At 51.0% G+C, this 57,671-nt stretch carries 46 protein-coding genes (2 of these 46 cut by a window edge); 30 read left to right on the top strand and 16 right to left on the bottom strand.

Annotated elements, in window-relative coordinates:
* Together JOD20_RS07415 and JOD20_RS07410 are read right to left on the bottom strand one after the other, a co-directional pair.
* Positions 1 to 25: the 5' portion of a heavy metal translocating P-type ATPase gene (locus JOD20_RS07415; protein WP_204754655.1), read on the bottom strand. 1,892 nt of this gene lie to the left of the window's left edge; 25 of the gene's 1,917 nt are visible here — the first part of the coding sequence; the start codon lies at positions 23 to 25; the stop codon falls past the left edge of the window.
* 138 nt (positions 26 to 163) lie between these two features.
* Positions 164 to 598: a Fur family transcriptional regulator gene (locus tag JOD20_RS07410; RefSeq protein ID WP_204754654.1), complete on the bottom strand. Its 435-nt coding sequence runs from the start codon at positions 596 to 598 to the stop codon at positions 164 to 166.
* Positions 599 to 911: 313 nt separating this feature from the next.
* Between JOD20_RS07410 and JOD20_RS07405 the strand changes: the two genes are divergently transcribed.
* The 5 genes from JOD20_RS07405 (at position 912) to JOD20_RS07385 (ending at position 7,202) form a co-directional block, all read left to right on the top strand.
* A complete protein-coding gene (locus JOD20_RS07405; protein ID WP_204754653.1) occupies positions 912 to 2,807 on the top strand; it encodes a sensor histidine kinase in 1,896 nt (631 codons plus the stop codon).
* Between the two features lie 92 nt (positions 2,808 to 2,899).
* Complete coding sequence (zwf, locus tag JOD20_RS07400; protein WP_204754652.1) at positions 2,900 to 4,426, top strand: glucose-6-phosphate dehydrogenase; 1,527 nt, start codon at positions 2,900 to 2,902, stop codon at positions 4,424 to 4,426.
* Between the two features lie 12 nt (positions 4,427 to 4,438).
* Positions 4,439 to 5,551, top strand: coding sequence for a glucose-6-phosphate dehydrogenase assembly protein OpcA (locus tag JOD20_RS07395; protein ID WP_204754651.1), 1,113 nt, complete (start codon positions 4,439 to 4,441; stop codon positions 5,549 to 5,551).
* A complete protein-coding gene (gene pgl, locus JOD20_RS07390) occupies positions 5,548 to 6,270 on the top strand; it encodes a 6-phosphogluconolactonase (RefSeq protein WP_204754650.1) in 723 nt (240 codons plus the stop codon). The genes JOD20_RS07395 and pgl overlap by 4 nt, the downstream gene beginning before the upstream one ends.
* Positions 6,271 to 6,335: 65 nt before the next feature.
* Positions 6,336 to 7,202: a PIG-L family deacetylase gene (locus JOD20_RS07385; RefSeq protein ID WP_204754649.1), complete on the top strand. Its 867-nt coding sequence runs from the start codon at positions 6,336 to 6,338 to the stop codon at positions 7,200 to 7,202.
* 52 nt (positions 7,203 to 7,254) lie between these two features.
* On the opposite strand, the gene lepB (JOD20_RS07380) is transcribed toward JOD20_RS07385, so the two are convergent.
* Together lepB (JOD20_RS07380) and lepB (JOD20_RS07375) are read right to left on the bottom strand one after the other, a co-directional pair.
* Entirely contained in the window at positions 7,255 to 7,995 is a 741-nt protein-coding gene (gene lepB, locus JOD20_RS07380; RefSeq protein WP_204754648.1) for a signal peptidase I, read from the bottom strand.
* Entirely contained in the window at positions 7,992 to 8,780 is a 789-nt protein-coding gene (lepB, locus tag JOD20_RS07375; protein WP_204754647.1) for a signal peptidase I, read from the bottom strand. The genes lepB (JOD20_RS07380) and lepB (JOD20_RS07375) overlap by 4 nt, the downstream gene beginning before the upstream one ends.
* An 831-nt stretch (positions 8,781 to 9,611) precedes the next feature.
* On the opposite strand from lepB (JOD20_RS07375), the gene tilS reads away from it, so the two are divergent.
* The 14 genes from tilS to JOD20_RS07305 all read left to right on the top strand — a co-directional run bounded on the left by tilS (position 9,612) and on the right by JOD20_RS07305 (position 27,460).
* Complete coding sequence (gene tilS, locus JOD20_RS07370; protein ID WP_204754646.1) at positions 9,612 to 11,072, top strand: tRNA lysidine(34) synthetase TilS; 1,461 nt, start codon at positions 9,612 to 9,614, stop codon at positions 11,070 to 11,072.
* Entirely contained in the window at positions 11,062 to 11,604 is a 543-nt protein-coding gene (gene hpt / locus JOD20_RS07365) for a hypoxanthine phosphoribosyltransferase (protein ID WP_054533471.1), read from the top strand. The genes tilS and hpt overlap by 11 nt, the downstream gene beginning before the upstream one ends.
* A gap of 128 nt (positions 11,605 to 11,732) precedes the next feature.
* Positions 11,733 to 13,688, top strand: coding sequence for an ATP-dependent zinc metalloprotease FtsH (gene ftsH / locus JOD20_RS07360; RefSeq protein WP_204754645.1), 1,956 nt, complete (start codon positions 11,733 to 11,735; stop codon positions 13,686 to 13,688).
* Positions 13,689 to 13,844: 156 nt separating this feature from the next.
* The gene (locus JOD20_RS07355; RefSeq protein WP_204754644.1) at positions 13,845 to 14,603 is read left to right on the top strand and encodes a YebC/PmpR family DNA-binding transcriptional regulator; all 759 of its coding nucleotides are present in this window, start codon (positions 13,845 to 13,847) and stop codon (positions 14,601 to 14,603) included.
* Positions 14,604 to 14,933: 330 nt separating this feature from the next.
* The gene (locus JOD20_RS07350) at positions 14,934 to 15,770 is read left to right on the top strand and encodes an FHA domain-containing protein (RefSeq protein WP_204754643.1); all 837 of its coding nucleotides are present in this window, start codon (positions 14,934 to 14,936) and stop codon (positions 15,768 to 15,770) included.
* A gap of 4 nt (positions 15,771 to 15,774) precedes the next feature.
* Positions 15,775 to 16,965: a vWA domain-containing protein gene (locus JOD20_RS07345; RefSeq protein WP_204754642.1), complete on the top strand. Its 1,191-nt coding sequence runs from the start codon at positions 15,775 to 15,777 to the stop codon at positions 16,963 to 16,965.
* A gap of 18 nt (positions 16,966 to 16,983) precedes the next feature.
* On the top strand, positions 16,984 to 18,375 hold the full coding sequence (locus tag JOD20_RS07340; RefSeq protein WP_204754641.1) for a serine/threonine protein kinase: 1,392 nt from the start codon (positions 16,984 to 16,986) through the stop codon (positions 18,373 to 18,375).
* 19 nt (positions 18,376 to 18,394) lie between these two features.
* A complete protein-coding gene (locus JOD20_RS07335) occupies positions 18,395 to 20,002 on the top strand; it encodes a PP2C family protein-serine/threonine phosphatase (protein WP_204754640.1) in 1,608 nt (535 codons plus the stop codon).
* A gap of 39 nt (positions 20,003 to 20,041) precedes the next feature.
* Positions 20,042 to 21,007, top strand: a complete 966-nt coding sequence (locus JOD20_RS07330) for a hypothetical protein (RefSeq protein ID WP_204754639.1) — start codon at positions 20,042 to 20,044, stop codon at positions 21,005 to 21,007.
* Positions 21,008 to 21,110: 103 nt separating this feature from the next.
* Positions 21,111 to 21,968 carry a PPC domain-containing protein gene (locus JOD20_RS07325; RefSeq protein ID WP_204754638.1) on the top strand — a complete coding sequence of 286 codons (858 nt, stop codon included), beginning with the start codon at positions 21,111 to 21,113 and terminating at the stop codon, positions 21,966 to 21,968.
* Positions 21,969 to 22,048: 80 nt separating this feature from the next.
* Positions 22,049 to 22,918, top strand: a complete 870-nt coding sequence (locus JOD20_RS07320) for a PPC domain-containing protein (protein ID WP_204754637.1) — start codon at positions 22,049 to 22,051, stop codon at positions 22,916 to 22,918.
* A gap of 99 nt (positions 22,919 to 23,017) precedes the next feature.
* A complete protein-coding gene (locus JOD20_RS07315) occupies positions 23,018 to 23,902 on the top strand; it encodes a pre-peptidase C-terminal domain-containing protein (protein WP_204754636.1) in 885 nt (294 codons plus the stop codon).
* A 179-nt stretch (positions 23,903 to 24,081) separates the two neighbouring features.
* Positions 24,082 to 26,268, top strand: a complete 2,187-nt coding sequence (locus JOD20_RS07310) for a serine/threonine-protein kinase (protein ID WP_204754635.1) — start codon at positions 24,082 to 24,084, stop codon at positions 26,266 to 26,268.
* Positions 26,269 to 26,356: 88 nt separating this feature from the next.
* Positions 26,357 to 27,460, top strand: a complete 1,104-nt coding sequence (locus JOD20_RS07305) for a serine/threonine-protein kinase (protein ID WP_204754634.1) — start codon at positions 26,357 to 26,359, stop codon at positions 27,458 to 27,460.
* 630 nt (positions 27,461 to 28,090) lie between these two features.
* On the opposite strand, the gene JOD20_RS07300 is transcribed toward JOD20_RS07305, so the two are convergent.
* The 8 genes from JOD20_RS07300 to JOD20_RS07265 form a co-directional block, all read right to left on the bottom strand.
* Positions 28,091 to 29,551 carry a glycosyltransferase family protein gene (locus JOD20_RS07300; RefSeq protein ID WP_204754633.1) on the bottom strand — a complete coding sequence of 487 codons (1,461 nt, stop codon included), beginning with the start codon at positions 29,549 to 29,551 and terminating at the stop codon, positions 28,091 to 28,093.
* 181 nt (positions 29,552 to 29,732) lie between these two features.
* On the bottom strand, positions 29,733 to 30,875 hold the full coding sequence (gene queG, locus JOD20_RS07295; RefSeq protein ID WP_204754632.1) for a tRNA epoxyqueuosine(34) reductase QueG: 1,143 nt from the start codon (positions 30,873 to 30,875) through the stop codon (positions 29,733 to 29,735).
* An 8-nt stretch (positions 30,876 to 30,883) separates the two neighbouring features.
* Positions 30,884 to 31,999: a site-specific DNA-methyltransferase gene (locus JOD20_RS07290; protein WP_204754631.1), complete on the bottom strand. Its 1,116-nt coding sequence runs from the start codon at positions 31,997 to 31,999 to the stop codon at positions 30,884 to 30,886.
* A 115-nt stretch (positions 32,000 to 32,114) separates the two neighbouring features.
* On the bottom strand, positions 32,115 to 32,984 hold the full coding sequence (locus tag JOD20_RS07285) for a metal ABC transporter permease (protein ID WP_204754630.1): 870 nt from the start codon (positions 32,982 to 32,984) through the stop codon (positions 32,115 to 32,117).
* Positions 32,985 to 33,076: 92 nt separating this feature from the next.
* Positions 33,077 to 33,937: a metal ABC transporter ATP-binding protein gene (locus JOD20_RS07280; protein WP_204754629.1), complete on the bottom strand. Its 861-nt coding sequence runs from the start codon at positions 33,935 to 33,937 to the stop codon at positions 33,077 to 33,079.
* 81 nt (positions 33,938 to 34,018) lie between these two features.
* On the bottom strand, positions 34,019 to 35,029 hold the full coding sequence (locus JOD20_RS07275; protein ID WP_204754628.1) for a metal ABC transporter substrate-binding protein: 1,011 nt from the start codon (positions 35,027 to 35,029) through the stop codon (positions 34,019 to 34,021).
* 135 nt (positions 35,030 to 35,164) lie between these two features.
* On the bottom strand, positions 35,165 to 35,341 hold the full coding sequence (locus JOD20_RS07270; RefSeq protein ID WP_204754627.1) for a hypothetical protein: 177 nt from the start codon (positions 35,339 to 35,341) through the stop codon (positions 35,165 to 35,167).
* Between the two features lie 71 nt (positions 35,342 to 35,412).
* Positions 35,413 to 35,979, bottom strand: a complete 567-nt coding sequence (locus JOD20_RS07265) for an RNA polymerase sigma factor (RefSeq protein ID WP_054533451.1) — start codon at positions 35,977 to 35,979, stop codon at positions 35,413 to 35,415.
* 280 nt (positions 35,980 to 36,259) lie between these two features.
* On the opposite strand from JOD20_RS07265, the gene JOD20_RS07260 reads away from it, so the two are divergent.
* Positions 36,260 to 37,486, top strand: coding sequence for a TolB-like translocation protein (locus tag JOD20_RS07260; protein ID WP_204754626.1), 1,227 nt, complete (start codon positions 36,260 to 36,262; stop codon positions 37,484 to 37,486).
* 77 nt (positions 37,487 to 37,563) lie between these two features.
* Here the strand turns inward: JOD20_RS07260 and JOD20_RS07255 are convergent, their stop codons facing one another.
* Entirely contained in the window at positions 37,564 to 38,982 is a 1,419-nt protein-coding gene (locus JOD20_RS07255) for a dihydrolipoyl dehydrogenase family protein (RefSeq protein ID WP_204754625.1), read from the bottom strand.
* Between the two features lie 604 nt (positions 38,983 to 39,586).
* Here JOD20_RS07255 and JOD20_RS07250 point away from each other — a divergent pair.
* From JOD20_RS07250 to JOD20_RS07220, 7 genes are all read left to right on the top strand, one after another.
* Positions 39,587 to 40,744: a BMP family lipoprotein gene (locus JOD20_RS07250; RefSeq protein WP_204754624.1), complete on the top strand. Its 1,158-nt coding sequence runs from the start codon at positions 39,587 to 39,589 to the stop codon at positions 40,742 to 40,744.
* Between the two features lie 206 nt (positions 40,745 to 40,950).
* Positions 40,951 to 42,486, top strand: a complete 1,536-nt coding sequence (locus tag JOD20_RS07245) for an ATP-binding cassette domain-containing protein (RefSeq protein WP_204754623.1) — start codon at positions 40,951 to 40,953, stop codon at positions 42,484 to 42,486.
* Positions 42,476 to 43,804, top strand: a complete 1,329-nt coding sequence (locus JOD20_RS07240; RefSeq protein ID WP_204754622.1) for an ABC transporter permease — start codon at positions 42,476 to 42,478, stop codon at positions 43,802 to 43,804. The genes JOD20_RS07245 and JOD20_RS07240 overlap by 11 nt, the downstream gene beginning before the upstream one ends.
* Before the next feature lie 48 nt (positions 43,805 to 43,852).
* Entirely contained in the window at positions 43,853 to 45,190 is a 1,338-nt protein-coding gene (locus JOD20_RS07235; RefSeq protein WP_204754621.1) for an ABC transporter permease, read from the top strand.
* Between the two features lie 152 nt (positions 45,191 to 45,342).
* Positions 45,343 to 45,918, top strand: a complete 576-nt coding sequence (locus tag JOD20_RS07230) for a hypothetical protein (protein WP_204754620.1) — start codon at positions 45,343 to 45,345, stop codon at positions 45,916 to 45,918.
* A gap of 318 nt (positions 45,919 to 46,236) precedes the next feature.
* Positions 46,237 to 47,865, top strand: coding sequence for a 2,3-bisphosphoglycerate-independent phosphoglycerate mutase (gene gpmI / locus JOD20_RS07225; RefSeq protein ID WP_204754619.1), 1,629 nt, complete (start codon positions 46,237 to 46,239; stop codon positions 47,863 to 47,865).
* A 263-nt stretch (positions 47,866 to 48,128) separates the two neighbouring features.
* Positions 48,129 to 50,537, top strand: a complete 2,409-nt coding sequence (locus tag JOD20_RS07220) for a peptidoglycan DD-metalloendopeptidase family protein (protein ID WP_204754618.1) — start codon at positions 48,129 to 48,131, stop codon at positions 50,535 to 50,537.
* A 288-nt stretch (positions 50,538 to 50,825) separates the two neighbouring features.
* Here the strand turns inward: JOD20_RS07220 and JOD20_RS07215 are convergent, their stop codons facing one another.
* The gene (locus JOD20_RS07215) at positions 50,826 to 51,428 is read right to left on the bottom strand and encodes a hypothetical protein (protein WP_204754617.1); all 603 of its coding nucleotides are present in this window, start codon (positions 51,426 to 51,428) and stop codon (positions 50,826 to 50,828) included.
* Positions 51,429 to 52,089: 661 nt separating this feature from the next.
* On the opposite strand from JOD20_RS07215, the gene JOD20_RS07210 reads away from it, so the two are divergent.
* A complete protein-coding gene (locus JOD20_RS07210; protein ID WP_204754616.1) occupies positions 52,090 to 53,541 on the top strand; it encodes an RICIN domain-containing protein in 1,452 nt (483 codons plus the stop codon).
* Between the two features lie 97 nt (positions 53,542 to 53,638).
* Here the strand turns inward: JOD20_RS07210 and JOD20_RS07205 are convergent, their stop codons facing one another.
* Positions 53,639 to 54,811 (bottom strand): GNAT family N-acetyltransferase, encoded by a 1,173-nt coding sequence (locus JOD20_RS07205; protein ID WP_204754615.1) that lies wholly within the window; start codon positions 54,809 to 54,811, stop codon positions 53,639 to 53,641.
* On the bottom strand, positions 54,808 to 55,389 hold the full coding sequence (locus tag JOD20_RS07200) for a GNAT family N-acetyltransferase (RefSeq protein WP_204754614.1): 582 nt from the start codon (positions 55,387 to 55,389) through the stop codon (positions 54,808 to 54,810). Before JOD20_RS07200 ends, JOD20_RS07205 begins: the two co-directional genes overlap by 4 nt.
* A gap of 174 nt (positions 55,390 to 55,563) precedes the next feature.
* Here JOD20_RS07200 and JOD20_RS07195 point away from each other — a divergent pair, with 174 nt between their 5' ends.
* A complete protein-coding gene (locus JOD20_RS07195) occupies positions 55,564 to 56,778 on the top strand; it encodes a DUF2330 domain-containing protein (protein WP_204754613.1) in 1,215 nt (404 codons plus the stop codon).
* A 129-nt stretch (positions 56,779 to 56,907) separates the two neighbouring features.
* Positions 56,908 to 57,671 carry the 5' portion of a phosphate acyltransferase PlsX gene (plsX, locus tag JOD20_RS07190; protein WP_204754612.1) on the top strand. It continues 343 nt past the right edge of the window, so the window shows 764 of its 1,107 coding nt (coding positions 1-764); the start codon lies at positions 56,908 to 56,910; its stop codon lies off the right edge, out of view.

Raw genomic sequence — 57,671 nt, 5'->3', positions numbered from 1 at the left:
GGCGATTGCTAACACTGGTTGTCATGACCCACGCTCCTTAGCAATGAGAATGATTCTAAATTGCTGATAAAAAAATTTCGGCTATTTGCGCTGTTTTAAATGTTTTAATTTAGAATGATTCTAAATTGCGATCAAATAAAAAGTGCCGAAGCACTCTTTACTTTTAATTTTTACAACGTTCGCAGCGTCCGTAAACCACCACATTGGCCGATTCGAAGGTTGCGCCGGCGGTCGAGGCAATTTGAGCCAACATTAAATCAAGCTGTGGTGCATGACAATCGATAATTGAGCCACACTGCGAACAAACAAAGTTCATATGTGGAGTTGTATCGAGGTCATAGCGGGTGTGCTCATCGGTATTCAACGGCATCGACTGAATAACCCCCAGCTTTTCCAAGGTTGTGATGGTGTTGTAGACCGTGGCTTGGCCAATGCCATGCTGTTTGACCACATCGACAATCTCAGCAGCAGTTGGATGCCCGCCGTGGCGCGCTAAAGCCCAACAAACCGCCTCGCGTTGAGGGGTTGGTCGATAGCCGTGGTGTTCCAATTCGCGTAATAAGCGCCGTGCGCGCTCGTCAGGTTGCATAATTGCCATTGTGCTTCAACCTTAGAATGATTCTAATTACTATTCTAGCATTAGGCTTCATTTTTAGCAACATATACTTAACTCGTCAAGTGAAGCTTTGACAACAATTGAAATATAGGCTCGATTCCTCGGCTCCAATTCCCCAATAATTGAGCAAATTAGCCAATTGAGCCACAAAAACTATGGTCATGCCCTAGGCTTGAGATCGGCATAGGTAAAAACCCACCCTACAGTTGGGACTAAGGTATCAGCAAAATCAATTCTATCCAACATCGTAGCTAGGTACAATACATGCTATCACGGGCATTTGGGAGGGCCAGCTATGCATTATCTCTTCGATCATCCAACCTGTATTCGGCGGACATCGCCTCAACACTTGGCAAGTTATGCCTACGGCGTGCGCGCCAGCTGCTCGGTACGCCACCCTGCGGGCGATGGCGTTGACGATCCGCGCTTTTTATTATTCGGCCCACAGCGCGGCAATTATCGCCATTGGTTCGATACCTATGAGATTAAGCCCGATAATGCGCCCGATTGGTATGCCCTGACGTTTCCCAAACCTACCAAATTAAACGTGGTGTATTGGATGCATGGCCCCATGTTCGATGATCATGGCTGGTGGACTTCGCTGCAAGTGCAATATCGCGATGCTGAGGGCACATGGCACAATGTCGAAGATTTACAAATTACGCCAAATTATCATTTTAGCCCGCAACGTGGCGATCGCAAGCCCTTCGGTGCCTATGCAGCCCATTTTAATGCAGTGCGTACCAGCGCAATTCGTTTGATTGGCCAGCCCAGCGGCCAGCCGCAAATTACCACCATGGCCTATTTGGCCGCCGATTGGACGACCTGCGAAGGCATTAATGCCCATTTGCGCCATATTGAGCAACCCTTGCCTGCTATTTTTGATTTGCTGCCAGCCAATACCTTGTGGGACACGTTATCCAGCCTGCGCGATTTAACTAATATTGCCTTCGATTTGCAAACCAACGCCGGACTAGGGCTTGACCATTTCTTGGAGCCGCAACATTATCAACGCTTCCACGAAAGCCAACGCCAATGCTTCGCCGACGATTCGCTCTATCAACTGATTGGTCAGCACGCTGGTTGGCGCAAGCTTGGCCAAACGATTGAACAAGCCCGCGAGCAAGCCTACGCCAGCAAGCAACCAGTCATCGCCCAGCATCATGGCGGCTTGGTCTGGCTGGTCGTGCCAGTCATCAGCAATAACACGGTTTTAGGCACGATTGAAAATCGCAATTTTATCGCCCAAGATCCGATCGATTGGCAATGGCATCGTTGTTATGCTCAAGAGCTAGGCCTCGATTGGGAGCGCTATCGCATCGCCTTGGAGCAAATTCGCCCATTTAGCGCGCAGCAAATTAATGCCACCATCAACCATGTGCAACAGCTGGTGCGCTTAGCCCAGCAATTGCTCAAGGATAGTCAAGAGATTCATAGTTTGAAAAGCAGCGCCTTAGCCGCCGAGGTGTTTAGTCGCTCCAAAAGCACCTTTATGAGCATGATGAGCCATGAGTTGCGCACGCCGCTGAATGCAATTATTGGCTATAGCGAGCTGCTGATCGACGATTTAAGCGCAACTGACCAACAACAATCTGCTGATGATGCCCGTCAAGTACGCAGCGCTGGCAGGCATTTGCTACACGTCATCGAAACTATTTTGCAGGTAGCAAATTTAGAATCAGGCGCATCAAACGTCCATTACGACGATGTTGACCTCGAAATGGTGACCAATTCGCTCGAACTGAGTTTGCGCACTCAATTTCAAAAACGCAACAACCAACTCGAAATTAAGCTCGATCCAGATGCAAGCTGGGTCTATTCAGATAGCTCAAAAGTCCGCCAGATTATCTTCCAACTACTGCACAACGCCAACAAATTTACCGACCAAGGCCAAGTGCGCCTAACGATTGCGCCCGATAGCCTCGACCCCGAAATGATTGCCTTTGAGGTTTGCGACACGGGAATTGGCATCGATCACGAGCATTTACCCTTGCTATTTGCTGAATTCAGCCAACTTGATGCCTCAAGCACCCGCCGCTACGATGGCACGGGCATGGGCTTAGCGCTCTGTCGCCATTTGGCGCGGCTGCTTGGCGGCGATATTCGGGTTTGGAGCGAGCCAGGCATTGGCTCGACGTTTACCCTCGCTGTGCCGCGGCAAAGCGTTATAGCTGCCACCAACAATTACTAAACATTTTGCAAAACAGTGCTATGCTATAAACGCAACGGGGCTACTAGGAAGGATGTAGCCCTGTCATTATGCGTGGTTCCTAAGGAGGGCTTGTGGACCAGCCAAATCCTTTGCGAGCAGGCTTACGAATTGCTCGCACCCCTGAAGCATGTACTGTGGTGATTTTTGGTGCAACCGGAGATCTCACTGCCCGTAAATTATTGCCTGCACTCTATAATCTGGCCCGCGAAGGCATGGTGCCCGCAGGCTTTTCTTTGCTTGGCGTTGGCCGTCGCCCATGGAGCGACGATGATTTTCGCGCTGAGATGCGCAAAAGTGCCGAGCAATTCTCGCGCGTTCAGCCCATTAACGAAGAAGTTTGGCAAACCTTTGCCGAAGGTCTGTTTTGGGTTGGCGGCGAGTTTGGCGACATCAATACCTACGAGCAAATTGCCAGTCGCCTCGAACAAATCGATCAGCAACGGAGCACTGGCGGCAATCGGCTGTTCTACTTGGCAATCCCGCCATCGTGGTTTGACGATGCGATTAGCAACTTGCAAAAGGTCAAATTGACCGAACAAAGCCATGGCTGGTCGCGAATTATCGTCGAAAAGCCATTTGGCCACGATTACAAATCGGCGCAAGAACTCAACGATCTGGTCAGCCGCGCGTTTGATGAAAGCCAAGTCTATCGGATTGACCATTACCTTGGCAAAGAAACCGTGCAAAACTTGTTGGTTGCGCGCTTTGCCAACGCCATTTTCGAGCCAATTTGGAACCGTAACTACATCGATCATGTGCAAATTACGGTCGCTGAAAGCCTTGGCATCGGCAGTCGCGCTGGGTTTTATGAGGAAGCTGGCGCGTTGCGCGATATGATCACCAATCATATGATGCAATTGCTGACCCTGACCGCCATGGAACCGCCGGTTGAGTTCAACGAGCATGAAGTGCGCAGCGAGAAAGTTAAAGTGCTGCATGCGATTCGCCCGATGAGCGCTGCTGATGTTGATCAGAATGCGCTACGTGCTCAGTACGATCATGGCAGTATCAATGGCGATGAAGTGCCAAGCTACTTAGCTGAGAAGGGCGTTAACCCCGCCTCACGCACCCCAACCTTCGTTGCGCTCAAATTCGAGATCGACAATTGGCGCTGGGCTGGCGTACCATTCTACCTGCGCACTGGCAAACGTTTGGCCAAACGAGTCACCGAAATTGCGATTCAATTCAAAAAACCGCCGTTGCTACTCTTCCCCGAAATTCGCGATGACATTGAATCGAACGTACTCGCGCTTCGCATTCAACCAAACGAAGGCATTACGCTCAAATTTAGTGCCAAACAACCAGGCCAGCGCATGATTATCCATCCCGTTAATATGGATTTTCGCTATGGCTCGTCGTTTGGGATAGCTGCGCCCGAAGCCTACGAACGCTTATTGCTCGATGCCATGCTTGGCGACCCGACCCTGTTTACCCGCCGCGATGAGGTCGAAGCCCAATGGGCCTTGATGACACCCATCCTCGAACGCTGGGAAAACGATGAGGTGAAGCAATTGCCGCACTACGAGGCAGGCACATGGGGTCCAGATGAATCTGATCAATTTATGCAACGTGATGGCCGCGAGTGGCGCAAATTGTAGGAGGTGGCAACTATGATGGGCGAAATTTCCAATAGCCCGCGTCCAGCGAATGTTGCTGAGATAGAAGACCAACTGCGCGATTTGTGGCGTGATTTAGGCGATCAGCATCGCGATGCCAACCATGTGATGACCCGCGTTTGCACCATGACCGTGATTGGCTATGGCGCAAACCAAGAATTGGCCAAGCGGATTCGGACCGCCTTGCCCCAAGTCTTTGGCGTGCATCCCTGTCGCGCAATTTTGATCGAAACTGCCAACGAGCCTGAGGAACTTAGCGCGTGGGTCAGCACGGTTTGCCAACCAAGCAGCGAAGAACACGAGCAAGTGTGTTGCGAGCAAATTACCTTCGCAGTTGGCGAACAGATGCGCCGCCGCTTGCCGGGCACGGTGCTACCCTTGGTCGTTTCCGATTTGCCCTTGTTTGTCTGGTGGCCAGGGCCGTTGCACCCAGCCAGCAACGTGCGCACCCAACTCTTTGCCCACGCCGATCGCTGGATTATGGATTCGGCTGATTTTCTCGATCCATTGCCGGATTTGGCGCGCTTAAACACTATGATGACCAGCGACCAAACCGATGCGGTCAGCGATTTGACTTGGGCACGCTTGACTCCGTGGCGCACAGCATTTGCGCAAATTTTCGATGCTATGGCGATGCGCCCAGTGCTCGAAAACATCAGCAGTATCAAAGTAACCACTGGGCGACATCAAGCAGCAGGCTTGCTCAGCATCGGCTGGATCGCAACCTGCCTCGATTGGCAACTGGTCAGCGCAAGCGGCAATAGCGAAACCTTGCTTTGCAATTTCAAACATCGCAATGGCACGGTCACAATCAGCATGCAAACCAGCGATCGAACTGGCGAAGAAGTGCCGTTTATCGAACTGCAAGCTGCCAAGCACAAAGCCGCAATCACGGTTGGCCGCAGCAGCAACAAACAAGCCTTGCTCGCCAACCTGCGGCTTAATAGCGAAACCCGCTGCCAAATGAGCGAATTGCCGAATCCCAGCGATAGTCTCTTGCTCTTAAATGAATTGAATATGTATAGTCATGATCGGATTTATGAACGGGCATTGGCGATTGTCGCCGCAATTGCCCAAGCAACCGATCCTCATGGAGCGCATGTATGACGCTGCAGATTGCCCCAAGCCGCGAGGAATTAATGATTCTCGCGGCTGATCGGCTGGTTGCCGAGGCTCAAACCGCCATTGCCGAACGCGGGCGTTGGATCATCGCGCTGTCTGGTGGCTCAACCCCCAAAGCGCTGTTTGAATTGCTAGCTAGCCCCCAATATTTGCACAAGATTTCTTGGGGTCGAGCATTTTTGTTTTGGGGCGATGAGCGCTGCGTCGGGCCAGACGATGCCCAAAGCAACTATCGCATGACCAAAATTGCCTTAATCGATCACATTCCGATTCCGGTTGCCAATGTGCTGCGAATTCGTGGCGAGTTGGCTCCCGAAAGCGCCGCCAGCTTATATGCCCATGAAATCAAACGCATCTTTGGGCTAGCCGAAGGCCAATTGCCGCAATTCGATACGATGTTGCTTGGCTTGGGCAACGATGGCCATACCGCCTCGCTCTTTCCCGAAAGCGATATTTTAGGCCGCGACGATGTGTTGGTGGCTGAAACATGGGTTGCCAAACTCAAGCAATATCGCATTTCGCTAACTGCGCCAGTGATCAATAATGCCCGCAGCAAGCTCTTTTTGGCGGCAGGCGATGATAAAGCCAGCGTCATTCGCGAGCTAATCGAACAGAACGGCAACTATCAAAACTATCCTGCCAGCCTAATTCGCAATGCCGATTGGCTAATCGACCAAGCGGCGGCCAGCCAGCTGCAACGTTAACTGATCGTTAACGCGTTTTCGTGGCACAATAGTAGGCATGCACCATAGCATTGAAAGGAATGTTCATGACTGACCATCGACCAACGATTATGCTTGTGCATGCCCACCCTGATGATGAAGTGATTTCAACAGGCGGCATTGCGCTGAAGTATCACGAGGAAGGAGTGCGGGTCGTTTTGGTAACCTGTACTCGTGGCGAAGAAGGCGAAATTGTAGATGCCGAATTAAACACGCCTGAGAACAAAGAGCGCTTGGCCGAAATTCGCGATGTGGAATTGGCAAAGGCGATTGCGCTGCTCAATATCACCGAGTTTCATCAGTTGGCCTACCGCGATTCGGGCATGATCAACACCCCAGCCAACGATCACCCTGAATCGTTTAACAAAGCTGATTTACAAGCAGCCACCGCGCGATTGGTCGCCTTAGTGCGTCAATATCAACCAGATGTGATGATTAGCTACGATGAAAATGGCAGTTATGGCCACCCCGACCATATTATGGCCCACAAAATCACGGTTGCTGCCTTCCATGCAGCAGGCGATCCCGAGCAGTTTCCCGAGGCTGGCCCAGCGTGGGAACCAAAGAAACTCTACTACACCGCCTATCGGCGCTCGATTTGGCGCAAAGCCTGGGAATATATGCAAGCTCGGGGCGATAAAACGCCGCTCGATGATCCAGAAACCGATCTCGAACGGTATGTCGATGATCCACGCACAACCACCGCGATTGAAATTAGCCAATATCTGACGACAAAATTGCAATCGTTGCTTGAGCATCGCACCCAAATTGCGCCGACATGGGGCTTTTTGGCTTTGCCCGAGGAGTTACGCGGCGATTTGCTGAGCCATGAACATTTTTCGCTGATCGAATCGCGGGTGAGCTTGCCCGAACGCGAAGAGTATGAAACCGATCTTTTGCTAGGGATTCGTTAATTCAAAAATGAGGCTGAGCGAAATCATCGCCCAGCCTCATTTTATTAATTGATTAGTAGCTAGCCCAGCGCTCTTTGGGCCAATAACTAACCCACGCCTTGCCAATTACATATTCTAAGGGCAACGGCCCCCAACGCCGTGAATCGCTGCTAGATGGCCGATTATCGCCCATCACAAAGACATGGCCTTCTGGCACGGTTAGCTCGCAATGGGCATCACAGAGGGTGTCAACCTCGCCAATATACTCTTCGGTTAATTGCTGCTCGTTCACCCAAACCTTGCCCTCGCGAATCCGGATTGTATCGCCACCAACCCCAATCACGCGCTTGATATAATCTTTGTCGGGCAAATCGTGGGCAGCAGGGGGCGCAAGAAACACAATAATATCGCCACGTTCAGGCGGGTGCAGCAAATAGAGAAATTTCTTGGGCACATCGCCATTGCCAGGCCACAAACGCAGGGGCGCGTTTAAATCGAGATGCGCATAAATTGCTTTATTGACCAACACATATTGTTTGGTTTGCATGGTTGGCTCCATGCTTTCGCCCTCGATTTGAAAATTTTGAATCAAACTGCGCAAGATCAAAAAACTCAAAATCAAACTAGCAAACAACTGCCACGAGTTACGCAAACGCGGGCGTTGTGGCGCAGGTGTTGGCGGGGCTGGCAACGGGGTTTGCGATTGCTCAAGCCAAGCAATTTCGTCGGCGCTTGGAGCTGCAACCGGCAACGGTAGCGTATCATCAAGCGCCAAACGGGTTGTTTTTACTTCAGGTTGCTCGAAATCGTTCATTGATCTGTTGGTGATACATAACTAGGGGTTTGCACAATGCCCCAATCTTCTTTGGGCCAATACGAGAGCCAAGCCTTGCCAATCACATTATCAAGCGGCAATGGCCCCCATTCGCGCGAGTCGCTGCTATTATTGCGGTTATCACCCATCACAAAGACATGGCCCGCTGGCACATCGACGGTGCAGGTTGCAGCGTAGCCTTTGCAATTGGTTTGGGTGCCAGCATCAAGGTATTCCGATTCATCAAGCAATTGATCGTTAACATAGACTTGGCCATCAAGCAAGGTAACTTTATCGCCTTCAACCCCAATCACCCGTTTGATATAGTCTTTATCTGGCTCGTCGTGGGCCGATTCGGGAGCCAAGAACACCACAATATCGCCTTGTTGTGGCTTGCGGAAAGGATAAACCACATTTTGCTCAAGCTCGCCACGGCCAGGCAGCAAGCGTAATGGGGCATTTAAGTCGAAGTGCATATACAAGGCTTTATTGACCAAAATATATTGCTGATCGTGCATGGTTGGAAACATACTAGAACCTTCGATGCGAAAATTTTGCAATAGCCCACGCACAATAAAAAAGACCAAAAGCACAAAAACGACCGTCTCGATAATCTCTTTGACGACCGACCAGCCGCGACGTTGGGGAACGGTCTTCGCAGCAGCCTCGTCTAAATCCACCGGTTCTTCTGGTGGCGGGGCTGGCTCAAGCCGAGTTGGTTTTAATGGATTTGGATCATGATGAGCACGTTGATCAATCCGATCCCGAAGCGGTGTTGAACTCATTGAATTATCCTTACACCCTGAATTAAGTCGCTGCGCGGCATTATAGCATACCAACTTTGGCCAAACCTGCCCTAGAAGTCTTGATTTTAATTGACCAAATTGGGGATTGATCATCTAGTATGCCGCCAAGCCCAATTGCTGTCAATTTAAAGCAAAGCCCATGCCGTCAGTCGGCCAATGTTAACGGTTCCATGGGCCGTTAACTGATAGGCAGCTGAACAACGCCTAATAACGGTTATTTGTTCCAAGAACGGTCTGCTGCAAGCTGGCTTCTATCAGCATAACATAGGTAATTTGGTTCCCATCGGTTGTTAATCAAGTGCTAATCAGCAACACCCTTCGGGCTAGGGGTCGGGGGCTAGGGGCTGGGGATCAGTTTTCCATCCAATAGAAACCATGGATTGCTAAACCCCTTGTTTTCCGCTAGCCCATTAGCCCATAGCCTCATTTCCTCTGTATTTAAACCTTCTTCGTGCTCTTCGCGTTCTTCGTGGTTTCTGGCCCTTCGTGCCCTTCGTGCTCTTCGCGGTTCCGATTCCCAACAACCAATCCCTTCTCAGCGTTTCACCACCCTTCCGTCCCGCCTCAAGGCGGGAGACGCAGGGGGTTTTCATCCCCCTGCACCCCCGAATATTCACGTTGTGGATTGTTTTGACGTATCGATTCCCCTACCTTCACAACTTCGCGCTCTTCGCGTTCTTCGCGGTTCCGATTCCCCGATCCCTGGCCCCTGACTACTCGCCCCAACAACTCCACCCTACGATTGATCGAATTAGCCGCAAAAATGTGCTATCATCAAGCGTGGCACCACTTGGCAACGAGAACCCAGCTATGTCGCAACTACTCGATATTGAAACAACCCTGATTCGCGATGGTCGCCTTGCCTCGGCAGCATGTTTGGTGGTGGCGGTTTCGGGCGGCCCCGATTCGCTAGCCCTTTTGCATCGCCTCACCGCCTTGGCTGTGCCCTATGGCTGGCGTTTGCATGTCGCCCACCTTGATCATGGCTTGCGCGGCGAACAATCTGCTGCTGAAGCGGCGTTTGTGGCCGAGATAGCTGCCGATTGGGGTTTAACCGCGACGATCGAACTGCGCGATGTTGACCAAATTGCCAAACAATTTCATGTTGGGCTGCCTGCCGCTGCCCGTGCCACCCGCTATCGTTTTTTGGCCGAGGTTGCCTTGCAACAACAAGCAGATGCGGTTGTGCTTGGCCATCAATCAGATGATCAGGCCGAAACCGTCTTGTTGCACGTGTTGCGCGGCACAGGCCCAAGCGGCTTGAGCGCAATGCGCCCGCGCACCGAGTGGGCTGGTTGGCGGGTGACCGCTGGCATGCCGCATCAAACAACCGGGCCAGCTTTGATTCGCCCAATGCTCAACATTACCCGCGACGAAATTGAGGCCTATTGCGATGAGCAACAATTAGATCCACGCCGCGACCCGACCAATAACTCACTTGAATATACCCGTGGCCGAATTCGCCACCAACTCTTGCCGTTGCTTGGCGAGTACAATGCCAAAGTTGTTTCGGCCTTGGCGCGCACAGCCCGCTTGGCAGCGATTGAAACCGACTATATGCAAAGCGAACTGGATCGCCAATGGCAAAGCTTAATTGAATTTGAGCCAGGCTCGATTACTTTTCATCGCGAGCAATGGAACCATATGCATCCTGCCTTGCAGCGCCATGCAATTCGCCGCGCGGTTCATCTGCTGCGGCCTGAGCGCGAAGAATTAACATCCTCACAGCTTGACCATGCGTTAAGTGCAATGAACAGCATGCAACTGTTTTGCCAGATGCCACATAATTTGGTGCTGCATCGCAAGCCGCATGGCTGGACGATGACCGTCGCCACCACCATGCAACCAACCAACGACGAGCCACAATTGAGCATCGATGAGTGGCCGCTCAACCAACAAGGCATGACTCCGCTGCCAGATGAACGCTGGCGGGTGATTATGGAATTGATGCCAAGTCGACCAGAATACAACCTTTCGCGCTGGCAAGGCTTGCTCGATGCCGATGCGATTCAAGGCAAATTGCTGTTACGCCAACGTCGCCCAGGCGATCGCATGCGGCCTGCTGGAGGCATTGGCTCACGCCGCATCCAAGATATTATGGTTGATATGCGGTTGCCACGCGAATTGCGTGCTCAATGGCCATTATTTGTCGATAATGTTGGCATTCTCTGGATTCCAGGCCTGCTGATGGCCGAACATGCCCACCCTACGCCCGAAACAACCCGCTTTTTGCTGATAACCTTGGAGGATACTCACGCCGATGCATCCTGATCTTGAACGGGTATTAATTGATACCGCGACACTCCAAAACCGGATTCAAGCGCTTGGCACAGCAATTGCCCAAGCAACGGTTAACGCGCCAGAGCTGGTGTTGGTTGGCATCTTAAAAGGTTCGCTGATTTTCATGGCCGATTTGATGCGTGCGCTCGACCGCGAGGTTGCCTACGATTGCATCGCTGTTTCATCGTATGGAGCCAGCACCGAAAGCACTGGGGTGGTGCGTTTGAACAAAGATCTCGATCTTGATATTGCTGGCAAGCATGTGATCATCGTTGAAGATATTATTGATAGTGGCTTAACATTAAAGTATGTGCATGATATGCTTTTGCGGCGCAACCCAGCTGCTTTAGAGATTTGTGCCTTACTCAATAAACCTGAACGCCGCAACGTCGATGTGCAGGTTGATTATTGTGGTTTCGACATTCCCAACGAATTCGTGGTGGGATACGGGTTGGACTATGCTGAACGCTATCGCAACTTGGCTTATATTGGGGTTTTAAGCCCACGTGTTTATACACATTAACACATTGCTAACAAGGCTTTCCCTTGCTAGGTAGGTAGCGCTTTGGTATAATTTTTGAAGGTCGCTGTACTCCACATGGAGTGCAGCAAAATTTTATGAGCGTGTGCGCACGTTCAGGAGATACTGCGATGGGTGAAAATCGCTTCTTACGCAACAGTTTTGTGTATTTGATCATCGTAGTGGCGGCGTTGGCGCTCTTCTATCAATACATCAATGGTAGTCCTGGCAATACCAGTGAAAAGAGCTACAGCGAGATTCTCGATTTATCGCTCCAAGGTAAAATTGCCGAAATCGTGCAAACCGAGGGCAATATCGAGTTTCGCGCAACCACCAACGACACGCCACCAGTTACCTATATCTCACATAAAAACAGCACGACTGAAAGTATCGAAGAGTTACTTTCGCAAAAAGCCCAAGATGCGAGCAAACTTGCAGAGCTGAAAGACCCAGAAAATAAAGCTGCAATTGCCGCACCGTTGGAAAACGCCGCCAAGGTTAAGTTCAACCCGAAATCGGCTCCAGCATGGGGCGGGATTTTAGGTGCAGCTTTGACCTTCTTGCTGCCAACGCTGTTGCTGATTGGCTTTTTCGTCTTTTTCATGCGCCAAGCGCAAGGCTCGAACAACCAAGCGATGTCGTTTGGCAAGAGCAAAGCTCGCATGTTCACTGGCGATAAACCATCAGTAACCTTTGCTGATGTTGCTGGCCAAGAAGAAGCCAAACAAGACTTAACCGAAGTGGTCGAGTTTCTTAAATTTCCTGAGAAATTCGCCCAACTTGGCGCGCGGATTCCGCGTGGTGTTTTGATGGTCGGCCCTCCAGGGACTGGTAAAACCTTGCTCAGCCGCGCAGTTGCCGGTGAAGCAGGCGTGCCATTCTTCTCAATCAGCGGCTCGGAATTTGTCGAAATGTTCGTTGGGGTTGGCGCAAGCCGCGTCCGCGACTTGTTTGAACAAGCCAAACGCAACGCACCATGTATCGTCTTTATCGACGAAGTTGACGCAGTTGGTCGCCAACGTGGTGCTGGCCTTGGTGGCTCGCACGACGAACGCGAACAAACGCTTAACCAAATCTTGGTTGAAATGGATGGCTTCGATAGCAACACCAATGTGATTGTGATCGCCGCCACCAACCGCCCTGACGTGCTCGACCCAGCCTTGGTTCGCCCAGGCCGTTTCGATCGCCAAGTGGTGTTGGATGCTCCTGATATGCGCGGACGGGTCGAAGTGCTCAAAGTGCATACCAAAGGCAAGCCACTTTCCGAAGATGTTAATTTGGAAGCAATTGCCAAATTGACCCCAGGCTCATCTGGTGCTGATCTGGCCAATATCGTCAACGAAGCCGCTATCTTGGCTGCACGCCGCTCGAAGAAACGCATCGCCATGCAAGAAATGCAAGATGCAACCGAACGGATTATGCTTGGTGGCCCAGAACGCCGCTCGCGCGTGATGACACCAAAGCAAAAAGAGTTGACCGCCTTCCACGAAGCTGGGCACGCAATTGTTGCGAAAGCTATGCCAGGCGCAAATCCTGTGCATAAAGTGACGATCATTCCTCGTGGGATGGCAGGTGGCTACACCTTGATGATTCCTGACGAAGACCAAAGCTACATGAGCGTTTCGCAATTTGAAGCCCAAATTGCGGTGGCGCTTGGTGGTCGGGCCGCTGAAGAATTGGTGCTGAGCGACTTTACAACTGGCGCTTCAGGCGATATTCAACAAGTGACCCGCATGGCGCGCGCTATGGTTACCCGCTATGGCATGAGTTCGGAGCTGGGGCCAATTGCCTTTGGCGAAAAAGAAGAGTTGATCTTCTTAGGCCGCGAAATCAGCGAACAACGCAACTATTCGGAAGAAACCTCACGCAAGATCGATTCGGAAGTGCGCCGCTTGGTCAGCGAAGGCCACGAACGCGCCCGCGCGATCTTAGAGCGCAATCGCGAAGTGATGAACCGCATGGCCGAAGCTTTGATCGAGCATGAAAACCTCGATGGCGAGCCATTACGCAATTTGCTTGATGAAGTGGTGCAATATAACTCCAACAACGGAGCTTATAACGACGCTTTGCCCAAGCAACGCATCTAAATCTCGCTCGAATGATTAATTGAGAATTGGCGCAGGCAATTATGCTTGCGCCAATTTTTTGCCAATCTTCTCAGGCATACGCTATAATGGTCAACAAAAACTAATGATTGAGTGGCACAATCTGTGTGCTTAATTGTCAACCGTAGGAGTTTTCCGATGTCAGGGCATACAAAATGGCATGAAATTCGCCGCAAAAAAGGGGTTCTTGATCAACGCCGAGGTCAACGCTGGACAAAAATCGCCCGTGATATTACGATTGCAGCCCGCGAAGGCGGCGGCAGCCCTGATATGAACTTTCGGCTGCGCTTGGCGATTGAAAAGGCCAAAGCCGATAATATGCCAGCGGATAACATTCAACGGGCAATTGATCGCGGCACTGGCGTAAGCGGTGAAGCGGCGCTCGAAGAAGTAACCTACGAAGGCTATGGCCCAGGTGGGATTGCGGTTATCGTTGATGCTGCGACCGACAATCGTAACCGCACAGTCTCTGAAATCCGCACTGCCTTCAACAAAAATGGCGGCACGCTTGGCGAAGGTGGCTCGGTCGGTTGGATGTTTGATATTAAAGGTTTGATCAACATTGATCGGACTGAAAAAACCGACCCTGATGAAGTGACCTTGTTGGCGATTGATGCTGATGCAGATGATGTGATCGTCAACGACGATACGATTATTGTTTACACCGAATTTAGCAAACTGGCTGCGGTGCGCGATGCACTCAACGAGCAAGGCCTCAAAATCAGCACTGCCGAAAAAACCATGCTGGCCAAAACAATCATGGAAGCAGACGAAGCCACGACCTTCCAGATTCTGCGGCTTATGGAGCGGCTCGAAGATCTCGACGATGTGCAAAAAGTCTATAGCAACTTAGAAATCTCCGATGAATTAGCCGAAAAATATGCAGAACAAGGCTAGTTAATCAATCGTGAGCAGCATAAATCAGCACAGTCTGAGGCTGTGCTGATTTTGTTTAAGTTTGTATTATCCCCGTAAAATTCAAGCCAAAGAGTAAAACAAAACAAGGCGATTCTGGTATAATCAGGGACGATTATCCAAACCCTAGCTAACCAGAAGTCCTATGGACAACCTACGATACGCCTCAACTTCATGTCGCAGAAGTACGGCATGGAGCTATATCTACAGGTTAAGCACCATGGTATACAGCGCAATTGCAACCAGAGGCGCACACTCCCGCCTCATCCAGCACTATCCAGCACTATCCGCTAGCTCACGAGGAGACGCACGATGACCGAATTCGAGTTCTGGCAAAAAATTAAGGAAATGGGGCAGATCACCTATGACTGGTGGTATCCGACGATTGCGCTTCCGGCTTTAATTTGGGCACTATCGATCCTGTTCTTGGCGATTTTTGCTGCCCGCAAAATCAAAAAAGTCCATAATCGCTTCTTAACCCTCTTTTTATCGACAATCCCAGTTTTGCTCATCTTCCCATCAGCCTATATTGCAAGCGCCCTGAAGAGCGCGCTTAATCGGGTTGGCTATAGCATGCCCGTAAATGCCAATGATTTTGCACGCAACGATGCGATTGTGCTCGGCAATTACCTGAACACGTTTGGTTTATGGGGAGTGTTAGGAATTACCCTAACCTTGCCATTACTTCTGACGAGCCTTTCGCGCAGCGAAGTGCCAGTTATCAGCCCAGCGATTCGCAATGCAACCAAAACGATCACCAATATTGCGACCAGAGCCTTTGGGCGACGGGGCGGGGCTGGTGGCGGCGGGCGGATTAATGCACCCTATGGCTCAGTAACGATTAACAATGGTTCACGGAAAGGCTCAATCGAAGCCTTGCGACCTGATTTCACCATTGGCAGCAAAGGTGATATTCAAGTTAGCGATGTGATTGTTTCACGGACGCATGCCAAATTCGTGTTGGAAGAAAATCAAATTGCAGTTGTTGATCTTGGCAGCACCAATGGCACCTTCTTGGTCCGCGATGGTCAAGGCTTCATGCTCGATGGGCAACCAGTACCACTCGAACATGGCGATATGCTCTATTTAGGCGACCCCAACCAAGACAACGCCGTAGAAATGTTATTTGAGTTTAATACAGGAGCATAACCCCATGAAAACGTGGATTTTGCGTTGTAGCCTTGCTTTGCTGCTACTCTCGCCTGTTTTGACCTATGCCCAAGCAGCCTATGAAGTGAAACTCACCGATGCTCAATTGCTTGATGATCGGGTCGTTAACTTCAAAATGCGGGTCACCAACACAGCAACTGGCCAAGATGTGCCACCCTTGGAAACTGGCGATATAGCGATTTATCAAGATGGTCAATTGCTGACTGATTCGCAAATGGTGATGAATGCGATTACCACTGATGCGACCCATCCAACCAGCCATACGATCCCCTTTGATAGCCAAAATGTGTTACGGGCTTCGGGCGCAACCATCGGCTTGGTGACTGATTTGAGCGTGGCTTTGGGTGATCCCTTTATTGGCGAAGTGCGCACTGCTGCCGAAGGCTGGATTAACCTTGGTAATGCAGTTTCGCCCAACGACCCTGAATCGATTGGCTTGTTTATTCCGCGTTCATCGAACAGCCAAGCGACGCGCCCAGCCAATGCGCCTGAGTTTGATCGCGACCACAATAAAATTATTGGGGTTTTGCGAACTGAGCCACCCCGCGACGGCGCAACCAACTTGTATGGCGCAGTTTTAGAGGCTGTGACTGCAACTGCTGCCGAGGCCAAAAAACGTGGCACCGATAGCTATGTAATCGTTTTTGGCGATGGTTCAGTTACGCCGGATAGTGCTGGGTTGTTCAGCCAAATTGTCGATATTGCCAACAAAAATAATACGATTATTATTGCAGTAGGCATTGGCAAGCCAGAAAACTTGGATAAAGCAACCAATCAATTGCCAAATTTGGCCAGCAGCACTAACGGACGCTATGTTGCTGGGGGGGCCGATGTGCGGCCTATGAATATGGAACAAGCCTACAAAGCCATAGTTAAGCCCGTTAACCGCACAGGCTATGATGTGGCATTTGTCCATACAGCTCCCCGTGACGACAAACAACATACCTTCCAAGTTAAGGTTACGATTGCTGGCCAAACCTGGGAAAGCTCAACCTTGCCGATTCCAACTGACGTATTGACAACCACATCGGAGTTTATCCCACTGAGTCAAATTCAAAAAGATTACATGCTGCGTGGCATTCCCGCCGCAATTATTTTGGCAGCAGTTACCACTGCTTTAGCAACCGCCACCCGCCGTCGCCCAACTCGGATTGAGCCAGGGGCTGGTAAGTAGGCTATCGGAGGATCGCCAATGCATCTTGTTGCAGGTCAACAATATGGGCGCTATGAGATTGTTGATGATCGTTTGGCCGAAGGGCTTTCTGGCCCGGTCTACCACGCGATCATCAACCACGATGATGGCCATCGTGAAGAAGTGGCGCTTAAATTTCTGACGAATAAACTTCCTCAGGTTCGTCAGTATTTTATGAATGAGGAACGCTTGCTGAAAAAAGCCGAGCATCCGCATGTGATCGGCTTTGTGCATAGTAACGTGCGTGACGAGCCATATACGCTGGCCACGACGTTTGTCTATGCCTATAGCAACAAAGAATTATCTAAGCAAAAAAGCGAAACCATTGCGCTGCAAATTGCCGAGCAAATTGGCAGCGCCTTGGATTATTTGCATATTGCCCACCCAGATAGCCCAGTTATTCACCGTGACGTAAAGCCCGATAACATTTTGGTCGATAAAGCCTCGCACGATGCGATTCTGATTGACCTTAGCGTGGCTTCGCACGAGCGCTTTGCCTTGGTTGATGAACGTGGTTTTGGCACGCCGCCGTATATGGCTCCTGAGCAATATACTGGGCATGAAGTGCCAGCCACCGACCAATATGCCTTGGCCTTAGTGGTCTACTACTTCCTGACGGGCGATACGATTCCAACCATCAAGCCGCCAAAAATCAAAGGCTTAGAGTCGGATGACCCACAAATTTATCAAGCAGCCTTGGCGACATGGAATACCGGCTATCGCCAACAACTAGCGGCCCAGAGCGAGCGCATACGCAAAAACTTGGCCAAACATCCAACCGCAATCGAGGTGTTCTTAAAAGCGACAGCGTTTGAGCCAGCCGATCGCTATAGCTCCTGCGCTGCCTTCAGCATGGCCATGCACGAAGCCTTGCGCAACGATGGCGCTGCGTTTGCCGCCCCAAGCATGCCGATGAGCAACTCACGCCGCTCGACGATGATTAGTATTGGGGCGATTAGTGCTCTGGTTTTAATTGCAGTGCTCTTTTTATTCTTTGGTGGCGATGATACGCCTGTTCCATCAGGCAAAGCAACGCCCGATCAGGCAGCACTTCCACCAACCTTGACCCTCCCAGAAGCAGCAAGCACAGTTACTGGCGGTTTTCCAACGGTCACGATTGAGGTCATTCCAACCTCAACCTTACCACCAATTGTTGAACCGACGGCAGCCAGTAGCCGTGAAGTGACGCTAACCCAAGCCTATATTTTACGGGCACAACCAGGCGATGGGAGTGCAAATGCCCTGCAAAGCGGCCAAGCCCTGACAGGCCAGAAGTTTCGTGTGATTAATGAAACGCCTAGCACTATCAGCGGTGATCGACGCAAATGGTTTAATGTACAACGTATCAGCGATGGAGAAACAGGATGGTTACCAGAAACCGTCTTACAATAGGCCACCAAGGAGCTTTGCAATGAGTCAAGCAGCTAATCTGCCCAATCTCGTGGTCTATGGTCAAAGCGATGTTGGGCGACAACGCAACAACAACGAAGATAATTTGGCATGGCGACATGCCGATGAACGCAGTGTTGGCACCAAATTGGTCAATGGGGTAACTGAACTTTTCGCCAAAATCCGCGGCGGCGGTGCAACCGGTTTTAGTGTTAAAATCGATCATAAGTTGCTGGCCAGCCATGGGCGACTCTATGTCGTGGCCGATGGAGTCGGCGGCAACGATGATGGCGAGTTAGCGAGTCGCGCTGTTGTTGAATATACAACCAAGTTTTTCTACAATAGCGACCCCAAAAGCTATAAAAACAAACAAGAACAGCTGAATGCTTCGATTCAATATGCAACCAAAATGGTCTATAAAGAGGCTGGCAATACCAACCGCGCCTCAACTTTAGTGCTGGCCTTGGTGTGGGATGAAGGCAGCCTGCGCAAGATCATTTTCTCGAATGTTGGCGATAGCAAAGGCTATTTGTTCCGCGCCAATAATACCGAATACGATCGCGCCGTCCAAACCAAAGATCACGTCAACGCCATGAACAAAAGCCTCTGGCAATCCATGGGCGATCCTGAGGTAACGCCCCACTTCAGCGATGAGCTGGTTTTGGGCAAAGATGATGTGATTGTGCTGTGTTCGGACGGGCTTTCCGATGGGGTCCAAGCAGAGGAAATTGGCAAAATTGCCACCCAAAATGCACCCCAAAATGCCACAACTGAATTAATTAGCCTTGCCAATGAGCGCGGCGGCCACGATAACATTACCAACGTGGTTGTGCGCAATGGGCCAGCTCCAATTCAATGGGGAGCTTTAGGCGGGATTCTGGGCGTTGTCTTGTTGGTCGCAGCCCTACTCGGCGGGATCGTGTTTATGGGCGGCGACGAGGTTAACCCCAATGGCAGTGGCCGCAATGCGGTTGTCATTCCAACCCGCCCAGTGATTATGCTGGATAATGGTACATTTGCCACCGTTACCTTGCCTGCGGAAACCGCGACCGCTGAAGCCGAATTGATTCGGCAAGCAACCGAAAATCCCGTTCCAACGGATACGCTTGGCCCCCAAGCAACCACTGCACCAGGCATCAACCCAACTGTACGCCCAGAGGCAACCAACCGACCAGTGGTCCAGCCAACCAATCCGCCAGTGGTGGTACAGCCAACCAATCCGCCAGTGGTGGTGCAACCAACCAACCCACCAGTGGTGCAACCAACCAACCCACCAGCCCCAAGCGATCGCGATGGCGATGGCTTTGTTGATGATATTGATGCATGTCCCGACGTAGCTGGGCCAAACAATGGCTGTCCAGCACCAGTTGAGCCAACCGCGCCACCAGCAGTTGCCGATAGCGATGGCGATACGATTCCTGATGATCGTGATGCTTGTCCGAACGAACCAGGCGATCCATCGCGCAATGGCTGTCCAAAACCGGTGGAAGCCCCACCACCAACCAATACACCGCGCCCAACCGAACGCCCAACCGATGTGCCACAGCCAACCAAGATTATTGAAACACCACCGCCACCACCACCACCACCACCACCAGGTGGTAGTAATACTCGATTAACAGTATGGTAGTAAGGCGGTTTAGAATTTGTTATGTAAGGAGTTCGCTTAATGGGTCTTAAACGTTTATTCATAATAAGCTTACTCATCCTCATGGGGAGTTTGCCAAGCCCAAGCTTGGCCCAAAAAGCAGCAAAGCCAATGCCTGATGTTAATCAAGCTCCAGCAGTGGTTGAACAACCAACCGCTGCTGATGCCTTGCCAGTCGTTAAATGGGATTCAATTGATGTCAAGGTGGTTGAAGGCAAGGAGGCTTGGCTCGCGCTGCGCACTGATACACCAATTAATACCACTGGTGGAATTCGCATTGATATTGAGCTGTATACGACCAATGCCGCAAATGGGGCTGATATCGATGCAGATTTTGATCGCGAAATCACCCTCCCACAAACCAATCAGTCGCGCGATAACCAGATTACTGGCTACATCAGTGGCACATCGCAAGTGCTGTATATTCAATTACGCACGGTTAGCGATACCATTAACGAGCGCAACGAAGTCTTCTTTGTTGATATAACCGTCTCGAATGGCACCATTGAATCACGGGGCAATCGCGCAACGATTACAATCGTCAGAGATACAAAATTCTATCCCGCTTTTGCCAACTTCCAAAGCTGCCAAGATGTTGGCGAGCCAAATAATAACCTACCAGCAAAAAGTGGTTTCTTAGCCGTCTCAGGCGGGCCATGTTATGGTGATTTTGATGGAGAGAATCTCCAATCAATTGATTATTACCGAATTAGCCAAGCTAGCGGTGGGAATCTTAACCTACGCTTAAAAAATACCACCCCCGATCAACATGACCTTGACTTATATCTCTATAAATATAATCCAAGCACGAATAGCTACGATGTAGTCGCTCGGTCAGTCCAACCGACTCAAATCGATGATATTATTAATTTCCCAATTGTCGCCAATACGACTAATAATAATGGCCTCTATTTGGTTACAGTCTATTGGACAGCTTCAACAGGTGCTAAAATTCCAACCTATGAGCTAACCGCCAGCTGGCAATAACACTTAATTACAACAGGAGCCTGTATTTTTGTACAGGCTCCTGTTTGCACAAGCAGGTGTGGCAACGAGGAGATTATTCAGTCGTGAGGAGGATTCATCAGCGATGCGCATAATTTCTAAATCTGCTCTTTTTCTATTCCTATTCTGTTGGTTTCCAAGTGCTAGCTATGCTGACATTAAAACGCCCCAAGCAGCAACTTTAGCTTGGGATAAAGTATCTGTCGCAACTGCTGAAGGGATCGATGTTTGGTTACGCATTAATGTTGTTGGCGCTGCGCCTAGCGAAGAAGTTAATCTTAGGTTCATCTACCAAGCATTTAGTCAAATGGCAACTCCCAACGATGATTATGTGCCAACCGGTTGGCCTAATGGCACCAAAGGTACGATTACTGGCCTTCAGCGCGTTGCCTATATTAAAATCGATATTCTCACCAACACCTATTCTGAACCAATCGAAACTTTTCAAGTTGAGCTACGTCCTGATAGCGCAGCCACGGTGATTTCTGGGCCAGCACGGGCAACCATTGCCATTGCTCGTTCACGCATCATGAATCCAGCGGTCGGCTATTTAGAATCATGCATCCACCTCGGCGAACCAGCAAACAATACAGCGACAACCGCTGGGGTGATTGCGCCCAATGGCGGTTGGTGTAATAGTGATTTTAGAAATGAACAACTGCTGGCTGTTGATTATTATCGTCTAACGCCAAGCCGCAATGGAACAGTCACGATTCGCCTTGAAAATACGACTCCCGATCAACATGATCTCCAACTATATATCTATTATCTTGCTGGCAACGGTCAATATCAATTTTATCAGCAATCAACCAACTCCGGCCAACAAGCAGAATTGATTATTGCACCAATCTCAGCCAATACGAGCTACTTGATTTCTGTTTATTGGGAGAGCGCAAGTGGCTCAAAAGAGCCAAGCTATCGGCTAAGAGCCGATTTTCCATAGCAACCAAAGTATTGTTCGATTCACTCTATAATACCTACGATTCGTATCGTCGTTAGTCTATAAGTAGGAGTATCGCAATTATGAAATTTGCCAGAATCCTGATTCTGCTGTTGCTAATCCACGGGATTTTGCCCCAAGCCAGTTATGCCAGTCCTGATGTGCCTACCGCAGCAACCCTTGCATGGGACCGAGTCTTTGTCTCAACTGCCGAGGGGATTGATGTTTGGTTACGCATTAATGTGATTGGGGCTGGACCTACCGAAAATGTGAACCTTAAGTTCATCTACCAAACGTTTGGACAGCAAAACTCTGCAACCCCCAATGATGATTATGTGCCAACCAATTGGCCTGATGGTACTAAAGGGGCGATTAGTGGCAATAATCGGGTTGCCTACATCAAGATCGATATTCTGAATAATACCTATAGTGAACCAATTGAACAGTTTCAAGTTGAGTTGCGTTCAGATTCATCAAGTACGGTTATTTCTGGGCCAGCGCGGGTAACAATCGCCATTGCGCGTTCACGCACCATGAATCCAGCGGTCGGAACAATCGAATCGTGTATTCACGTTGTCGAACCAAATAACAATTTCCCAACCTCAGCAGGTGAAATTGCTGCTAGTGGTGGTTGGTGCAATAGTAACTTTAGCGGCGAGCAAATTCGCGATCTTGATTATTATCGGATAACCCAATCAACCACTGGACGATTAACCATTCGGCTTGAAAATACCACTCCTGATCAACACGATCTTGATTTATATCTCTACTATCGCAATGGTAGTGGTCAGTATGAAACCTATCTTCAATCAGTCAATAGTGGACAGCAAGCCGAGACCATCATCGATGCCCCAATCGCCGCCAACACGAACTACCTCATTGGGGTCTATTGGGCAAGCTCTAGTGGAAGTAAAGTTCCAACCTATCGTTTAAACGCGACCTTTAGGCCATAAAGGGTTCACTGGCATGGCGCAACAGCTTCAAACATTGCGCCATGCCAGCCTCATAACCAGCGATCGCCCGCCGATTCTAGCAACAAGGATTCTTAGGTTATGCACAACAAACGTTGGTCATTGTTCCTACTCATAATCTTTAGTCTCATGGCCTTGCCGGTTGCTCATGCCGAGGAAGCTAGCCCAGCAAACGAAGAAGCTAGCCCTCAAGCCATCGCAGTAGCGTGGGAACGGACTGCGGTTCAGACAACTGAAGGAATGAGTGTTTGGCTCAAAGTAATGGTGTATGGTGCAACTGAGAGTGAGAGCATTAGCCTCAACTTACGCTATCAGACCTTCAATGGTACGGCGATCGCGAGCAGCGACTACTCGCCAACTGCTGGCACTGGCAATGCACTAACCATTACTGGCTTACGCCGCTATGCCTTGATTAACATTGGGATTTTGTCGAACGCTGTTGCTGAACCGTATGAGTATTTTCAAGTTGAACTCCGTTCAGAAACGGCCAATGTAAGCGTGATTGGCGGTGCGCGCACCACAATTGGCATCTCGCGCGCCCGACTGTTTGCGCCAGTTGTCGGCGACCTTCAATCATGTATTCATGTTGGTGAGCCTGCCAATAATGCCTCAACAACAGCTGGGGTGATTGCCTTGTCTGGTGGTTGGTGCGAAAGCGACTTTATTAATGAAGTGCCAAATAACTTCGACTATTACCAATTCAAAGTCGCAGTTGGCGGCAAAGTAACCATCCAACTTGATAACATCACGCCTGATCAACACGATTTTAATCTCTATTTATATTATCGCGATGGCAACAACCAGTTCCAAGTCTATCAGCAATCGGGCAATCCGGGCCAAACATCTGAGTTGTTGAGCAATGTTCCGATTGCAGCCAACACAACCTATCTGATTAATGTGGTTTGGGCTGCTAAACTCGGCGATAAAACCCCAGTCTATCGGGTTAAAGCTTTATATCAACCCTAATTGAGCACGCTTGACCTCCAAAGCGAGGTTGGTTGCCTACCCGCGCATAGCATTTATGCTGGCGCTTGTCAAGGCTAGCGAATAGTGTGATAATGGGGCAGCAACGAAGTTGTCGAGAATAGTTAATCTTTGGTACTGAAGAGAGCGGTCTGCCGCTGTTTTCGTTGTAGGATGCTGCTATGGAGTCGTTTGAACATACACAGTTGGGCGAGTATGCCTTGCAAGACGAAATAGGTCGTGGTGGGATGGCGCTCGTCTATCGAGCACATCATCCCGACTATGGCTCAGTCGCCTTTAAAGTGCTGCCGCCTTATTTCGCCCACGATACCGACACGCTCCGACGATTCATGCTCGAAGCACGGGCGATTCGTGAACTGCACCACCCGCATATTGTGCAGCTCTATGAAGCCAGTGATATTCCTGATCCCAACAATACCCGCCAACGAATCCATTATATTGCTATGGAATTTATTGGCGGTAGCACACTCAGCGAACGCTTACAGAAGCAACCCCGTCAACAACTCAATCCAACGATTGAGATGGGTTTGCATATTGGTTCAGCCTTAGATTACGCACACCGTAAGCAGTTTATCCACCGCGATATTAAACCCAGCAATATTCTGTTTCGCCACGATGGCCATGCGGTGCTCGCCGACTTTGGGATTGCGCTGGTAAGTAATGAAGCTCGCATGACCAAAACTGGCGGTTTTGCTGGAACCGTCGCCTATACAGCACCAGAAATTGCTGAAGGCCAAAGTGCTGATGCGCGCTCGGATATTTATGCACTGGGCTTAATTTTATATGAAGCCTTAGCTGGCAAAAACCCTTATGCCAATATGCATGCCAATATTGCAGTTGCGCTAAGCAAAATTATCAGCACACCTTTGCCGCCATTGCGTGAATTGGCCCCACATGTGCCACCACTGATGGCCCAAATTATTGAACGGGCCACTGCCAAAGATCCTGAACGCCGCTTCGAAAACATGTCTGATTTCGTTGAAGCGCTCAAACAGGCTAAATTTGGCCGCACGGCAACCAAACCAGATACCCCACTGAATGCGCATGGCAAACCCATGATCCCAATTGCGCGCCCAGGTGGCAGCCGCAATGAACGTAGTTCTGAAGGCGATTCAACCAGTACCCGAGTTTTCAATCCTGTGGTTGGAGCTGCGAGTGCAGCCAATGTGCCACTTTCACAGCCAAACCAACCAATGGCTGGCCCAGCTAGCGCTGCCAATATGGCCATGCCCGCCGAAGGTACGCAAATCTATGCACCACCAGCAGGAAGTGGCGCAAATAGTCGGGTTAATCAACCATTGAGTGGGGTTAATCAACCACTCAGCGGAGTCAACCAACCCTTAGGCCAAAATTCACAAGTCAACGCTTCATTGCCAAACGATGGCACACAGATCTATGCGCCGGAAGCAGTTGGAGCGCCGAGTGGGGTCAATCAAGCATTATCTGGGGTTAATCAAGCATTATCCGGAGTCAATCAGCCACTTACCGGCCAAAACCCGCTGCGTGGCCCAAGCTCGCGGCCAAATCGTACGGTTAATGCCCGGCCAATTGAGGTTGCCCGACCTGCAACTGCCTTCAATCAAAGTCTTAACCCTAGCTCAGAGCCAAATCTCAACTTTGCAGGCACAGGCTCAATTGCGCTGAACCGACCCAATAACAAAAAGAAAGCCTTAATTGCTGGCATTGGCGGCGGCATTTTAGGGCTGGTGTTAATTGGGGTCTACATTCTATCAGGCAGCAATCCTGCCAACAACACGACGGGCACCGGAACGCCGAATTCGGTTCAGGTTAATACCAATGGCGGGGCAACCGCAACCACTGGTAGCGACAGTCAAGGAACCCCCGTTGGAACCCAACCAATCGGCATCGTCGATCCAAGCGCACCAACCAGTACCTTGGCTCCAACCCCAGAAAATAGCCCAACGCCAGAGCCAAGCAATACGCCAGAACCAACAGCCACATCGAATGCGGTTGTAGCAACGGCGCGTCCACAACCACAACAGCCGCAACCAACAGCACGGCCTCGGGCATCGAGTACACCAGTGCCCCAAGCAACCGATGTTCCACCAACCAATACCCCAGCGCCAGTCGATAGCGATGGCGATGGGTTTACCGACGATGTTGATGGCTGTCCTGGGGTTGCTGGGCCAAATAATGGCTGTCCGGCACCAACCGAGCCGCCACCACCAACGGCAATTCCTGACTCAGACGGCGATACCATTCCTGATAACGTCGATAATTGTCCGAATGAACCAGGTGATCCATCACGCGGTGGTTGTCCAAAACCGCCACCAACCAATACGCCACGGCCAACCGCTGCACCGACCGCGCCGCCAATTAATCCATAATGTTTGTCGGAGATCACGCGATCAGAGCGCACAATCCAGTGCGCTCTGTCTATGATCACAATCAATGTTTAGCATTAGGTGGCCCTCTATGCAAAACTTAAGTAATCTTCAACTTGGGGAGTATCATCTAGCTGAGCAGATCGGGCAAGGCGGCATGGCAATTGTTTATAAGGCTGAACATCCACAGTTCGGTACAACAGCCTTCAAAGTCTTGCCGTCAATGCTCGTTCATATCGGTGAACTGTTAACGCGCTTTCTCAACGAAGCCGATGCTGTGCGGATTTTACATCACCCACATATCGTTCAATCGTATGAGACCGGCGCAGTACCCCACCCCAAACTAGACGAGGAGGTCTATTTTATTGCGCTCGAATATATCGACGATGGTTCGTTGTTGGAGCGCATGATCGCCAGCTCGCTTGCCGTCGAAGATGTGATTAAAATCGGGATTGATATTGGCTATGCCTTGGAATATGCCCACAGCAAGGGCATTATTCACCGCGATATTAAACCGAGCAATATTCTCTTTCGCAGCAATGGCCAAGCTGTCTTAGCCGATTTTGGCATCGCCAGCACGGCGCAGTACATTCGGCTAACCAAAACCGGCAACGTAACCGGCACAATCGCCTATATGGCTCCTGAAATTATGCAGGAAGTGCCAGCTTCGCCGCGCTCGGATCTCTATTCGCTGGCCTTGGTGCTCTACGAAACCCTAACCAACTCGCGGCCATTTGGCACGGATACTGCCTCGCCACAGCTAGTACAAAAAATTTTGCAAGAGCGCATTCCGCCGCTGCAAGAGGTTGTGCCCAATATCTCACCAGCAGTCGCCCAAGTCATCGAACGCGCCTTAGCCAAACGGCCTGAGCAACGCCAAGAATCAGTTGGCGAGTTTGTGAGCCAGCTGCAACATGCCCTCCAACGGCGCATCCCAAGCGAATTTACCATTCCCTTACCAGCGCCATCCGAGGATCTGTTCGTCGATCAGTTTACCCAGCCGCAACAGCGCGCACCAAAAGCCCGCCCAGTCGACATCAATCGGCCAAGCGCAGCAGCGCCAACCTTCGGACTCCAAGCAAGCAGCAATTTTGCTAGCTCGGCTCGGGCAAAATTCACTACAACCATTCAGTTCGTCTTGATTGCAGTTGTCACTTTCTTTTTGGTCCTAGGTATTTTTTTCTTTTTTCAATAATTGACCCTAGGTATTTTTGCATTATTAATTGTTGACACAACTGAACCAAGCGAACCGCTATCAAGCCCAAAATTGCCCTTTTCAGCGCTTCATCGTAAAACAGCGATGAAGCGCTTGTAGTTAACGGGCCAGCAAAGTATATTAACAGCGTAGCCCGTATGGATACGGTTCAGCGGGAACAGCACCTGAACAAATCAACCAAACCCCAAATTGATCACCGCTATCGACTGTAGGATTGGCCTATGGAAATAGTCGGTGGTGCGTCGAAACTAGCAACTAGCATATCAGCGCTATGGGGAAACGCACAAAGACATGCACATGGCTCGGGCTGGTGGTGACTGATCACCGACGAATTCCCATCTGCTGCTCGGTTATCAATTTGAAGCATTGTTATCATACTTGCGTGATGTGACATAACCGTAATTTTAAGGTCAACCGCGAGTAACCCTAACAAGCCCAGCCCCTGCGAGGTTTTCTCGGCAGGCAGCCGCTTGAATTAGGCATAACAATTAGGTATTTGTGCAGCTTTGAAGCTGTCGAACCGTATCCGCGGGTCTTTTTGGTTAGAGTGTTTTGATGAATGCAAAAAAGGATTGCCAGCATCTCGGAGGGGCTGCTGGCAATCGCCTTTTAGGGCTTTGGCACATAGCTAAAAATGCTATCACTAAATTCAAGTTGATAATGCTGATCGATCAAGCGAATACTTTCTTCAGTCCAACGCCCAGTCGCATCACGCCTATCGGCCACATCGAATGGCAACATGATCAAGCTCCAACGCCGTTGCCGAATGCTCTCATACAGGCCATTCGACGGCCATACCCCACTCTCAATCGCTGGCCCCATGGTCGAAGGATCATCAAAAATCAGCGGTTTGCCCGCCGCAAGCGCCAAACCAGGATTATCAAGCAATACATCACCAGGCTTGGAGTGAATGTAGGGCACAAACCGCGCCAAATCATTAATCTCAAACTCGCCACCATACCAACTTGGAGTTTGGCGTAGGAGCCAGCCTTGGAAAAGGCCAGCACTCAGCGTTACAACCGTCAGCGCATGCCACCAACCACCCTTGCTCCAGCCAAGCTCCAACAACAAGCCCAGCGCTAGCCCGCCAGCCAAACTCCAAGCAAGCATCGTTTCTAAAAGATGGTTATGATGTGCGCCGATTTCGCCAGCGCCATACAGCGAAATTGGCGCAAGCACTGCATACAGCCCAGCTTGGCGCATCGCATAATTGCGCCACTGCAAGGCCAAGCCAACCAGCGCCAAACCCAATAATGGCAACGACCAGCCAAGCAGGCGCACATACTTCCACATCAGGTCAAAGCTCCACCACTCTGAGCGATGCAAGCCCCAAATGTGGCGCGTTGCCCAGCCATCGGTCACAAGATCCAAGATCAAATAGGGCAGGCCAGCAGCTAAAATCACCAGCGTACCAAACTTCAGCGCTTTGCGCCAATCGTGCAGCAGCAAATTCAGGCCAACCGCCAGCGGAGCAATCGCTAAGGTTTGTTTGGTTAAAAATGCTAAGCCAAAACAAACCGCCGCCCAGCCAAACCAACGACCTTCGCGCCAGCTTGCCAACAGCAGCCCGAGCGCAGTAAAACTCAAAGCAAATAAATCGGGCTTGAGCCGCAACGCCCAGAGTTGGGCAGGCGCAAAGGCCAGCCAACAGGCCCCAATCGCCAAACCAAGCAACCAGTAGCGGGTATTGCTGGCCACAAACAGGCTGATAATCAGGCCAATCGCCAACATTGAAAGCAGCGAAACCCAACGCCCTGCGGTAAAGGGGCGCTCAGGGTCAAACGGCATAAACGAAAGCAGCATGGGGTGCAACGGGGTATAGGGGGCGGAAATAAATTCCTCGGCCACAATCGGGCGATACAACGAGCGATCACGCCGAATTAGTTGGGCTTCGTGCAATAATGTGCCTTCAAGGCCATCATCTGGGGTTTGCATGGTCAAGATTGGCCGCCGCGCCAAGCCACGTTCAAAGGCTGGCCACATCAACCCAAGCATCACTATCAGCATGAACCCGCCAATCCCAAGCCGCCACCAAGTCTGTTTTAGCCCTTCAGTCTGCTGTTTTTCCATCGTTGTTCATTCTTCCACAAGCTAACAAAAGCCCATGGATGATAGCAGATCCGCAGGGCAACGTCTAGCAAACTGATTCGCTCGCAGCCGAATGCTCATCTAATTATCATTCTGCCAACAAGGGCTGGCTTTAAGCTTTAGCCCCAACTTGATCATAGCTGATTGATGCGGGGCAAAAGTTCTAGCGTTCGTGCAAACTTTGTAGCAATTCGCTGCGCACGCTTGGCTCGCTTTCGGTTTGCAAAGCTTGTTGCAATAATGTGCTGGCTGAATCATCAACATTACGGCCAATCGCCCACGCAGCATGCTCGCGCACAAGGCTGCTTGAATCGTGCAGCAAGGGCGCGAGCAAGGGCAAAATACTGGGGTCGCGCCAGTTGCCAGCAGCCACACAGGCATTACGCACCAAACGATCACGCTTAAGCCTGCTAATCGCAGCGCTGCCATAGCGCTCGCTAAAACTCGCCGCATCCAAGCTTAGCAGGCTAGCCAGCGTTGGCGCAGCTCGGTCGTGATCGATTGGAAAAAAAGCCGCTTCTTGGCTTTGCACGCCAAAACGCTGCCATGGACAAACATCTTGACACACATCGCAGCCAACAATCCAATTGGCCATTTGCGGGCGTAGCTCACGCGGAATCGAGCCTTTATATTCAATCGTCAAGTACGAAATGCAGCGCCGCGCATCAAGCACATGCGGCTTGGGAAAAGCTTGGGTCGGACAAGCTCGCAAGCAGCGGGTACACGAGCCACACATCGTCAGCGGCGCAGGCTGATCGTAATCAGTAAATTCGTAAGTCGTCAGAATTTCGCCCAAAAAGAAAAATGAGCCACGTCGTGGGCTAATTAGCATGGTGTTTTTGCCAATAAAGCCCAAGCCTGCCTGCTGGGCATGCGAACGCTCTAAAATCGCCCCAGTATCCACATACACCCGCTGCTGCACAGGATTGGGAATTTGGGCTTGCAACCAATTGGCCAATTCTTGCAAACGCGGAGTCATCAGATCATGATAATCAATGCCCCAGGCATAGGCCGCAATTCGCCCACGGCTGGGGTCGTTGAGCAGGCTTGCAGGAATTGGCAACGTGCGATAATCCAGCGCCACAATAATCAACGAGCGCACATTCGGCACAATCACATTCAGATCTTGGCGGCGAGCTTGGCGATCAGGCCGCGCCAAATAGCCCATCTCGCCATACATTCCGGCCTCAACCCATTGTTGATAGGCATCCAACGTCGGCGATGGGCGTGCTGGCGTGATGCCAACCAAATTAAAGCCTAAACTGGCGGCTTGCGCGCGCACAGCAGCAGCAAGATTAATCGTCATAAGCCACTTTAATCATCAGCATCTGGGGCTTGCTCACGCAACCGCCGCAACTCTTGGCGCAGCAAATCGATTGAGGCTAAACTTCCATCAGCAGCTTGAAAAAACCAATGTTCCCAGCCGTTACAACTTGGCTGGCCTGTTAAAATGGTGCCAAGTTTATGAATCGAGCCACGCGTGCCATCGGCCATGCGCAGCGAAGCATCTGCCAACAGGGTTGCGCCAAGCGTTGGATCACGATTAAACCACAGTTGTTGGCCAGCCTGCAACAAGCCATGTTCCAACAAATTGCCAAACGGAATTCGGGGAATCCGCCGTTTGTTGCTCGGCAAGGCTTCGAGCGCAGCAGTGTTGGTTGGTGGGGCAATCGCCGCAATGCGGCCTCGCGCAGCCTCGACATAGCTTGGGTCGCGTTCGATGCCAATGTAGTGGCGGGCCAAGCGTTTGGCCACCGCGCCAGTCGTGCCAGTGCCAAAAAAGGGATCAAGCACCACATCGCCGACATTTGAACTGGCCAGCAAGACGCGATAGAGCAAGGCCTCAGGTTTTTGGGTGCTATGTACGCGATTGCCGTTGATGCGCAAGCGCTCATTGCCAGTACACAGCGGAAATTCCCAATCACTGCGCATTTGTTTATCGTCGTTCAAATGGCGTAACGCATGATAATTAAAGGTATACTTTTGGCCTGGTGATTTAGCACACCAAATTAATGTTTCATGGGCATTAGTTAGGCGCACACCACGAAAATTTGGCATTGGATTGCGCTTAATCCACACAATATCGTTTAATATCCAAAACCCCAAATCTTGCAGAATTGCACCAACGCGATAGATATTATGATAGCTGCCAATCACCCACATCGTACCATTATCTTTCAAAACGCGCTGACATGCTTGCAACCAAGCACGAGTAAACGCATCGTAGGCAGCAAAATCACGAAACGAATCCCAAGCATCATCAACCGCAGCAACATGCGTCATGTTGGGGCGCAATAAATCGCCACGCAATTGCAAATTATAGGGCGGGTCAGCGAAAATGAGGTCAACGCTGGCTGGTGGCAGTGATGGAAGAACATCACGACAATCCCCTAAAAGGATTTGATCGTGGTTCAAGGCTAAATCGGCCATAAGCAGTCCTCATGCGTGATAGTAAGATCGTATCCTACCAAAGAATCAGTGCATGTGGAACATGGAATATTGTTAGCATCAGGCCAATTTGGTTCTCAGCAACGATACTGCCTAGTTAGTCGGCAACCTTGCGTTGAAACAGCCCAGCCAAGGCATTTTTGCGCGGCGCAAGCACCAACACAATAATAAAGATCGCCGTATGCGCCAACACAATCGACGAGCCAGTCGGCACGCCATCGATATAGGCCGAAACGTAAATCCCAATTGTTGCCGCCACCAAGCCCTGCAACGATCCCCAAACGATCATCGACCAAAAGCGCCGCACCACCAGCGAAGCAGTTGCCGCTGGCGTGACCAACATCGCCACCACCAAGACAATCCCGATGCTTTGAATCGCTACTACCACCGTGATCGCCATAATGCTGAGCAACAAATAGTGCAAGAAGCCAACCGGCAAGCCTTGGGCCGCCGCCGCTGTGCGATCAAAGGTCATCAGCACCAATTCTTTGTAGAGCGCTGCAATCACCACCAAAATTAGGCCACCAACCCCAACGATCGTCCAGAGATCGCTTTGGCGTACCGCGAGAATATCGCCCAGCAACAAGCCAAATAGCTCTTTGTTGTAACCACGATTGCGCGAAAGTAGAAAAATGCCCAGCGCAAACATGCCAGCAAATAACACACCAATTGCGGTATCGAGGCTCACTTTGGAGCGGCGGGTGATCCAGCCAACGCCCAAGGCTGTGGCAACCCCAAAAATCGCCCCGCCAAGCGCAATATTCCAGCCCAGCATCGAGGCAATCACCACGCCAGGAAACGAGGCATGCGCCAATGCATCACCAATAAACGATAAATCTTGCAGCACCACAAACGCACCCACCACCGAGCAGAGAATTCCAATCAGAATCGCGGCCAGCAAGGCGCGTTGGGTCGGCGCAAATTGTAACGGAACCACGACACAGTTCCATAAATCAGTACATTTCATCGGTCGGAAACCTTTTTTGAGTTGGGGATCAGTTGACGGGGGTCGGGGATCGGGAATAACTGCTCAATCACCACCCAAGCGCCACGAGTCCGCTAATTCTTCGCTGTTGAATCGTTGTTGGTGAGCGCCGGTTTTTCGCTGCAATTGCTATGGTTGCAATCGAGAATAATTCGTTCGTGGCTTGGAACCAGCACTAACGAACGCCCAAAGGTTGCTTCAACCACATCGCGGGTCATAATCGCAGTTGGCGGGCCATAGGCAATCAGGCGTTGATTCAAACAGAGCAAGGCATCGAAATGATGCTCCAGATGCTGCAAATGATGGGTTGTAACTAGCAAGGTACGGCCAGCATTGCTCAAATCGCGCAGGAGATGCAAAATTACTTCTTGGGTTGGCACATCAACACCACTAATTGGCTCGTCGAGCAGCAATACATCTGGCTCTTGGGCCAAAGCGCGCGCCAAAAATACCCGCTGCTGCTGGCCACCAGAAAGATCGGCGATTGAGCGCTGGGCAAAATCCTGCATATTAACTTGTTCAAGTGCCGCGTCAGCTAGCTCGTAATCGGCTTTTTTGGGCCGTCGCAGCCAACCAAGCTGGCCATAACGCCCCATCAGCACAACATCGCGCACGCTGGCAGGAAAGCGCCAATTGACCGCGCTAATCTGCGGCACATAGGCAACTTTGCGCGAACGCTTAGCCAAGGCTTGGCCCGCCACCAAAATTTGGCCAGTCGAAGGAATTAAGCCTAAGATCGCTTTGATTAATGAGGTTTTGCCAGCACCATTGGGGCCGATAATGCCGATTAATTGGCTGGCTTGGGCTTGAAACGAAACATCGCTCAAGACTGGGCGTTGATCATAGCGAATGGTAAGTTGACGAACTTCAAGCGCTGGGGCAATCGTCGTAGGCGCTTGAAGCCGAATATGCGCTTGGGAAGCAACCGCTGCCATAGAAAAATCCTTGTTAACGCAAGAAGCTATAGGCAACAGCCGCTGCTGTTCCTATAGCTACTGCCATACATCACGTGTGCGTTATTTGAGCGCAGCAACAATAGTATTCATATTGTACCGCATCATGTCGATATAGCTAGTTGCTGTCTCGCTACCTAAAGTGTCGGTATACAACACGGCTATCGTTTTAATCCCTGCTTCGTCAGCAAGCAACTCGGCAGTTTTTTGATTGAACTGAGATTCTGAAAAAATTGCGGGCACGCCGCTGGCCTTAACGCTTTCGATCAAGGTCGATAAATCGCCAGCAGAAAGCTCGGCTTCGGGGTTTTCCAACAATACGCCAGCTACTTCAAAGCCATAACGCTTGGCGAAATAGGGAAAAGCATCGTGGTTGGTAATCAATTTGCGCCGTTCGACGGGAATTTGGGCCGCCAAGCCTTGCAATTCTTGGTCGAGCGCTTCGAGCTGGCCAAGATAAGACTCTGCATTGGCTGCATACACAGCTTTGCCACTTGGATCGATGGCGCTTAGTTGGTCGCGAATCGTCACGGTATACGACATCACATAGGTTGGGTCGAGCCAAAAGTGCGGGTTGCCCTCTTCGTGAGCGTGCTCATCGCTATGTTCTTCATCAGCATGCTCTTCGCCAGCATGGTCAGCTTCAAGCGCCACAAAGCCTGCTGATAATTCAACCCGTGGTTGCTCGCTGCCGCCAGCATTTTCAAACAAGGGTTCGAGCCATTCCTCAAGCGCGTGGCCATTGAAAAAGACGATGTTGGCATCGGCAATTTTTTGGCTATCGCCAGGCGTAGCCTGATAATCTTCTGGGCCAGCGCCCAAAGGAATAATATTATCGACGATCACCCGATCGCCACCAACTTGCTTAATTACATCGGCCAAAATGCTCATGGTCGTGACCACACGAATTTGGCTGACTGGCTCGGTGGAAATTGCCGTGGCAGTTGGCATTACCTGATCGGCAGTGGTGGTTTGCTGTTGGCTTTGGCTAATTTGGCTTGGTTGAACGGTGGCAGTGCTTTGGCCACAGCCAACCAAGATTGCGAGCAACAGCACGAAACTATATCGACGCATTGCAATTGAATCCTTAGCTAATTGATACTATTCTCATTATAAAAGAGATAATATCTCAATAATATGGTTTTTGTCAAAAAAAAGCCCATTGCCTTGAGGGCAATGAGCCGATGTATATAGATCAGCACATCGGTATCATAATACTGCAATAATGCTTAACGTGCCAAGAATTAACATCATATAAACGGCCAAACGCCAACCAATGTGGGAAAGCGGCTGGATACTGCCTGGAACCCGCACCATATGGGCTTCCCCCAGCACCAGTGCGAGTGCTCCAACGACACACAACATCAACATAAGAGTGATTTGCATAGGACACCTCCTTGCGGGAACTGCCGCCGATGGATGTTGCAGCAGCTATACGCGCAAAGTAAAAAGGTGTTTCACACTTCGCTGATATAGCAGGCCAAAGCGCGGCGCAGGCTTGGGAAGGCTTGTTGCAAATAGCCGTAAACCGTATCGGGGCTAATGCCTAATGAGCGTGAAGCCTCTTGAGCGGTCATTCCTTGCAAATAACAAAGGCTAATTGCCATTCGTTGGCGAGTTGGCAGCGTTTCCAAGGCTGCATAAATATATTGGCTTAATTCAGCTAAAAGCGTTGCATCGCCCAAATCGCCAACGCTCATGCGCTCATCCAGTTCATTCAAGTTGGTTTGAGGTCGTTGGCGACGGCGATAATCAAGCGCAGCATTAATCGTAATCCGATGCAGCCATGTGCCAAGACTACTACGGCCTTCAAAGCGATTGATATGTTCAGCTGCACGAATAAAACTTTCTTGCACAATATCATCAGCTTCATCATCGGAGTAAACATAGCGTCGAGCAAGCCGTTGCAACTGTGGGGCGAAGGTTTGCAAAAAATAATTAAAGGCTGCATCGTCGCGTTGGCGCAACCCGGCAACCAGACTAGCTTCATTTAATTCGTGGCTGCTAGGTTGAAAAGCAAGCATCACAACAGTCCTTGGCTAGGAAAAAATCAGCAACATTGAGTCAGAATCGAGCGGTGTTGCAACTTTAGCACAAGCGCCTGCTAAGCCCTGTATCCAAAAACACGACTTTTGGATAGCTCAAGCAAAACATAGGTTCAGCCCAAAATAGCGCAATAGTCCTAGGTTAAAAAAGGCCTAGTTAGGTGGCTCGTAAGCAGATTCGTGATAGGCTTAATCCTATACCATTGAGCGGACTAATTGGGGATTTATTGAGCGATACAACTTAATAGGAGGCGATGTCATGCGACGACGCATTCGTTGGCTACTGTTAATCGGTGGAGTTGTCGGGCTTAGTGTGGCAATAGGTATTGGCTGGTGGCAACGGGCAGCGCCAGCGGTTAAGCCCAATCGAACCTTGGTGCAAGATCAAACAGGCAATTTGCAGCTGATCACGGCCAGCAAACCAGCATTAACGCTCACCAATGATGCCTCAGCCAGCATTCAATACACCCAAGTTACGCCTGCGCCCGACGGCCAACACGTCGCCTATATTCAACTAAGCCCCAAACAAAGCGAAATTCGAATTCAGGATTTTGATGGTAGCCCTGCGCGCAGTATTTTTAGCGATTTCAATTTGCGGCCTTTTTATCTTGCATGGTCGCCCGATAGCCAAAGCATCGCTTTTTTGGCCGCAGGCACGACCATGGAATTGTATGTTGTGCCAGCTAATGGCTCGCAAACAGCGCATAAAGTGCGCGATGGTCAGCCATCGTATTTTGCTTGGAAGCCAGATAGCAGCGCATTGCTGTTGCACACTGGCGGCGGCACTCCGGTTGGCAGCACCGCGCTGCACTCACTCCAATCCAACGATCTGACTTTTTTTAGCGAAATTGCTGGCGATTTTCAAGCGCCTGCGTGGAATGCTGATGGCTCTGCCCGAGTGGTTGTGGTGGCTGATGGCAATATCAACCAATTGATGCAGATCGATCAAACTGGACAACGGGCGTTGAGCGAGCCAACCAGCGATGGCTTTATGTTTGTGCTTTCGCCCGACCGATCCAAAGTGGCTTACCAAACTTTTGGCATTCAAACTCGTTCGGGATTGATGATTCAAACGATTGCGACTGGCAAGAGCCAAACATTCGAAACCGCGCGTCCGTTGGCCTTTTTCTGGTCGCCTGATGGACGTTCGGTCGCCTTGTTGGTTGCCGATGCCAAGCCGCGCGGGCCAAGCGGCGATACAGGGATTGTGCAAGTTAGCCGCCAAGCCCAAACTGGCGTGCAAGTCCATTGGGAAGTACTCGATGTCAAGTCGGGGAGCGTGAAGCGGCTCAAATCGTTTGCCCCAAGTAGCCAATTTTTGAATGTTTTGCCCTATTTTGACCAATATGCTGCCTCGTTGACCTTTTGGTCGAGTGATAGCCAATATTTGCTGAATAATAGTAGTAACGGCGTTTGGCAAATTCATGTTGAAACTGGAGCCGAGCAGCAACTGACGAGCGGAGCATTTGGAGTTGCTGTACCTTAATCCTTAACCCCTCGCCTACATTGCGTGGGCGAGGGATTTTTGCTGCTAGGTTTTGCATAACCCAAGGCATAGCAATGCTAGCGAAAATACCAGCGCAAGGCGCGTTGCAGCCATGGTTTTTCGAGCCAGCGCGTAAACGAGCGTTGGGCAGTCATTTTAAGGCCTTGCGAGCGGGTAGGATAGACGTTGATCAAGCCGCCTAATTTTGAGGCGCTAACGCCCGTGCCCATCGCCAACACCGCTGCGTTGATCATATCGCCTGCGCCTTGACCGATGATATGCACGCCAACAATTTGCTCTTTGCGGCCAACCGCCAGAATTTTGGTAAAGCCTTGGGTTGCATCCTCAGTGCGCGCCCGATCGTTGGCGCTCCACGGCAACTCATAGACGCGTAAGCTGCTGCCATATTTGGCCCGCGCTTGATCTTCATTCAAGCCAACATGGCCAACTTCGGGGTCGGTAAAGGTTGCCCAAGGCACTAATTCGTATTTCATGACGCTTTGGCCAGGAAAAAGCGCATTGCGCAGCACAGCGCCAGCTTCTTGGGCCGCAACATGGGTAAATTGATAGCGCCCAATCACATCGCCGCAGGCAAAGACCCGTGGGTTGCTGGTGCGCAAATATTGATCAACATGAATTCGGCGTTCAGGATCGTATAAAATGCCCGCTGCATCTAAGCCTAAGTTATGTACATTTGGCGTGCGTCCAGCGGCCACCAGAATTGCATCAACCACCAAGGTTTGTGGCGCTTGACCAGAAGTCTGAATCGTGACGTGCTTGGCTCCGGCGTTGACCTCGACCTTGAGTGTTTTGGTGTTGAGGTAGATTTGCATGCCCTCAGCTTTGAGCGCTTGAGCCAAGGCTGCGCCCATGGCATGATCATCTTTGGGCAATAATCGCGAGCCTTGTTGAATCAGGCTGACTTCTGCGCCGAAACGTAACAGCGCCTGACCTAGCTCACAGCCAATTGGCCCACCACCAAGCACAAGAATCCGCTTGGGTAATTCATTTAATAAAAAAAGATCTTCATTGGTAAGGTAGCCAGCCTCGGCCAAACCAGCAATTGCTGGAATTCTGGGATGCGAGCCGGTCGCAATGCAAAAATGTTTGGCGCGCAGCAACTCGCCATTAACTTCCACGGTTTGATCATCATAAAAACGAGCACGACCTTCGATAACCCGCGCGCCTGCTTTGCGCAGCACCTCGGGCGCATCATCGTGCTGATAAATTTGTTCTTGAACCGAGTGCACATACTGCATCACCGCCGCAAAATCGATTTGTGGTTTGGCAGCAATGCCATAGCGCGCAGCATTCGCCGTTGTATGGGCAATTTTGGCAGCGTGGATGAGGCTTTTGCTGGGCACGCAGCCAGTCCATGTACAATCGCCACCGAGCTTATTGGCTTCGACGATGGTAATTTTTGCGCCCAACGAAGCGCCAAATTTGGCAAAGGTTATGCCCGCCGAGCCGCCACCAATTACCAATAAATCGTCCATGCAAGCTCCTTATTAGCACAGAATATTGATCCACGAAGGGCACGAAGAGCACGAAGGGCCAGAAACCACGAAGGAGGCGAAGAGCGCGAAGGATTTCTTAGCCACGAATTACACGAATTGCACGAATGATCATTATTGTAGCCACAGATTACACAGATTATTTAAATTATGTTCCTGCTAGGCCATAGCCATCATTGCTCTGCGCCGCTGCGTTAAATCCCCGATCCTCAAATTCTATGTTCTATGTTCTATGTTCTATGTTCTTTGTTCTATGTACTATACTGCCACATTTCCCCACCAATTCTAAACGATTGCGAAACGTAGATGGGCTTTGGGCTTTGGGCTTCTGACCTCTGACTTTTGACTTTTGACTTCTGACTTTTGACTTCTGACTTTTGACTTCTGACTTTTGACTTCTGCCTTATGTTCTATGTTCTGTGTTCTATATTCTGCCTTTCATCCTTCATCCCTCATCCCTCATACTTTCTAATGCGACGGGTTATGTTATAATCAACGCCGATGCATGTCATCATTCCCCACGCACTGCGGGTGACATGATTTTAGGGGAGCTACAGATACACTTTTATTTAGGAGGGGTCCTCCCATGAACAAACGCATTATTGCGTTCATGATGTTGTTGGTTTTGATGGTTCCAGTTTTGGCTGCTTGTGGCACCGAAACCGCTGCAACCACCGCTCCAGCAGCTACGGCAACCAGTGCTGAAGCTGCGGCAACCGCAACCTCAGCCGAAACCATGCCAACCGCTGCAACCGAAGCAACCGCTGCGGCAACCACGGTAGCAACCGCCGAAGCAACCACTGGCGGCGGCGCAACCAGCGAAATCAAAATCGGTTTGGTAACCGATGTTGGTAAAGTTGATGACGGTACCTTCAACCAATTCGCGTTCGAAGGCTTGAAACGGGCCGAAACCGAACTTGGCGTGAAGATCGACTACATCGAAACCATCGATCCAAAAGACTACGAAAAGAACATTGAACAATTCGCGAGCCAAGGCTACGATTTGATCATCGGCGTAGGCTTCTTGATGGGCGATGCAATCAAAGCTGCTGCTGCCAAGTACCCAGATTTGAAGTTTGCTATTGTTGACTTCGCTTACGAACCAGCATTGGCCAACGTCAAGGGCTTGGTCTTCTCAGAAGACGAATCAGCATTCATCGGTGGCGCTTTGGCCGCAATGGTTTCAAAGACCGGCAAAATCGGTGCAGTTGGCGGTAAGGAACAAGTTCCTGCGGTCAAGAAGTTCGTGCTTGGCTACGAAGCTGGCGCTAAATACGTCAACCCCGACATCCAAGTTATGACTGTCTACATCGACTCATTCACCGACCCAACCGCTGGCGGCGAAGCTGCCAAAACCCAAATTACTGAAGGCGCAGACGTAATCTTCGGTGCTGGCGGCCAAACTGGCTCAGGCGCAATCAAGACCGCTGCTGACAATGATGTATTCGTAATTGGCGTTGACCAAGACGAATACAACACCACCTTCAAAAAAGGTCCAGCTCCTAAGTTGATCACCAGCGCTATGAAGCGCGTTGACAACGCTGTGTTCGAAGTCGTCAAGGAAGTTGTCGATGGCAAGTTCGAAGGTGGCGTATACTTCGGTAACGCTGCTAACGGCGGCATCGACTACGCTCCATTCCACGATGCAGAATCAGCCTTGCCAGCAGACGCTAAAGCCAAACTTGACGAAATCAAGAAGGGCTTGGCCGATGGCACGATCAAAACCGGCGTTACCTTGAACTAATTTGTTGCCGCAAGGCACAAACCCGTGGAAGGGCTGCGTTAGCAATGACGCAGCCCTTTTACTTTTGTGTGGTATTATCACAGCATCGAAACACAGCAACTCGAACAACCAAGCACACGTTTGGTCAGTTTTTTGGCAGCCAACAACGTGGTTGTTCTGCATATTTGAGGCAATGCTGCCTCTTTTTGATTAACTAGGAGTCTTGTGTGACCGCGAACGTCGTACCTGCGTTGGAAGTCCGCAATATCACCAAGCAATTCCCCGGGGTTTTGGCCAACGACCATATTTCTTTTACCCTGCTCCCCGGTGAAATCCACGCCTTCCTTGGTGAAAATGGCGCGGGTAAATCCACCCTCATGAACATCTTGTATGGCCTCTACGATCCTGATGAAGGCGAGATTTTGATTAATGGCAAGTTGGCCAAGATCAAGAATCCTGCTGATGCAATTGGGCTTGGTTTAGGCATGGTTCACCAAGAATATGCCCTCGTCGATACCCTAACCGTCACAGAGAACATTATTCTTGGCACCGAATTACGCAAAGGCCCAGTGTTAAATGCCAAGGAAGCCAGCCAACGCGTGCGCGAGCTTTCTGAGCAGTATGGTCTGGCCGTGCCACCCGATGCGATCGTCGGCGATTTGCCGGTTGGTGTGCAGCAACGGGTCGAGATTTTGAAGGCGCTCTATCGCAATGTCAATATGTTGATTCTCGACGAACCAACCGCCGTATTGACTCCCCAAGAGGCCGATGACCTCTTTCGGGTTATGCGCGAATTGGCCGATCAGGGCAAGGCGCTGATTTTTATTACTCACAAATTGCGCGAAGTACGCGAAGTTGCCGACCGAATTACCGTCTTGCGTCGGGGCAAGGTTGTCGGCGACGCAGACCCCAAAACTGCCAGCGAAGGTCAATTAGCAGCGCTGATGGTAGGTCGCGATGTTGTCTTGAAAGTTGATAAAACTGCGGCCAACCCTGGCGATGTGGTGCTGAAAGTACGCAACCTCAATCTGCGTGACGATCGCGGCCTCACCGTGCTTGATGATGTTTCAATTGATGTCCATGCCGGTGAAGTGCTGGGGATTGCTGGCGTGCAAGGCAACGGCCAAACTGAGTTGGTCGAGGCGATTACGGGTTTGCAAGCCCTGCCGAGTGGCTCAATTGAATTGCTTGGCAAGGATATTACCAATCGCCCGCCGCGCTCGATTACGGAACAAGGCGTGGCCTACATTCCCGAAGATCGCAAAGGCACAGGCTTGGTGCTTGGCTATAGCATCCGTGATAATTTGGTGCTTTCAACCTACTACAAACCACCATTTACCAAAGGCTTGACCTTTAACGACCCAGCGATTGACGAAAATGCCAAAGAATTGATTGCGACCTTTGATGTGCGCACGCCCAGCGCAACCACGACTGCTGGCTCGCTCTCAGGTGGGAATCAACAAAAAATTATTGTCGCCCGTGAATTTACCCGCAAAAATCGCTTGCTGATTGCTTCACAACCGACGCGGGGGATTGACGTTGGCTCGATCGAATTTATTCACAATCAAATTATTAAACAGCGCGATGCAGGGCTGGCGGTCTTATTGGTTTCGGCAGAGCTTGATGAAGTTCTGGCCTTAGCCGACCGCGTTGCTGTGATGTACCACGGCAAAATAGTTGGCATTCTCCCGATTGCCGAAGCTACGCGCGAGCGCGTTGGCCTGTTGATGGCCGGTATTCAGGAGCAACCCAATGGCAAATGAGCAACAAGCCCCCGCTGAAACCAAAAAAACCACTGAGCCGCAGCCCAGCAAACGGCGCTTCGGCTGGCTCAACGAAGCGATTGTGCCGCTGTTGGCAATTTTGACCGCAGTGTTAATTGGCGCAGTGATCGTGTTTGTTTCGATCCCTGGCAATAAACTGCCAACCTTTGATCTGAATATTTACGGCAGCCGCAGCGATTGGTTTTTTAGCACCATCCCTGAACGGCTCCGCGTGACCTTGAGCGCCTTCACTGGTTTGTTCTCTGGCGCATTTGGCGATTGGACTAAACCAAGTACAATTCCGGTGGCCATTAGCAATACTTTGGTTGAATCAACGCCCTACATTTTGGCAGGTTTGGCCGTGGCCGTCACCTTCAAAGCGGGCTTGTTCAATGTTGGGGCTGAAGGCCAATTATTGATGGGCGCGCTTGGCAGCGTCGCGGTTGCCGCATTTATGCCGCAATGGTTTGGGGTTGCCTCGCTGCCAGCAATCATTCACTTGCCAGCTGCTTTGCTGGCTGGGGTTATCGCTGGCGGGCTGTGGGGGATTATCCCGGGCTATCTCAGGGCCAAAACTGGCGCGCACGAAGTTATTACCACGATTATGCTCAATTATATTGCCTTGCAAGTGATGGATTATTTGATCAATGGCGTGATGAAAGATAAAAGCGCCACCTTGCAACGCACGCCATTTATCCACGAAAATGCCGCTTTGCCCCGGATTATCAGCAAAGCCACCGACCCCAGCCTCACTGGCGGCCAAGCGTACCCACGTTTGTTCACCACCACCAGCAGCACATGGGATCTACGGATTCACATGGGGATTGTGCTGGCATTTTTGATGGTTGGCTTTATTTGGTGGTTGATGAACCGCACGCCCAAGGGCTTTGAAATTAAAACCGTGGGCGAAAACCCCGAAGCAGCCCGCTATGCAGGCATGAGCATCACCGGCACGGTGGTTGGCGCAATGGGCCTTTCGGGCGCATTGGCAGGGCTGGCAGGCACGAGCCAAGTGATTGGTTTGGAATACAACCTCAAGGCTGTGTTCTCCAGTGGCTTGGGCTTCGATAGCTTGGCAATTGCCTTGTTGGCCAAGAGCAACCCGATTGCGATTGTGCCGGCAGCGCTGTTCTGGGGTGCGTTACGCACTGGCGCAGGCGCGATGCAAGTCAATACTGGGATTTCGATCAACCTGATTCAAATTATTCAAGCTTTAGTGATTATGTTTATTGCTGCCGACCAAATTGTGCGCTGGATTTATCGCATCAAGCAAGCTGAAGGTGGCAAAATCACGTTTAACCGTAGCTGGGGTAAATAGCGCCAGCGTCGTCGCTCTTGAATTATTTAACCTTTACGGTGGATTTGTATGAAATTTACACGCGCACGTGGGGTCGGGCTGTTAGGAATTTTCATTGCGATTGTGCTGCTTTTTGCAGTCAATAACAGCCTCGGCAATAAAATCACTGAAACCAGCAAAATTCAATCAATTTGGGATTTCACGAGCACAATTCGGATTCCCGATAGTGCGAAACTGAAGGAAGATCCCAAAGCACCGCCAGTCGCCGCAATCGAGCTACCCACGATGATCACGATTAGTTTGATTTGTGGAGCCTTGATTCTGGTTGGCGGCACGCTCATCGCCAAGAACCCAGAACGCGGTTGGGTTGCACCCTATATGAGCAGCGTCATTGGCTTTGGCTTTTTCTCGATTCTGCTCTGGGCGGTAGCCAACAACAGCGTTGATCTCTCGGACACGCTCTCACGGGTGGTGCGGCTTGGCACGCCAATCGCAATCGGCGCGCTGGCGGGGATTGTCTGCGAGCGCTCGGGCGTGGTCAACATTGGGATCGAAGGCATGATGCTGACAGCAGCCTGTTTTGGCTATGCTGCGGCAGCCATCTCGGCCCGCATGATTTACGGCGAATCGTTGCCAGCAAACGTGGTCAAAGGGGTCGTTTGGCTGCCCTTGATCATCGGGATTTTGGGGGCGATTTTGACTGGCGGCATGATGGCAGCCTTGCATGCATGGCTCTCCATTCGCTTCAAAGTCGACCAAGTGATTAGCGGTACGGTGATCAACATTATGGCGGTTGGGATTACGGGCTTTACCCGCACCAATTTCCTGTTGAAATTCGAATCGCCATTACGGGCTGGCTTGCCGCAAATGCCGCTTGGCCCACTGGCCGATATTCCGTTGCTTGGGCCGATTTTGTTTGACCACAAACCAATTACCTATTTGATGATTCTAATGGTGATTGGCTTGAACTTCTTCCTGTTTCGCACCGTGTGGGGCTTGCGAACCCGCGCAATCGGCGAGCACCCCAAAGCCGCCGATACGGTGGGCATCAACGTCAATCGCATGCGCTATCGCAACGTGATTATTGGCGGGATGATTGCCGGGGTTGCAGGCGCTTGGTTTTCGCTCGAAGGCTCATTTGGCTTTGACGATGGCATGACCAACGGCCAAGGCTTTATCTCGTTGGCGGCGATGATCTTCGGCAAGTGGAACCCAATTGGGGCCTTTGGTGGCTCGTTGCTGTTCTCATCAGCCGATGCCTTGCAGCTCAAAGTGCAGGCCTACAACTTCGATTTGCCTTCCCAATTTATGCAGATGTTGCCATATGTGGTAACGCTAATTGTGTTGGCAGGGGTGATTGGTCGCGCCAAGCCACCAGCAGCATCAGGCAAAGTCTACGAAAAATAAGCAACGCAACGCAACTTTCTGGAATGGCACTCCGTACTACTGCGGAGTGTCATTTTTTGATCGGCGCTTCGTGCATGATTCTTGCTCTTCTCAGCAACCAAGCCATCATCTATACTGCACGTTAAAGTTTGTGTGTTCTTTGGAGGTATTTTGTGAGTAATCAACCACCATATGGTCAACAGCCGCAACAAGGTGGCTATCCGCCACAACAAGGTGGCTACCCACCGCAACAGCCAGTCTACCCACCACAACAACCAGGTTACCCACCGCAACAACCCTATGGCTACCCACCACAGCCACAAAAGCGTGGCGGCTGCTTGAAATTTGGCATTATCGGGGTGATTGTCGCCTTACTGTTGTGTATAGGCATTAGTTTTGTAGCCTATAGACTTATTGCGGGCGAAGTAGATGATGTCAAAGCAACCCTTGATGGCTTTATGAAAGCTGGGGCTGCGAATGATATTAATGCAGCGAAAGCCTTTGTTGATACCTCAATCGTGAGTGATGAGCAATTAGCTGGGTTGCTTAGCCAACGCGAGTTGTTCGAAGGTTATACCAGCGTTAGCGACGATTTTGCAGCACCAGCAGCCAACGCCGGTACCGACCAAACGACAACGCTCGGTATTGCAGGCACGCTCAATTATAGCGATGGAACAGGCACCTACGACGTGCAATTTAATCGCCTAGAATCCGGTTGGAAAATTCGCTATATCAATATCAAACGCTAAACAGCGATCCCCTCACCCCAACCTCTCTCCCGTGGCGCGGGAGAGGGGCTTTTATTTGGTTGTTCTTCGTCAATTCGTCGGTAAAAACGGGTGCGCCCCTCGCCCGCGTTTTCGTAGGAGAGGGGGCTGGGGGGTGAGGGAATGTTTGATCACCACACTTTTTTAAACCTACCCTTTTAAGAGTCCCCGAATCCCCAACAACCGCCCCCTACGCTTCTGTTTTTGGATAGCCATCGCAGGTGAAGCCTTTGCTACTTGCACTTTTTGGGCTTTTCTCGTTAAATAGAGCCAACATGTTAACGTTTACAAGGAGTCATCATGACAACACCGCGTCCTGTGTTGTTAGCCATAATGGATGGTTGGGGTTTAGCACCTGCTAGCCCTGGCAACGGCGTTAGTTTAGCCAACACCTCCAATGTTGATCATTGGATGGCAACCTGCCCAACAACTCAACTCCATGCCTCTGGCCTCGACGTGGGCTTGCCCGAAGGCCAAATTGGCAATAGCGAAGTCGGCCACCTGAATATCGGGGCTGGCTTGGTCGTCTATCAAGATTCAACTCGGATCAGCGAATCGATCAAAGCTGGTGAGTTTTTTGAAAATCCTGCCTTTCTTGAAGCGGTGCAAATCGTCAAAGAACGTGGCACAAACATGCACTTAATCGGCCTGATTGGCCGCGGCGGCGTGCATGCCTACGATATTCACTTGGCTGGGTTGTTGCAACTCATGGCTCAGCAAGGAGTCACCAACACCTACATTCATGCCTTTATGGATGGCCGCGACACCTTGCCACAAAGTGGGCTTGGTTATATGCGCGAGCTGCAACAAACGATTGCCCAAATCGGCGTAGGCCAAGTGGCAAGCGTAATTGGCCGCTATTTTGCGATGGATCGCGATAGGCGCTGGGAGCGGGTTGGCGCTGCTTATGCAGCCATGGTTGAGGGCGTTGGCCACTTCGCCAGCGATCCAATCAGCGCCATCGAGCAATCGTATTTGCGCGATGCACGCGGCGATGAGTTTATTGAAGCAACCGTGATTACCGATGCAGCAGGCGTAGCCTTGCCACGCATTAGTGCTGGCGATGTGGTGATTTGTTTCAATTTCCGCGCCGATCGAGTGCGCCAAATTACGCGTGCCTTGATGCAGCCTGATTTCAACACCATGGTCCAAGAATGGTATGCCAACCAAGCTGAGCAAGGCTTGCAACTGCCAACCAGTATTTGGCAACGGCCTGAGCAATTGGCAAATTTGCATTATGTCACCATGACCCAGTATGATGCAACCTTCCCATATGCGATTGCTTACCCGCCGCATTACATCACCGAGCCATTGGCCAAGGTGATTGCTGATGCAGGCAAACGCCAATATCATAGCGCCGAAACCGAAAAATATCCCCACGTCACCTTCTTTTTGAATGGTCGCCGCGAGGAGCCATTCGATGGCGAAGATCGGGTGATGGCGGCTTCGCCAAAAGTGGCGACCTACGATCTTCAGCCAGAAATGAGCGCCGAAGAAGTAGCCGCCAAATTGCTTGATGCGGTTAATAGCCAAGTCTACGATTTCTTCGTGGTTAACTTTGCTAACCCCGATATGGTCGGCCATACTGGGGTGATTCCGGCGGTGATTAAGGCGTGCGAGACCGTCGATCGCTGCTTGGGCCAAGTCGTGCCAGCGGTTGTGGCTCAAGGCGGTGCAGCAATCTTAATTGCCGATCATGGCAATGCAGAGCAGATGATCGACCCCCAAACTGGTGGCCCGCATACCGCCCACACCACCAACCTTGTGCCATGTATTTTGGTCGCCGACCCAGCTAGTGGCCTAACCCGCGAGCAGATTAGCCTGCGCACAGGGGGTCGTTTGGCCGATCTGGCCCCGACAATCATCGATTTGCTGGGCTTAACCAAGCCTGAAGCAATGACCGGCACAACCCTGATCGAACACAAATAAGCTTCGAGTGTTCCCTCATCCCCTAGCCCCCTCGCCCACTGAACGCGGGCGAGGGGGAACCAATCTGGAATTACCACAGCTCATGGAAGAATCAACCTATGAAGCCCCTCGTCCGCACCGTGGGCGAGGGGTTGGGGTAAGGGAATTTTAGCCAAAATCACCACAACAGGACCAATGTCTCAGCTAATTTTAATTGACGCTGCCTAGGTGGCGTGCTACCATACGGCTGGCAACTGATGTAGATGAGAGTTTTGGAATTGATTATGCAGCGTTCTTTGCTCCTTGGTTTATTAATATTGATGCTTGGCGGCGCAACGCTGCCCTTCGTGGTGCACGCCAGCCCGCAGCCACCCCAGCTCAATCAACAACCGACCCACGGCCTATCGTCGCTTGATGGCGGAGTGCAAGGGTTTTTACAACGCCAACAGAGTAGCCTTGCCAATGTAACGATCGATGGTCAGCCAGCTGGCCAAATCATCGAGAGCATGGCAGCCTACTACAATATTGAGGCTCGCATTTTAGTGGCCTTGTTGGAAACCACCTCGCAACTAATTAGCAACCCAACCTTGCCCACCACCGCCACCGATCAGCCATTTTTGGCTGGGCCACAAGGCTTTTTGAGCCAAATCGATTGGGCAGCGCGTGAGATTCGGGTTGGGCTTGGCCCCTACGATAGTGCCATCATCCTGAATTTCAGCGATGGCAGCCAACTAAAACTCGATCCCAAGGATGATCCGCATGCGCTAACCGTCAAACGCTTCTTAGCATTTGAGCGCGATCAAGCCACCTGGCAGCAGCTCGTAACCAACTACAGCAAGGTCTATCAGCAATTATTTCAGAACGAGCCAGTTGTGGCTCCAAGCACGCCGCCAGTTAGCGCGGGCTTTTTGAGCATTCCATGGGAGCAGGGCGCGCGCATGGTCCATTCATCGTATTTTGATCATACCTATCCAATGGTCGATAGCGGTGGCGATGGCAACGATGTGATGATTAATTATCAAGGCAAAAGTGGCCTTTCCTACAATAGCCACGATGGCCACGATTATTATTTTCCCGATTTGCCCTATGGCACGCCAATTGTTGCCGCCGCCCCAGGTTGGGCTTATGCTCGCACCACCCGCGGCTTGGGCGTGCTGATTCAACACGCTGGCGATACGGCTGGCTATGAAACCGTCTATTGGCACCTCGACGATTTTGCGCCAAGTTTCAAAAATTATATCGATGATTCCAAGCCAAAGTGGGTTGAGCGCGGCGAATTGCTGGGCTGGAGCGGCGCAACTGGCTTTACCGATGGCGCGCCGCACTTGCACTTCGAAGTGCGTCACAACGGCAAGCAAGTCGATCCCTATGGCTGGTATGGCCCAGGTTCCGACCCTTGCACTAATTATGTCAAATGCGAAGCCAGTGTTTGGCTTTGGAATGATAGTGTACCGTGGAATCGCCCAGATGGCCCAGCGCCAACAGATACAACGCCGCCAAGCGCACTATTGACGATCAATCCTGATGCCGATTTGGCCTTGGTCGCCCAGTTTGAGAACAATCCATTGCCTGCGGTTGGCCCAATGGCCGCCAGCGATCAAATTAGCTATGCCAGTGGTAAGTTTGGCCAAGCGGTCAAAGTTGGCGATGGCTCATTGACCTATCCGGCGAGTCCGACGCTCAAGCTTGAGCATGGCACGTTGGCGCTGTGGGTGAATGTGCCCCAAACGTGGCCAAGCTCCAGCACAGGCCGCCATTATCTGCTAGCCGCCTCGCAAAACCCAGTTGATCCTGCTAAGATCTATCGCAATACTTTGGCTTTACGCCACGAACAAACTGAGCAAGGCAAATGGACGTTCTGGACAGTCGATGCCAATGGCCAAGAGCATAGCCTGAGCGTGCCTGATCGCTTAAGCGCTGGCTGGCACCATTTTGCAATCAGCTGGAACCAAGCGACTGGCAATAAGCGCTTGTTGATCGATGGCATGTTGGTTAGTGAAGCGAGCAAAGTCGCGTTGCCAAGTGAAGTGGGCGACGATCTCAATCTTGGGCGCTGGACGATTGGTGCAGGCATGAGCAATCTTGCGCTCGACGAATTGTTGGTTTACAAGCGCCAATTAGCTGCCGATGAAATCTATCGTTTGGCGATTAGCGAGCAAGCGTTGGTTGCGAGCAGCACTAGCACCGATCAACGCGATTTACAAATTCTTACTCCAGCGCTGGATAATGGTGGTGGTGTGGTCAAAGCTCAGCTTGGGATCAATGGCATTTATGCTGCGCCAATGACCTACTATCGCGCCTATCGCTGGACGTTGCCCAACACCGAGGGCAGCTATACGATTAGCGTGCGCTTGACCGATCGCATGGGCAATACCAGCACGCTCAGTCAAACAATTATGATTGATCATGCGCCTCAAGCAAGCGTCACTATTCGCAATCTGAGTGCGTTGAGCGCAACCTTGGTGCTTTCGGCCACCGATGCCAACCAGCCCTTGAGCATGGCCTTGAGCGCCTATCCCAACCCAACCCGCAAGCAATGGGAGCCATTCAATCCCGAGCGCGAATGGCAGTGGAACCCAATCACTGCGCGGAGAGTGTATGTTTGGTTCCGTGATGCGAATGGCAACGAGCGCGGCCCAATCGTAACCGGCCCCGACCTGTTTCGGGCCTATCTCCCACGGGTTGAGCGCTAAGGCTGATCCACGAAGGACACGAAGGGCCGTAACCGCAAAGATCGCGAAGGCCCTTTTTTGCCACAAATTCCACGAATGAGCCTTTTTTAGCCACGAATTGCCCAAATTCCACCAATGAGTATTTTTAGCCACAGATTGCCACAGATTAGCCAGATTATGTTCTTTTTAGTCACGAATTCCACGAACAATATTCCGATAGCCGAGAGCCAAAAGCCTAGAGATTCATCGCGATTTTGCCTTCTGCCTTTTGATTTCTGCCTTTTGATTTCTGACTTATATCCTCATCCTTCAAAGCCCAATTACATCGGTTGCGAAACACGGGCAGTACGAGCCTGCATAGATGCTATAGAGTGCAATGCAGCTAATCAAAACGCGCAACCATAGAAGGATACGATTGAACCAACGAGTTGCTAACAGCGGATAAATTCGCGTTTGAACCGCCACAACGATCCAACTAACGACACTACTGGTCAGAAGATAGCCAAAGCGAACGTTATATGCACCCATATCATCAAAATCAAGTTGCCAAATAATCATACCAACCCGAATTGGGCTGACAATCAGGGCTTTATGCGCAAGATAACCTCCAACCAAACTTGCTCCAGTCAAGCTAAGCAATAGTACATGCTTTTGGGGTCGATAGACCAGTAAGCTGCCAAAATAAAGGATTAATCCAACAAAAAAGAGTTGGTGCAAAAGATCATAACGTCCACTAATAAAAATTTGCCCCTTGGAAAGTGAATAAAGCCATTGATTCGTTGATTCTCTGCCACGCCACACTGGGCCAGCAAGCCAAAGCAAGGCAAGACTAGCGGGCAAATACCAACCCAAAATCAAGCGTTGCCACCACGGAATTTTGCTAGGGGTATACGCAGCAGGTGCGAGATACATGTGATGCTCCATCCACTCAATGAATCGCCCTTAGTCTAGCAGGCGGTGGGTGGCGGGTGTAGCAAAAATGCAGCAAAAGTGCAGCAATTTGATAGGATTTTTAACCACGAGGGATGAGGCTCTTGGCTTTTGGCTCTCGGAACAATTGTTGGTATTTTCAACAACTCTCTGTTAGCGCAGAGCCTTTTTTAGCCACGAATTACCCGAATTCCACCAATGAGTATTTTTAACCATAGATTCCACAGATTATTTGGATTACGTTTCCTATAGCCAATAGCCTTCAGCCTATAGCCCTCCATTTCTCTGCGCCTCTGCGTTAAAATAATGATCCACGAAGGACACGAAGGGCCGTAACCGCGAAGGACGCGAAGATCGCGAAGAACCTCAAACTCAATGTGGAGCGCCTATCCCTTCATCCTTCATCCCTCATCCTTCATCCTTCATCCTTCATCCTTTTCTCGGCCTTATGACTTATTCTAGTCATGTTATTAAGGAAATATTGACTTTTAGCTGTGGCTATGGCGTAATAGTTAGGAATATTAATTTTATTGATTGGAATAAGTTTGCCAGCAAGGAGGCCACGCATACCAATACACGATCTCAGCGGCGAGATTTCGATGATTAGGCAAACCCTTGTAGTTACAGTTCATGGAGGAATTGTATGAAGGCACCACGATTAATTTGGATTTTTGCGCTTCTCGTTCTTTTTGGTAGTTCTCTTCCCAGCACTCAAGCTCAAACCCGCAACGACCGCGAAGTCGAACCAGCTAAAGATACCGTTCCAGTCAACGACCCAGAACGCGGCATGATTTACGATGGCTTGACTCCCGCCAAAACTGGCCCTTGCGCTGGGATGTACGAAGTCAAAGTTGGCGATCAAATCTTTTGTAGCCACGGCCCCGACCCAATTGCTAAAGGCAAATCGGTCAAGGACGAAACCTTGCCCTTAGACAAAGCAGCAATCAATCCCAAGATTGTCTGTAACGGCGATGGACATGCTGGCAACCGCACTCAAGTGATGTATGTGCGCGCTTCCGACCGCCCTGACCGTTTCAACCAGTTCGTTGGCTCGATTCGCCAATGGTCATCGGATATGGATCGAATTTATCAAACCAGCGCTCAAGAAACTGGTGGCTTCCGCGCCGTCAACTTCGTCACCAACAATTGTGAAATTTATGTGATGAATGTGGTCGTGCCAGCAGATGGCGACGATTCAATAGACAAAACCGCCAATGCCTTGAAGGCCCTTGGACACAACCGCGCCGACCGCAAATATTTGACCTTCGTCGATAACAATATTTTGTGTGGCGTAGCCTTCTATATGCTCGATGATCGCCCAGACCAAAATAACGCCAACAACTTTGGCCCTGGCTTTGCGCGCATGGATAACGGCTGCTGGAACGGCTCGACCGCAGCCCACGAACACATGCACACCATGGGCGCTGTGCAACGCTCAGCTCCCAACAGCACCGCCTACGGTCACTGTATCGACGATGAAGACATTATGTGCTACGTTGACGGCCCAGGCACGCCACCAATGCAAAATCGCTGTGGTGCCAGCCAATATGGCCGCTTCGACTGCAACCACGATGATTATTTCCACACCAACCCACCAGCAGGCAGCTACTTGGCAACCAAATGGAACTCGGCTAATAATAAGTTCTTGCTCAAGCAAGCGCCTGGCACAACCTACTACCGACTTCGCAACAAGGCCACCAACAAGTGTATCGACGTAGCCGAGAGCGGCAATCCAGCCAATGGCACGCCGATTCTGCAATGGGATTGTCACACGGGCCACAATCAACAATGGCAATTGATTAGCACCGACAACGGCTTTGTGCGCTTCGTCTCACGCGCCACCGGCAAAGTGATGGATGTCAGCACCGCCTCGACCAACGATGGAGCCAAAATCCATCAATGGGAATGGGTCGGCGGTGCCAATCAACAATGGAAAATCAACGACCTTGGCAATGGCTATGGCACGATTACTGCCCGCCATAGTGGCCTCGCCGTTGATATTCCATGGTGCGATAGCGCCAGCGGCGTGCAATTGCAACAAGTCAATCCTACCAATAACGATTGTCAATCGTTTGCCTTTGAGCCAATGCAATAAGGCATAATCTGCTGGCTACTCCTTAGCCTATACCACAAGCAACAGGCCACTGGAAAAAACCAGTGGCCTGCTGTTTTTCGATCACCCCAGAAAATTTCTAGAACATATCGCTCATCCACGGTCGCGAGCTAGCAAAAATCGCCGCCAACAGATCTACTTGATCAGCATCGGCCTGCAAACTACCAGCCAAGCGCAAATCGTGCGGCGCAAGGTAGCCGCTATACAGCGCAGCCAGATCACGGACATGCAACGTTACGTCGCCATTGCCACCGCGCTCAAGCGTGCCAACCCCATCGCGAACTTGCAACACCCAGCGGCCATGATTCCATTCCAAGCGTGGGTCAACCAGATCGAGGGCAATTTCGCAATTCAGCCAGCGCGAGAAGCCACGGCGTTGGATGGCCAGCGGCGCATTGATAATCCGCAACATCCAATCCAAATGCCAATTATAGCCAATGCCCTGCTCGTGATAACGAAACAGCAACGAATCCATCGGCGCACCAGGCAATATAACCTTATTAACCATTGAGCGATGGCCAGCCCAAAAATCGAGCAAGGCATCTAAGCCAGCGCCAGTCGTTGCCACCCAATCGATCACTTTAATATCTTCGAATTGGCCAGCTTGTTCATAGACCACATAGCCAACCGATTGGCCAGCCTGATCGCTCAGCATATAGCGCAAACGCTCAGCTCGGGGCGAAAGCATAATCCGCTCCCACATCAACGGCGAGCGTTCAAGCACCCCAGTTTGGGTTGCCGCCCACGGATCATAAATCGCCGCAAATGGCGCATAATCGGTTTCGAGAACTTGGCGCAACGTCACACCATGATCGCGCTTGGGCTTGATCAGCGCTGGAGTCAATTCATATAAAATGCGGCTGCCAGCCCGCTCGAAGCCAAGCGTCCGATAAAATTGGGTCGTAGCGGGATACAAGGTTGAGATCGCCACATCTTGCGCATATTGCTCGCGCAACATTGATTCCATCATCTTGCCGCCAACGTTGCGCCCGCGCCATTCGGGGCCAACTCCAACGGCGGTAATGCCAGCGGTTGGTTGGGCCTTGCCGCCAAACCACTGGCCCATGGGCAAAATCCCCAAGCCAGCGGCGATTGCGCCATCGACTTTAAAAGCTCGATACAAGCCCACGCCCCGCTTTTGCATCCACTCAATCGACGCTTCACGGGCCATATTAAAATGTAAAGCTTGGCTCAATAACGGTGCTAAAGCCGCAATATCGTCCTCGACTGCCTGACCATACCAATAATTCACTCTAAGCCTCCTGTTGGCAACTGGCTCGACCAAACACCCAAGCGCTTGGCCATGAGAATATCGGGCTTGCCCAAACCATTGGCATCGGGAATCATGCCAATGATGCTGAATCCACAGCGTTGATAAAATTCAAATGGATGACGGCGGCGGTTTTGAATCGTAGCGAGGTGTTGCAGCGGGTTGGGGTAAACATCGATGCCGCTGGCTGAAGTCAAAAAGGCTTCATCATCGGAACCCAACATCAAGGTTAGGCCGCCACGGGCGTGGCATTCGGCCTCTAAGGCTTGCACTAAGGCGCGGCCAATGCCATGGCCTTGATAATCGGGATGCACGGCCAAAGGGTGCAGCTCCCAGACATTGCCATCGTAGCTTGATTGGCCCCCAATCCAGCCCACTACGTTGCCCTCGATCAAGGCGAGAAAGCCAACCCGTTCGGGCAACAGCGCCTCTTGCATTTCTTCGCGGGCATCGTCGAGGGTTGGCCACGCTCCAGGCCAATGTTCAGCAAACGCCAGGGTCAAAATCTCGGCAGCTTGGTCAAGCAAACGCTGATCAGCAACCAAGGCACGAATTTCCATGACACACTCCTTCTACAAGCCACAATTGCGCCAGCCGCCACGATCTGAAGCAGCAATCACATTGTGCCAATATTAACAACAATGTCCATCACGAAGATCAGGCCTTGGAACGAATAACAGCATGCAACGCGGCGTGTTATGATTGAGTTTGCAAACATTTCAAGGAGGATTTCCATGCGCCGTTTAGCCACAGTGATTGCGCTGTGTAGCCTTTTAAGCATTACTTTGCCCTCAATTGCCGCCGCAAGTGGGGCCTTGATTCCTGCTGATGCACCAATTAGCCAAACCAGCCTCAACGTGATTTTTGCCGTCGATGGCCAAGCCAACCAAACGACCGCCTACCTGAAACTCGATTACACTGGCACGCCTACAGAATTTGCTTGGATTTTGCCAGTGCCCAGCATCCCAACCCTCGATGTGGTTGGCGCGAGCAGCTTTGCTGAACTCCACAGCCTGACCGATCCACGGGTGACATTTCCAGCACCGCCAGCCTGTTTTACCCCAGCGCTTGGCACAATCCCAGCGACTGCGACCCAAACCCCAGCGGCACAACAAGGCCAAGTTGGAGCCTACGACTATAGTGTGCTCGAAGATCGCGACCCAGCAGCACTCATGACGTGGCTCAAAGATAATGGCTACCAAGCCCCAGCAGGCTTGGAAACTGCGCTCAAACCGTATACCGATGCAGGCATGCCGTTGCTGGCGATCAAACTTAAACCTGATGCAGCAACCAACAGCATCCAGCCAATCGCGATTAGCTATGCGGGCACAACCCCAATGCTGCCATTCCAATTAGCAGCCTTGAGCAGCCAACCCAAAACCCCCATCACGGTCTGGGTTTTCGGCGAGGCCCAGGCAATTCCAACCAATACCGAGCGCTTTACCATGCGCGAAAACGACTTAGCGCTCACGTCATTGAACAACGAAAATAACTATAACGAATTGCGCAGCGGCGTATTGGCCAGCGTTGCGGGCAAAGGCTTCTTAACCGAATTTGCCCAGCCAAGCAAGTTTTTAAGCCCCCAAGATAGCCTGCTCAAAGAATTGACCACTAAATATGCATTTTTGACCCGTTTGTATAGCGAAGTCTCGCCCGAAGAGATGATCTTTGATCCAGCGTTTGGCTATAGCCCCGAACTGCCACCGCTTTCCAACAATATTGATTTGACCTATCGCACCGAGCCATTCGATTGCGAAGATCAACTCTTGCACACTGTGCGTCGCCAGCAATATGATGCGGCCAAAGGCAATCGCTCATCAGAAGAAGAAGCGACTGCTAACTTGCGCCGTGGCGCATTACGCATCGGCACGCTTTTGGTGATTGGCGTAACCTTAGGCACGATTTGGTTTTTGGCCCGCAAGCCCAACAAACGCCGGCGCGCCGTCTAGAACTACGCCTATGGGCCGTAATTAGCATATTGCAGTTCAACGCAAAACCCATTAAGATACCAGTAGCAGTTTGACCTCATCACTCGATTATGCTCGATGAGGTCAACTGTTTTGTTTGGAGGATTATCTGTGCGTATTGTTTTGGATGCCAGCGGTGGCGACCACGCGCCGCAAGCAACAGTTGCTGGCGCAATCGCCGCAGCCCGCACATGGGGCGACCAAATTATTTTAGTCGGCAACGAGGCGGCAATTCGCGCCGAACTTGCCAAACACGATAGTAGTAACCTTGATTTGCCAGTCATCGATGCGCCCGAAATGATCGAAATGACCGAGCATCCGGCGCAGGCGATTCGGCGCAAACGCAATTCGCCAGTCGCCGTTGGGCTGCGCTTGGTGCGCGAGGGCGAGGCAGATGCCTTTGTTTCTGCGGGCCATAGTGGCGCAACCATGGCTGGAGCCTTGTTTATTCTCGGGCGCATTCGCGGCATCGAACGGCCATGTTTGGTGACCCATTTCCCAACCGTCAATGGCTATGCGCTGTTGCTCGATTCGGGCGCAACGACCGATTGTAAGCCTGAATATTTGGTCCAATTTGCCCAGATGGGCAATGTCTACGCCCAAAAAATTGCCAATATTCCCATGCCCCGAATTGGGCTGTTGGCCAATGGCGAAGAATCAAATAAGGGTGATAAACTAGTACAAGACACCCATGGTCTGTTACAGCAACGCCACGACTTGCACTTTATTGGCAACGTCGAGCCAAAAGATATGTTGATCAATGGCAGTGCTGATGTGGTTGTGGCCGATGGTTTTGTTGGCAACTTGGTGCTCAAATTTGGCGAAGGGGTCTTTAAAATGATCACCACCGCCGCTGCCAACAATATCAAAGCCTC

Source organism: Herpetosiphon giganteus (assembly GCF_016907925.1).
In the GTDB taxonomy this organism is placed as follows: domain Bacteria; phylum Chloroflexota; class Chloroflexia; order Chloroflexales; family Herpetosiphonaceae; genus Herpetosiphon; species Herpetosiphon giganteus.
The sequence above is the reverse complement of the archived record's forward strand: the minus strand, read 5'-3'. Positions and strand labels throughout refer to the sequence as shown.

Excerpts from the sequence above, each read along its gene's own strand:
- JOD20_RS07195 (WP_204754613.1), top strand. The coding sequence starts at position 55,564 with ATGCGCCGTTTAGCCACAGTGATTGCGCTGTGTAGCCTTTTAAGCATT.
- JOD20_RS07260 (WP_204754626.1), top strand. The coding sequence starts at position 36,260 with ATGCGACGACGCATTCGTTGGCTACTGTTAATCGGTGGAGTTGTCGGG.
- JOD20_RS07250 (WP_204754624.1), top strand. The coding sequence starts at position 39,587 with ATGAACAAACGCATTATTGCGTTCATGATGTTGTTGGTTTTGATGGTT.
- JOD20_RS07405 (WP_204754653.1), top strand. The coding sequence starts at position 912 with ATGCATTATCTCTTCGATCATCCAACCTGTATTCGGCGGACATCGCCT.
- JOD20_RS07210 (WP_204754616.1), top strand. The coding sequence starts at position 52,090 with ATGAAGGCACCACGATTAATTTGGATTTTTGCGCTTCTCGTTCTTTTT.
- JOD20_RS07290 (WP_204754631.1), bottom strand. The coding sequence starts at position 31,999 with ATGGCCGATTTAGCCTTGAACCACGATCAAATCCTTTTAGGGGATTGT.
- JOD20_RS07395 (WP_204754651.1), top strand. The coding sequence starts at position 4,439 with ATGATGGGCGAAATTTCCAATAGCCCGCGTCCAGCGAATGTTGCTGAG.
- JOD20_RS07385 (WP_204754649.1), top strand. The coding sequence starts at position 6,336 with ATGACTGACCATCGACCAACGATTATGCTTGTGCATGCCCACCCTGAT.
- JOD20_RS07300 (WP_204754633.1), bottom strand. The coding sequence starts at position 29,551 with ATGGAAAAACAGCAGACTGAAGGGCTAAAACAGACTTGGTGGCGGCTT.
- gpmI (WP_204754619.1), top strand. The coding sequence starts at position 46,237 with ATGACAACACCGCGTCCTGTGTTGTTAGCCATAATGGATGGTTGGGGT.
- JOD20_RS07280 (WP_204754629.1), bottom strand. The coding sequence starts at position 33,937 with ATGGCAGCGGTTGCTTCCCAAGCGCATATTCGGCTTCAAGCGCCTACG.
- JOD20_RS07240 (WP_204754622.1), top strand. The coding sequence starts at position 42,476 with ATGGCAAATGAGCAACAAGCCCCCGCTGAAACCAAAAAAACCACTGAG.
- JOD20_RS07270 (WP_204754627.1), bottom strand. The coding sequence starts at position 35,341 with ATGCAAATCACTCTTATGTTGATGTTGTGTGTCGTTGGAGCACTCGCA.
- ftsH (WP_204754645.1), top strand. The coding sequence starts at position 11,733 with ATGGGTGAAAATCGCTTCTTACGCAACAGTTTTGTGTATTTGATCATC.
- pgl (WP_204754650.1), top strand. The coding sequence starts at position 5,548 with ATGACGCTGCAGATTGCCCCAAGCCGCGAGGAATTAATGATTCTCGCG.
- JOD20_RS07345 (WP_204754642.1), top strand. The coding sequence starts at position 15,775 with ATGAAAACGTGGATTTTGCGTTGTAGCCTTGCTTTGCTGCTACTCTCG.
- JOD20_RS07255 (WP_204754625.1), bottom strand. The coding sequence starts at position 38,982 with ATGGACGATTTATTGGTAATTGGTGGCGGCTCGGCGGGCATAACCTTT.
- hpt (WP_054533471.1), top strand. The coding sequence starts at position 11,062 with ATGCATCCTGATCTTGAACGGGTATTAATTGATACCGCGACACTCCAA.
- JOD20_RS07220 (WP_204754618.1), top strand. The coding sequence starts at position 48,129 with ATGCAGCGTTCTTTGCTCCTTGGTTTATTAATATTGATGCTTGGCGGC.
- JOD20_RS07310 (WP_204754635.1), top strand. The coding sequence starts at position 24,082 with ATGGAGTCGTTTGAACATACACAGTTGGGCGAGTATGCCTTGCAAGAC.
- lepB (WP_204754647.1), bottom strand. The coding sequence starts at position 8,780 with ATGAGTTCAACACCGCTTCGGGATCGGATTGATCAACGTGCTCATCAT.
- JOD20_RS07315 (WP_204754636.1), top strand. The coding sequence starts at position 23,018 with ATGCACAACAAACGTTGGTCATTGTTCCTACTCATAATCTTTAGTCTC.
- JOD20_RS07350 (WP_204754643.1), top strand. The coding sequence starts at position 14,934 with ATGACCGAATTCGAGTTCTGGCAAAAAATTAAGGAAATGGGGCAGATC.
- JOD20_RS07275 (WP_204754628.1), bottom strand. The coding sequence starts at position 35,029 with ATGCGTCGATATAGTTTCGTGCTGTTGCTCGCAATCTTGGTTGGCTGT.
- JOD20_RS07355 (WP_204754644.1), top strand. The coding sequence starts at position 13,845 with ATGTCAGGGCATACAAAATGGCATGAAATTCGCCGCAAAAAAGGGGTT.
- JOD20_RS07410 (WP_204754654.1), bottom strand. The coding sequence starts at position 598 with ATGGCAATTATGCAACCTGACGAGCGCGCACGGCGCTTATTACGCGAA.
- JOD20_RS07215 (WP_204754617.1), bottom strand. The coding sequence starts at position 51,428 with ATGTATCTCGCACCTGCTGCGTATACCCCTAGCAAAATTCCGTGGTGG.
- JOD20_RS07340 (WP_204754641.1), top strand. The coding sequence starts at position 16,984 with ATGCATCTTGTTGCAGGTCAACAATATGGGCGCTATGAGATTGTTGAT.
- JOD20_RS07235 (WP_204754621.1), top strand. The coding sequence starts at position 43,853 with ATGAAATTTACACGCGCACGTGGGGTCGGGCTGTTAGGAATTTTCATT.
- JOD20_RS07285 (WP_204754630.1), bottom strand. The coding sequence starts at position 32,984 with ATGAAATGTACTGATTTATGGAACTGTGTCGTGGTTCCGTTACAATTT.
- JOD20_RS07265 (WP_054533451.1), bottom strand. The coding sequence starts at position 35,979 with ATGCTTGCTTTTCAACCTAGCAGCCACGAATTAAATGAAGCTAGTCTG.
- JOD20_RS07320 (WP_204754637.1), top strand. The coding sequence starts at position 22,049 with ATGAAATTTGCCAGAATCCTGATTCTGCTGTTGCTAATCCACGGGATT.
- queG (WP_204754632.1), bottom strand. The coding sequence starts at position 30,875 with ATGACGATTAATCTTGCTGCTGCTGTGCGCGCGCAAGCCGCCAGTTTA.
- JOD20_RS07200 (WP_204754614.1), bottom strand. The coding sequence starts at position 55,389 with ATGGAAATTCGTGCCTTGGTTGCTGATCAGCGTTTGCTTGACCAAGCT.
- JOD20_RS07305 (WP_204754634.1), top strand. The coding sequence starts at position 26,357 with ATGCAAAACTTAAGTAATCTTCAACTTGGGGAGTATCATCTAGCTGAG.
- JOD20_RS07325 (WP_204754638.1), top strand. The coding sequence starts at position 21,111 with ATGCGCATAATTTCTAAATCTGCTCTTTTTCTATTCCTATTCTGTTGG.
- lepB (WP_204754648.1), bottom strand. The coding sequence starts at position 7,995 with ATGAACGATTTCGAGCAACCTGAAGTAAAAACAACCCGTTTGGCGCTT.
- tilS (WP_204754646.1), top strand. The coding sequence starts at position 9,612 with ATGTCGCAACTACTCGATATTGAAACAACCCTGATTCGCGATGGTCGC.
- JOD20_RS07330 (WP_204754639.1), top strand. The coding sequence starts at position 20,042 with ATGGGTCTTAAACGTTTATTCATAATAAGCTTACTCATCCTCATGGGG.
- JOD20_RS07335 (WP_204754640.1), top strand. The coding sequence starts at position 18,395 with ATGAGTCAAGCAGCTAATCTGCCCAATCTCGTGGTCTATGGTCAAAGC.